The 57671-nt window shown below is 53.9% G+C and carries 55 protein-coding genes and 1 pseudogene (2 of these 56 only partly in view); 5 read left to right on the plus strand and 51 right to left on the minus strand.

Annotated features, from left to right (window positions below):
* The 32 genes from NST23_RS23950 to coxB all read right to left on the minus strand — a co-directional run.
* On the minus strand, positions 1–38 hold the start of the coding sequence (locus NST23_RS23950) for a COX15/CtaA family protein (protein WP_122964334.1). Its footprint begins 877 nt before the window's first position; only the first 38 of its 915 coding nucleotides appear in the window; it begins with the start codon at positions 36–38; its stop codon lies off the left edge, out of view.
* Between the two features lie 136 nt (positions 39–174).
* A complete protein-coding gene (gene cyoE, locus NST23_RS23955; protein ID WP_122964333.1) occupies positions 175–1110 on the minus strand; it encodes a heme o synthase in 936 nt (311 codons plus the stop codon).
* Between the two features lie 110 nt (positions 1111–1220).
* The gene (locus NST23_RS23960) at positions 1221–1679 is read right to left on the minus strand and encodes a DUF420 domain-containing protein (protein WP_122964332.1); all 459 of its coding nucleotides are present in this window, start codon (positions 1677–1679) and stop codon (positions 1221–1223) included.
* Between the two features lie 34 nt (positions 1680–1713).
* Positions 1714–2607, minus strand: a complete 894-nt coding sequence (locus NST23_RS23965) for a cytochrome c oxidase assembly protein (RefSeq protein ID WP_122964331.1) — start codon at positions 2605–2607, stop codon at positions 1714–1716.
* Positions 2608–2815: 208 nt separating this feature from the next.
* The gene (locus NST23_RS23970; RefSeq protein WP_173596659.1) at positions 2816–4258 is read right to left on the minus strand and encodes an NAD-dependent succinate-semialdehyde dehydrogenase; all 1443 of its coding nucleotides are present in this window, start codon (positions 4256–4258) and stop codon (positions 2816–2818) included.
* A gap of 23 nt (positions 4259–4281) precedes the next feature.
* Positions 4282–4785, minus strand: a complete 504-nt coding sequence (paaD, locus tag NST23_RS23975) for a 1,2-phenylacetyl-CoA epoxidase subunit PaaD (protein WP_063230860.1) — start codon at positions 4783–4785, stop codon at positions 4282–4284.
* A gap of 14 nt (positions 4786–4799) precedes the next feature.
* Positions 4800–5633, minus strand: coding sequence for a 1,2-phenylacetyl-CoA epoxidase subunit PaaC (paaC, locus tag NST23_RS23980; RefSeq protein ID WP_173596658.1), 834 nt, complete (start codon positions 5631–5633; stop codon positions 4800–4802).
* Between the two features lie 18 nt (positions 5634–5651).
* Positions 5652–5999 carry a 1,2-phenylacetyl-CoA epoxidase subunit PaaB gene (paaB, locus tag NST23_RS23985; RefSeq protein WP_063230858.1) on the minus strand — a complete coding sequence of 116 codons (348 nt, stop codon included), beginning with the start codon at positions 5997–5999 and terminating at the stop codon, positions 5652–5654.
* Positions 6000–6009: 10 nt separating this feature from the next.
* The gene (gene paaA, locus NST23_RS23990; RefSeq protein WP_122964328.1) at positions 6010–6978 is read right to left on the minus strand and encodes a 1,2-phenylacetyl-CoA epoxidase subunit PaaA; all 969 of its coding nucleotides are present in this window, start codon (positions 6976–6978) and stop codon (positions 6010–6012) included.
* A gap of 118 nt (positions 6979–7096) precedes the next feature.
* Complete coding sequence (locus tag NST23_RS23995; protein ID WP_122964327.1) at positions 7097–7924, minus strand: methyl-accepting chemotaxis protein; 828 nt, start codon at positions 7922–7924, stop codon at positions 7097–7099.
* A 101-nt stretch (positions 7925–8025) separates the two neighbouring features.
* Positions 8026–9231: an ABC transporter substrate-binding protein gene (locus tag NST23_RS24000; protein WP_122964326.1), complete on the minus strand. Its 1206-nt coding sequence runs from the start codon at positions 9229–9231 to the stop codon at positions 8026–8028.
* A gap of 37 nt (positions 9232–9268) precedes the next feature.
* Positions 9269–10012: an ABC transporter ATP-binding protein gene (locus NST23_RS24005; protein WP_122964325.1), complete on the minus strand. Its 744-nt coding sequence runs from the start codon at positions 10010–10012 to the stop codon at positions 9269–9271.
* A gap of 11 nt (positions 10013–10023) precedes the next feature.
* On the minus strand, positions 10024–10791 hold the full coding sequence (locus tag NST23_RS24010; protein WP_122964324.1) for an ABC transporter ATP-binding protein: 768 nt from the start codon (positions 10789–10791) through the stop codon (positions 10024–10026).
* Entirely contained in the window at positions 10788–11816 is a 1029-nt protein-coding gene (locus NST23_RS24015; RefSeq protein WP_122964323.1) for a branched-chain amino acid ABC transporter permease, read from the minus strand. The genes NST23_RS24010 and NST23_RS24015 overlap by 4 nt, the downstream gene beginning before the upstream one ends.
* Positions 11817–12695 carry a branched-chain amino acid ABC transporter permease gene (locus tag NST23_RS24020; protein WP_063230851.1) on the minus strand — a complete coding sequence of 293 codons (879 nt, stop codon included), beginning with the start codon at positions 12693–12695 and terminating at the stop codon, positions 11817–11819.
* 134 nt (positions 12696–12829) lie between these two features.
* On the minus strand, positions 12830–13657 hold the full coding sequence (gene paaX, locus NST23_RS24025; RefSeq protein WP_122964322.1) for a phenylacetic acid degradation operon negative regulatory protein PaaX: 828 nt from the start codon (positions 13655–13657) through the stop codon (positions 12830–12832).
* 150 nt (positions 13658–13807) lie between these two features.
* On the minus strand, positions 13808–14233 hold the full coding sequence (locus tag NST23_RS24030; protein ID WP_122964321.1) for a thioesterase family protein: 426 nt from the start codon (positions 14231–14233) through the stop codon (positions 13808–13810).
* Positions 14234–14266: 33 nt separating this feature from the next.
* Complete coding sequence (locus NST23_RS24035) at positions 14267–15466, minus strand: thiolase family protein (protein ID WP_122964320.1); 1200 nt, start codon at positions 15464–15466, stop codon at positions 14267–14269.
* A 38-nt stretch (positions 15467–15504) separates the two neighbouring features.
* A complete protein-coding gene (locus NST23_RS24040) occupies positions 15505–16704 on the minus strand; it encodes a thiolase family protein (protein WP_122964319.1) in 1200 nt (399 codons plus the stop codon).
* Positions 16701–17456, minus strand: a complete 756-nt coding sequence (locus tag NST23_RS24045) for a 3-hydroxyacyl-CoA dehydrogenase family protein (RefSeq protein WP_122964318.1) — start codon at positions 17454–17456, stop codon at positions 16701–16703. Before NST23_RS24045 ends, NST23_RS24040 begins: the two co-directional genes overlap by 4 nt.
* Positions 17440–18297, minus strand: a complete 858-nt coding sequence (locus NST23_RS24050; protein WP_340964711.1) for a 3-hydroxyacyl-CoA dehydrogenase family protein — start codon at positions 18295–18297, stop codon at positions 17440–17442. Before NST23_RS24050 ends, NST23_RS24045 begins: the two co-directional genes overlap by 17 nt.
* Before the next feature lie 21 nt (positions 18298–18318).
* Positions 18319–19095: an enoyl-CoA hydratase-related protein gene (locus tag NST23_RS24055; protein WP_122964316.1), complete on the minus strand. Its 777-nt coding sequence runs from the start codon at positions 19093–19095 to the stop codon at positions 18319–18321.
* Positions 19096–19104: 9 nt separating this feature from the next.
* A complete protein-coding gene (locus NST23_RS24060) occupies positions 19105–19878 on the minus strand; it encodes an enoyl-CoA hydratase-related protein (RefSeq protein ID WP_122964315.1) in 774 nt (257 codons plus the stop codon).
* Between the two features lie 53 nt (positions 19879–19931).
* On the minus strand, positions 19932–21260 hold the full coding sequence (gene paaK / locus NST23_RS24065; RefSeq protein WP_063230842.1) for a phenylacetate--CoA ligase PaaK: 1329 nt from the start codon (positions 21258–21260) through the stop codon (positions 19932–19934).
* 44 nt (positions 21261–21304) lie between these two features.
* A complete protein-coding gene (locus NST23_RS24070) occupies positions 21305–22087 on the minus strand; it encodes an enoyl-CoA hydratase-related protein (RefSeq protein WP_063230841.1) in 783 nt (260 codons plus the stop codon).
* A 30-nt stretch (positions 22088–22117) separates the two neighbouring features.
* Positions 22118–22510: a PaaI family thioesterase gene (locus tag NST23_RS24075; RefSeq protein ID WP_063230840.1), complete on the minus strand. Its 393-nt coding sequence runs from the start codon at positions 22508–22510 to the stop codon at positions 22118–22120.
* 96 nt (positions 22511–22606) lie between these two features.
* Entirely contained in the window at positions 22607–23068 is a 462-nt protein-coding gene (locus NST23_RS24080; protein WP_063230839.1) for a hotdog fold thioesterase, read from the minus strand.
* Positions 23069–23071: 3 nt separating this feature from the next.
* Positions 23072–23371 (minus strand): EthD family reductase, encoded by a 300-nt coding sequence (locus NST23_RS24085; RefSeq protein ID WP_122964313.1) that lies wholly within the window; start codon positions 23369–23371, stop codon positions 23072–23074.
* 298 nt (positions 23372–23669) lie between these two features.
* Entirely contained in the window at positions 23670–23987 is a 318-nt protein-coding gene (locus NST23_RS24090; RefSeq protein ID WP_122964312.1) for a cytochrome C oxidase subunit IV family protein, read from the minus strand.
* A 3-nt stretch (positions 23988–23990) separates the two neighbouring features.
* Entirely contained in the window at positions 23991–24617 is a 627-nt protein-coding gene (locus NST23_RS24095) for a cytochrome (ubi)quinol oxidase subunit III (protein ID WP_122964311.1), read from the minus strand.
* Positions 24617–26464, minus strand: coding sequence for a cytochrome c oxidase subunit I (ctaD, locus tag NST23_RS24100; protein ID WP_122964310.1), 1848 nt, complete (start codon positions 26462–26464; stop codon positions 24617–24619). The genes NST23_RS24095 and ctaD overlap by 1 nt, the downstream gene beginning before the upstream one ends.
* Positions 26465–26523: 59 nt before the next feature.
* The gene (gene coxB / locus NST23_RS24105; protein WP_122964309.1) at positions 26524–27543 is read right to left on the minus strand and encodes a cytochrome c oxidase subunit II; all 1020 of its coding nucleotides are present in this window, start codon (positions 27541–27543) and stop codon (positions 26524–26526) included.
* 390 nt (positions 27544–27933) lie between these two features.
* Between coxB and NST23_RS24110 the strand changes: the two are divergent.
* Positions 27934–28122: pseudogene (locus NST23_RS24110) on the plus strand (short-chain dehydrogenase/reductase); the annotation flags it as partial.
* 199 nt (positions 28123–28321) lie between these two features.
* Here the strand turns inward: NST23_RS24110 and NST23_RS24115 are convergent.
* From NST23_RS24115 to NST23_RS24140, 6 genes are all read right to left on the minus strand, one after another.
* Complete coding sequence (locus NST23_RS24115) at positions 28322–28672, minus strand: DUF2512 family protein (RefSeq protein ID WP_063230832.1); 351 nt, start codon at positions 28670–28672, stop codon at positions 28322–28324.
* Between the two features lie 82 nt (positions 28673–28754).
* Positions 28755–28982 carry a hypothetical protein gene (locus NST23_RS24120; RefSeq protein WP_122964308.1) on the minus strand — a complete coding sequence of 76 codons (228 nt, stop codon included), beginning with the start codon at positions 28980–28982 and terminating at the stop codon, positions 28755–28757.
* Positions 28983–29001: 19 nt separating this feature from the next.
* Entirely contained in the window at positions 29002–30183 is a 1182-nt protein-coding gene (locus NST23_RS24125) for a Ger(x)C family spore germination protein (RefSeq protein WP_173596655.1), read from the minus strand.
* 26 nt (positions 30184–30209) lie between these two features.
* Positions 30210–31718: a spore germination protein gene (locus NST23_RS24130; protein WP_173596654.1), complete on the minus strand. Its 1509-nt coding sequence runs from the start codon at positions 31716–31718 to the stop codon at positions 30210–30212.
* 127 nt (positions 31719–31845) lie between these two features.
* Entirely contained in the window at positions 31846–32475 is a 630-nt protein-coding gene (locus NST23_RS24135) for a SurA N-terminal domain-containing protein (protein ID WP_122964305.1), read from the minus strand.
* A 144-nt stretch (positions 32476–32619) separates the two neighbouring features.
* Positions 32620–33039: a hypothetical protein gene (locus NST23_RS24140; protein WP_173596653.1), complete on the minus strand. Its 420-nt coding sequence runs from the start codon at positions 33037–33039 to the stop codon at positions 32620–32622.
* 191 nt (positions 33040–33230) lie between these two features.
* Here NST23_RS24140 and NST23_RS24145 point away from each other — a divergent pair, with 191 nt between their 5' ends.
* Together NST23_RS24145 and NST23_RS24150 are read left to right on the plus strand one after the other, a co-directional pair.
* Positions 33231–33974, plus strand: coding sequence for an ABC transporter ATP-binding protein (locus tag NST23_RS24145; RefSeq protein WP_063230827.1), 744 nt, complete (start codon positions 33231–33233; stop codon positions 33972–33974).
* Positions 33975–33976: 2 nt separating this feature from the next.
* The gene (locus NST23_RS24150; RefSeq protein ID WP_217365106.1) at positions 33977–35110 is read left to right on the plus strand and encodes an ABC transporter permease; all 1134 of its coding nucleotides are present in this window, start codon (positions 33977–33979) and stop codon (positions 35108–35110) included.
* A gap of 84 nt (positions 35111–35194) precedes the next feature.
* On the opposite strand, the gene NST23_RS24155 is transcribed toward NST23_RS24150, so the two are convergent.
* Both NST23_RS24155 and NST23_RS24160 read right to left on the minus strand, forming a co-directional pair.
* The gene (locus NST23_RS24155; protein ID WP_122966375.1) at positions 35195–36910 is read right to left on the minus strand and encodes a methyl-accepting chemotaxis protein; all 1716 of its coding nucleotides are present in this window, start codon (positions 36908–36910) and stop codon (positions 35195–35197) included.
* A gap of 138 nt (positions 36911–37048) precedes the next feature.
* Complete coding sequence (locus tag NST23_RS24160; RefSeq protein ID WP_122966376.1) at positions 37049–37828, minus strand: class I SAM-dependent methyltransferase; 780 nt, start codon at positions 37826–37828, stop codon at positions 37049–37051.
* Between the two features lie 246 nt (positions 37829–38074).
* Here NST23_RS24160 and NST23_RS24165 point away from each other — a divergent pair, with 246 nt between their 5' ends.
* Positions 38075–40330, plus strand: a complete 2256-nt coding sequence (locus NST23_RS24165; protein ID WP_340964714.1) for a multicopper oxidase family protein — start codon at positions 38075–38077, stop codon at positions 40328–40330.
* Between the two features lie 47 nt (positions 40331–40377).
* Here the strand turns inward: NST23_RS24165 and NST23_RS24170 are convergent, their stop codons facing one another.
* The 9 genes from NST23_RS24170 to NST23_RS24210 form a co-directional block, all read right to left on the minus strand.
* On the minus strand, positions 40378–43242 hold the full coding sequence (locus NST23_RS24170) for a VWA domain-containing protein (RefSeq protein WP_340964717.1): 2865 nt from the start codon (positions 43240–43242) through the stop codon (positions 40378–40380).
* Positions 43232–45088: a vWA domain-containing protein gene (locus NST23_RS24175; RefSeq protein ID WP_274874382.1), complete on the minus strand. Its 1857-nt coding sequence runs from the start codon at positions 45086–45088 to the stop codon at positions 43232–43234. The genes NST23_RS24170 and NST23_RS24175 overlap by 11 nt, the downstream gene beginning before the upstream one ends.
* A 16-nt stretch (positions 45089–45104) precedes the next feature.
* Entirely contained in the window at positions 45105–45986 is an 882-nt protein-coding gene (locus NST23_RS24180; RefSeq protein WP_122966380.1) for a DUF58 domain-containing protein, read from the minus strand.
* Positions 45983–46966, minus strand: coding sequence for an AAA family ATPase (locus tag NST23_RS24185; protein ID WP_122966381.1), 984 nt, complete (start codon positions 46964–46966; stop codon positions 45983–45985). The genes NST23_RS24180 and NST23_RS24185 overlap by 4 nt, the downstream gene beginning before the upstream one ends.
* Positions 46967–46983: 17 nt before the next feature.
* Positions 46984–48714 (minus strand): hypothetical protein, encoded by a 1731-nt coding sequence (locus NST23_RS24190; RefSeq protein WP_328140060.1) that lies wholly within the window; start codon positions 48712–48714, stop codon positions 46984–46986.
* 3 nt (positions 48715–48717) lie between these two features.
* Positions 48718–49611 carry an ABC transporter permease gene (locus NST23_RS24195; protein ID WP_122966383.1) on the minus strand — a complete coding sequence of 298 codons (894 nt, stop codon included), beginning with the start codon at positions 49609–49611 and terminating at the stop codon, positions 48718–48720.
* A complete protein-coding gene (locus NST23_RS24200; protein ID WP_340964719.1) occupies positions 49608–50534 on the minus strand; it encodes an ABC transporter ATP-binding protein in 927 nt (308 codons plus the stop codon). The genes NST23_RS24195 and NST23_RS24200 overlap by 4 nt, the downstream gene beginning before the upstream one ends.
* Positions 50531–52903: a DUF7408 domain-containing protein gene (locus tag NST23_RS24205; protein WP_217022181.1), complete on the minus strand. Its 2373-nt coding sequence runs from the start codon at positions 52901–52903 to the stop codon at positions 50531–50533. Before NST23_RS24205 ends, NST23_RS24200 begins: the two co-directional genes overlap by 4 nt.
* A 179-nt stretch (positions 52904–53082) precedes the next feature.
* The gene (locus NST23_RS24210) at positions 53083–54060 is read right to left on the minus strand and encodes a proline dehydrogenase family protein (RefSeq protein ID WP_340964720.1); all 978 of its coding nucleotides are present in this window, start codon (positions 54058–54060) and stop codon (positions 53083–53085) included.
* A 123-nt stretch (positions 54061–54183) separates the two neighbouring features.
* On the opposite strand from NST23_RS24210, the gene pdxR reads away from it, so the two are divergent.
* Positions 54184–55620, plus strand: a complete 1437-nt coding sequence (gene pdxR / locus NST23_RS24215) for a MocR-like pyridoxine biosynthesis transcription factor PdxR (protein WP_340964722.1) — start codon at positions 54184–54186, stop codon at positions 55618–55620.
* Positions 55621–56109: 489 nt separating this feature from the next.
* Here pdxR and NST23_RS24220 read toward each other — a convergent pair whose 3' ends face one another.
* Together NST23_RS24220 and NST23_RS24225 are read right to left on the minus strand one after the other, a co-directional pair.
* A complete protein-coding gene (locus NST23_RS24220) occupies positions 56110–56664 on the minus strand; it encodes a glycerol-3-phosphate responsive antiterminator (RefSeq protein WP_274874387.1) in 555 nt (184 codons plus the stop codon).
* A 13-nt stretch (positions 56665–56677) separates the two neighbouring features.
* Positions 56678–57671, minus strand: partial view of a glycerol-3-phosphate dehydrogenase/oxidase gene (locus tag NST23_RS24225; protein WP_340964724.1) — the 3' portion only. It continues 674 nt past the right edge of the window; only the last 994 of its 1668 coding nucleotides appear in the window; the start codon falls outside the window, past its right edge — the gene reads right to left on this strand; the stop codon is at positions 56678–56680.

A 57671-nucleotide genomic window follows, 5' to 3' on the forward strand; every position in this document is an offset into this window, starting at 1 on the left:
GTAGCAAGAACGGCTAGAGGTTTCAGCCATTTTTCCATAGTGAATACACCCTATTTCTTGTGATGTTTGAGACTCTCGGTGAAGCAGCCTCTTAACTGTTGCCCTCTCTAACATTAATGAAACATCCCCTGCTAAGCAAGGGATGTTCCGTGAACATTTGGTGAGTGTTTCGTGTCAATAATGGTACACCATTGTGCTGATGACAATGACGGCGCAAAAGACTGTCAAATACAGAATCGAGTAGCCGAAAAGCTTGCGCGCCCACGCCAGATCATCCTTGGCTTTGAAGCCTTGGAACAGCAGCACCATGTACACGATTCCCATCAAGCCCATGACAGCCAGGTAAACATAACCAACGCTTCCATGGATAAAGAGCAGCAACGAAGCCGGGAACAGGACAGATCCCCACAAAACCATTTGCCGCTTCGTTTCTGCGAAGCCTTTGACAACTGGCAGCATAGGCAGATTGCCTGCGCGGTATTCCTCGGTTTTCAGCATCGCCAGCGCAAGGAAGTGCGGCGGCTGCCACAGGAACAAAATCAGGAAAAGCAGCCACGCTGCCGGGTCCATGCTGTTCGTTACAGCAACCCAGCCGATTACAGGCGGAGCCGCACCGGAAATCCCGCCAATGACCGTGTTCAATGTGGTCACGCGTTTGAGCGGAGTGTAAATCAACACGTAGAAAATATGACCGATCAATCCCCAAACAGCAGCCAGCGGATTGGCGAATACGGCGAGCACCGCAAGACCTGCGAGCAGCAAGCCGATCCCCAAGAGGATGGCCGTGCGTGGCGCGATGCGCCCTGCTGCAAGCGCACGCCCTTTGGTACGCTTCATTTTTTTGTCCAAATCACGGTCGTAGTAGTTGTTTAACGTCGCACCCGACATGATCACCAAAGCTGTACCAATCATGGTGAAAATCGCTAGTTTCCAGTCTGGAAAACCGTAAGATGCCATCCATAGGGCAGCAAAGGTAGTCATCAGGTTGGACATGGTAATCCCAGGCTTTGTCAGTTCTACGTAGTCCCGAAAAGTCGCCGGCTCTCCCGGTTGTGCGTGCAGGGGTGTCTCGCTGTTAAGCGATTCCTGCATTGTCACTTGCTGGTCCACGTTTTGTACCTCCTGTCTGAATCTATCTGAACATGCGAATATCCGAATGAAGAACTAACTTCCATTGTATCGAAAGCAAAAGAAGCTAGTCAACTTGAAAAGCGCCCAAGCTACTTTCCAAAAATAACATCCAGAACGCCAGCCGTTTCCCCGCCCGGATAGATGATATACAGCAGAGTGTACACCGTAGCTCCGGTAATGGCGGTCACAAACCAGACGATCGACGTCCACGGCCCGATTTTGCGGTGGGCGGCAATGTTGTTCTTGTAGGCGTGTCTGAGCGTGATCAGCCCCATGACTCCCCCTACGGTTGCCAGCACGATGTGAAAGACGAGAAACGTCTGATAGATTGGCTTCAAGCTGTCCGGCCCGCCGAAATGAGTATTCCCGACAAAAGCCGTTCTGGATACATACGTGATGAAGAAGATCGTCGCACAGATGGCGGCCCACTTCATGATCTTCATGTGCTTATCAATTTGTTTCTTCGCGACCGCATACCAGCCACAAGCGACAAGAATACCGCTGATGACGATAAACGACGTGCTTATCGTAGGCAGCAAGATGGACATTTCTACACCTCATTCAAATAATCTATCTATATTTTTATACCCGGCCTTCATCCATCGTCGGCGTTTTTCTCAGCAGGGCAACCGCGGGCTGCTCATCCATCGGCAGGTCTTCCTGCTTCTCCTGCTTATACCAGTGGTAGAAAACGTAGGCGAGCACGGAACCATACACAAGCTCTTGCACCAGTTTCATGATGATTCCACCAAGTCGCTGGTCACTGAACGTGTCGAGGCTCGGGAACAGTTGCGGAGCCGAGATGTACGTCGCATACAAAGGATCGGACGCGAAAATAATCAACGCACAGGCAGGGGTAATCAGCACCCCGTTGGCAAAAATGTACGTCAATTTTTTTAATCCCGCCAACTGTCTCTTGCTGTCGGACAATGGACTGACAATCGGCCACCACATAGCGAAAGCAGCGAAAATCAAGACGACATGGTAGACTGTCATCCACTCGTGATTAAGAGCCGCTGCATCAAATATAAACGGTATATGGTAGAACGAAAACAGCGTGTTGAACAATAATGCCGCTACCAGCGGGTGAGTAACCGCGCGAAGAATCGCTTTGAGCGGCCGTGGCTGAAAGATTTTTTCCAAAAGCCACTCCGGCATCGCCAAGAGCACAATCGGAGGCAGGGCAAAATACAAAATGGACTGCTGCAGCATGTGCAGGCTGAACAAGTAATGATGGCCATAATAGCTGATCGGGCTTCCTTGTGCCGCGTAAAACAGCAGCAAGCCAAAGACAAACAGCAGCTTTTGCTTTGCTGTCGCCGTGGTGGCATGTTCAAAACGCTTGTGCATGGGACCCGTTACCAGGAAATATACCGTGGCAATTAAAAGAGTGAAGAGCATCACGTCGGGACTCCACAAATCTGAAAAGGATGCCCCCGTGTTCATCGCTGACAGCTCGTGTTGATGCTGACCCATTCATATCCTCCCTTCGAGCTGAGCTTTATCTCGATTTGAATTTTTTTACATTCTAATCTACCTAATAAGGGTGCCCTCTATACAATCTCCATTATACCGTTGATTGCCTGCTTCTTTGATAAGAAAAATGAACAAAGTGTTGACAAATGCTTTGGCAAAAAAAAGAAGACCAGATCTCCTCTGGTCCCCTTGTAAAACGCGGTCTGGACTACACTCCGAAAGAAACGAATTTCGTCTCCAAATACTCATCCATACCGTAGCGTCCACCTTCGCGTCCGATGCCGCTTTCCTTGAATCCGCCAAACGGAGCTTGCGTCTGGGTCGGCGATCCGTCGTTGATGCCGACGATGCCGTACTCCAGCTGCTCTGCCATCCGGAAGCAGCGCTGGTTGTCACGCGTGTACACGTAAGCAGCCAGACCGTAGCGCGTATCGTTTGCCTGGCGCACGACGTCTGCTTCGTCTGAGAAACGAACGAGCGGAACAACTGGTCCAAACGTTTCTTCATTTGCGATTTTCATCTCGTCGGTCACACCGGAGATAACGGTAGGCTCGCAATAGAAGCCATTTGCGTAGTCGCCTTCTGTCAGACGGTTGCCGCCGTATACGATTTGACCGCCTTTTCCTTTCGCGTCCTCAATGTGCTCCAGCACTTTGGAAAGCGCGCGCTCGTTCACCAACGGTCCGATTTCGGTTTCCTTCAGTCGTCCGTCTCCCACTTTGGCCCGCTTCAGACGCTCGACCAATTTCTCGGTAAAGGCGTCGGCTACATCTTCGTGAACATACAGCCGATTCGTGCAAATGCACATTTGGCCGGAGTTGCGGAACTTGCTCTCAAACAGTCCTTTTACTGCCGCATCCAGATCGGCGTCAGGGAAGACGATGAATGGCGCGTGGCCGCCCAGCTCCATGCTGACGCGCTTCACTTGCTTCGCCGCTCCTTCCATCAGCAGCTTGCCGACGCGAGTGGAGCCTGTGAAGCCGATTTTGCTCAGCTTTGGATTCTCGATAAACTCTTGGCCGATCGACTCCGGCTTGCCGATGACGAGGTTGACGACCCCTTTTGGAAAACCAGCCTTCTCGATCAGTTCAAACAAGCGAATGGCAGACAGCGGCGTCGCTTCCGCCGGCTTCAAGACTACTGTGCAACCGGCTGCCAGTGCAGGGGCGATTTTGCGTGCGACCATGTTCACCGGGAAGTTCCACGGTGTAATCGCGCCGACCACACCTACAGGCTGACGGAGCACCATGATGCGCTTGTTCGGCACGGACGAAGGGATCGTCTCTCCGTAAACGCGCTTCGCTTCTTCCGCATACCAGACGAAGTTGTCCGCTGCACCCAGCACTTCGCCTTTTGCTTCGCCAAGCGGTTTGCCCATTTCCGCAGAAATGATGCCTGCCAGCTCGTCACGGCTCTGTTTGACCAGTTCGGACAAGTTGTACAAATACTTGGAGCGCTCGCGAGCAGTCAAACGGGACCAGCTTCCAAAAGCCTCATGTGCAGCGTCAATCGCTTTTTGGGCATCGCGGGAATCTCCAAAAGCAGCGCTTCCCACGACTTCGCCCGTCGCCGGATTCACGATTTGAATCGATTCGCCGCTCTCGGCAGAAACCCACTCTCCATTGATATACATTTGCTTGTACTCTCCCATGACTATCGCTCCTCTCACTCTCTTCAATAAATTGGCTTTAGCGCCTCAAACGGATTTTTGCAATGCCGGCAATACAAAATGCTGCGGCATGCGGCAGGGCCAAACAAGTTGTCAATTTGCGTATAAGGGGAGTCACAGTAAGGACAGGACACTTCCCATGTATCTCCCGGTTTGAAATCGATTGGCGGAGGAGCAATGCCGAAGCTCTTTAGCTTCCCTCTCGCCTCTGGCACGATACGATCGGACGTCCAGGCGGGATCGTAGACAAACTGAACCTCCACCTTGCTGATTCCGTCCGCCTCTACCAGCTTCGCTGCGATATTTTTTTTCATGATTTCCAGCGCAGGACATCCGACAAAAGTAGGGAGCACGTCGACATGCGCGACATCGTCCTCTACCCGCACCTTGTGGATCATCCCCATCTCTACCATGCTTATGACCGGAATCTCCGGATCAGTCACTTGCTGTAGCAGTTCCCAGCATGTCGCTTCCAGCCCGTCATGTACATGCATTCCTTCTTGCGCCATGCAGATCACCCTTTCTACCAGCCCGCGGCCGGATCGATGCGATATACTTCCGACAAGGTAGCCAAAGCTTGTGCAAGCTCAGGCGTATGCTGACCGTGACGACCGCGCTGCTCAGGCACTCCCGGCTCACCCGCCCACACGAGGCCCGCTTTTTCAAAAATGCCCTGAGTCAATGTGAGCCACTTCTGTTTCAACTCGCCTTCGCCGGCAATCAGCCCACAGCGGACGATCGCGTCGGCGTTCGCACCGAGCTGATAAAGCTCGCCTGCATCCTTCCATACTTTCTCAATCGCAGCTTCCAGTCTTTTCCGCGCTTCGTCTGTACTGTTGGCCAACTGCGTGAGCCAAACTTGCCAGTGCATCAGATGGTAGCGATGCTCCGTCATCATTTTGCGGCTGACCAGTGCCAGCGGTGTGTACGATGATTGGAGCAAAGACTCCAAGCGAACCTGTTTGTACAGTCCGTACACATAGCTGCGGACAATCGCATACGCCCAGTCATAGTGAGGGTCGGTGTTGTAGTCGCCTTCCCCGTTTTTTCGCTCGACCAAAATCGCATTGCGGAACGCATCTGCTTCCCGAAGCTGTGCGAGATCGTCCGCCTTGCCTACTCCGAGCTGTTCCAGCATCTCGTAAAACATCACGGCATGACCCATCATGTCCTGCGACATCGAAGAAAACGCGACGTCCTCCTCGATGTGCGGAGCCAGCCCGAGCCATTCCGAACCGCGATAGGCGAGAATGAAATCGTCGTCAGCAAGCTGGAACAGCAAATCAGTCAAGGCTTGCGCGTATTCCGGGTTTTGTTTTGCCGCTTCTGTTGTTTCTACTTGTGAAAAGTCGCCCATGATTGTATCCCCTCCTGCTTAGCTGCCGCTTTCCGCATGCTTTTGTTTTTCTTCGTACTGCTCTCTGTGATGGCGCCATCTTGCCTGCAAGTCGCCATAGCCTCGCGTCTCCCGGTAGCTCTTGTTGTCGAGCCGCTCCAAAAACGGACGCTCTTCCGGCGACAAGCCGTAAATATCGTCGCGCTTCACCACCCAGATGTTAAAACAAGTCTCGCGGCGCAGGAAGTTTTCTCTCGCCATCGCGAGCGCAACTTCCTTGTTTGGAGCCAAGAGGCTGAACTGATGGACAAATGATGAGCTGACACTTCTTTGACTGAATACTTCGTAAATGAAAAAGTCGTCTCTGACTTCTGTTTCCTTGTTCATATCCATTCACCTACCCTACGTGGCGGCCGTACGACATGATTGCGTCGCGCACCCATTTTGTTTCTTCATACGATGTTTCCCTAAGATTCAGACGATGAGCAGAGCGCGGGCCGTTCCCCTTGACGATCTGCTTGAACTGTTCCCAATCCGGTTGCTGATACACCCATTGGTCTTTTTCTTCATCGAAGTGAATCGTCTCATCCGGCACAGTGAAGCCGAGGTGGAAAATGCGTGGCAAATACTTTTTCAAAAACACTTGCCGCAGTTCCTCATTCGTCTGCGTGCGAATCTTGTAACGCATGTTGGCGGATTGGTTGCTCGTAATCGTACCGTTCTCAGGCGGTCCGAAGAACATCAAAAGCGATGGCCACCAGCGCGTAATCGCTTCTTGCAGCATCTGGCGCTGTTCCTCCGTGCCCTCTGCCAGCTCCAGGACGATGCTCTCGCCGTGCTGCGCATGGAATTTCTCCTCGGCGCAAATCCGGTGCAGCGCCCGCGCATACGGCGCATAAGATGTATCGAGCGACATGGACTGGGTAATGATAGCCGCTCCGTCCACCAGCCAGCCGATTACCCCTGCATCTGCCCAGGTTGGCGCTTCCATGTGGAACACATTGTGAAATTTCAGTCTTTTTGCAAACAAGTCATTCATCAAGTCTTCGCGCGTCTTGCCAAGCGGCGCCAGCAAATCTTCCGCTACCCGCAGCAAAAGCTGCCCGTGTCCCATCTCATCCTGCACCTTCGCCATGATCGCCAGCTTGCGGCGCAACGTCGGTGCCTTGGGTACCCATTCCTTTTCCGGCAAAGCCCCCATGATTTCGCTGATGCCGTGCATCGAAATCAGCTTGATCAGCTGGTTGCGATAGTCGTCTGGCATCCAGTCGTCCGCTTCGATTTTTCCTCCGCGGTCGATTTTCGCTAAAAACGCTTCCATTTTTTCGTTTTCGGTCAGATCAGAACGTTCCATCTGTGTTTGCATGGAGAATACCTCCTTATTAGCCGTTGTCCATTATGTTAAAATCATACTACGTTTTTATAACGTTATAATAACATAACGTCATACGTTTTAGCAATATCCTTCCGCCTGGAACCTTTGCTTATTCCATCCGCCCGGACAGGACGGCCGCCTTTTTCAGCTGTTCTGCCATATGCCGCAGCTCTTGCATGACAGCGTCCAGCTCCTGAATGCGCGTAGATTGTTGCAGGCTGTGATTCAGCGTCTTTTCCATCTCGCCTGACACGGTGCCGACAAGGGCGTTCATCTCGTCGAGAATGCGAAAAATGTCCTTTGCCGACGTCGAGGTCGTCTGCGACAACTGGCGAATCTCTTCAGCGACGACAGAAAAGCCCCGGCCTGCCGCTCCGGCTCGCGCTGCCTCCAGGACGGCATTCAACCCAAGCACATTGGAACGGGTGGAAATGTTGCGAATCAGCTCATTGATCTGCGTCGTCTCCGCGATTTTCACTTCCATTTGTCCTGCCGCATCGCTCAGCGTATGGCTGGCCTGCGCGAGATGATCGGCGTCTTTTGCCAGGCTTTCCGTATGTACCGCAATGTTTTCCAAGGCGTTCGTCAAATTTTCCGCCAAGCCGCGCAGCCTGTCCTCCTGATCGGTCGTGACCCCTGTAGCCAGACAGCCCACTACTTGCCCCTTTTCCACGATTGGATAACCGACGGCAATATACGGAATGCCGTAAAGCTCCTTGGAGATCTTCTTCACCACCCGCTTGTTTTCCGCAATCGCCGTGGCATTGATGCTCCCCTGGCGCAGCGGGTCCCCGACTTTGATGCCCAGATTGAGTCCATGCGCCGGATAGTAAGCGAGAAACTTCTCCCGGTCGGTCACTCCGACCATGCAATCGAACAAAAAAGCCTTTTGCAAAATGGGGGCAACCATCAGCACGCTGTTTAACAGTTGAGACATGTATTTACCTCCTGACCAAGGGACGAAAACGGCTATTCTCTTCGCATCCGTCACGTTTGCGAAAAGAACAGCCATCGTCTCCACCTGCATCATCGATTGAATTACTTCACAATCTGGAATTTGCCGCCCTTCACTTCGACCATGATCATGCTGTCTTCCGTCAGTCCGTTGTGATCGTCATTCGAGAAGGTAAATTCCCCGGTAACTCCCACGTACTTCACTTTTTCCAAAACTTCGCCTAGCTTGGAAGCGTCGCCGCCTGCTTGCTTCAACCCTTCCACGAGCAGGTTCAGACCGTCGTAGCCGTATCCGGCAAAACCGTCCGGCTGCGAGCTGTACGCTGCTTGATAGCCTTCTGCGAACTTTTTGATGACCGCTGCTTGCGGGTCGTTTGCATCTACCTGATCCGGCACCAGCAGTTTGCCTGCTACCATCAGGACACCTTCACCCGCATCGCCCACCAGCTCCAAAAACTTGCTGTTGGCTGAACCGTGGCTGCTGATGATCGGAATCGTCATATTGAGCTGTTTCGCTTCCTTCACAATCGTAGCCGGGCCAGGGTTCGTTCCTGCGACGATCAGCGCCTGTGCATCCGTTCCTTTGATCTTGGTCAACTGGGAGCTCATGGACGGGTCCTTCGTGCCGTACTTCTCTTCCGCTACGATCGTAATGCCGTATTCAGGCGCGTACTTTTGCAATTGCGTTGTCCAGCCGCTTCCGTACGGATTGCTGTCGTTGAGCGTCGCGATTTTGGTAATGCCTTTTTCTTTCAAGTATTTGAAAATGCGCTTCGTGCCGTGTACATCGGTATGCGGTGTTTTGAAAATGCCTGCGCGCACCGGATTGGTAATCTGATCCGCTGCTGCCATCGAAATCAGCGGCAGCTTCTCAGTTGCGGCAAATTCGGCCATGCCGAGAGATGGTCCGCTGCCGGAGGAGCCGAGGACAGCGACTACTTTTTCTTTGGAAACCAGCTTCTTGATCGCTTTCACAGCTTCCGTGTTATCCGACTTGTCGTCCTCAAACACGACTTCGACCGGGCGGCCATTCACTCCGCCTGCTCCGTTGATTTCTTTGACGAGCAGCTCAACGGCTTGCTTCTCCGGTACCCCAAGCGGGCTGTTCGGGCCAGTCAGAGAGAAAATCGCCCCGACTTTGATTGGTTCCCCGCTGGCGCCACCTGTTGCCGCCGTCTGTCCGCCCCCTGCTTCTGCCGCTGGCTTCGCGCCGCCGCCACAGGCGCTGAGCAAGACGAGTGAAGCAATCGCTACCGGATACAGCCACTTGCGAAACGTTCCTTTTTTCATGGATAAGCCCCCTTGAGTATCTATCTTTTTATCAATGTCAAACCGCTTCGTGGGAGTGTCCCAGATAAGCAGATTGCACACGCGGATCGTTGCTGATTTCCTCAGCACTGCCTTCCAGCATCACTTCGCCTGTACTCAACACATAAGCCCTGTCGGAAATCGCCAGCGCAGCGCGAGCGTTTTGCTCAACCAACAACACGGTTGTACCCCACTCGGAGCGAATCTCCTGAACGATCGTCAATATTTCCTTGGCAATCAGCGGTGCCAAGCCAAGCGAAGGCTCGTCCAGGAGCAACAATTGCGGCCTGGATAAAAGCGCCCGTCCGATCGCCAGCATTTGCTGCTGTCCGCCAGATAGCGTTCCCCCCAGTTGCCATTTCCGCTCTGCCAAAATCGGAAAGCGCTCGTAAACGGTCTGCATTTCTTTGGCGATCTCTTTTTTGCTCGTTTTGGGCATGCGGTGGGAAGCGCCCAGCCACAAATTGTCCTCGACGGTGAGCGTGGAGAAAATTTGTCGGCGCTCCGGCACATGCGCCATCCCGCGCGGCACGACAAGCTCGGCCGGGATTCCGGTGATGTCGGCATCGCGAAACCAGATCTTCCCTTCTTTCGCTCCGTGCAGACCGCAGATGCAATTCAACAGCGTCGTTTTGCCAGCGCCGTTTGCCCCGAGCAGCGAGACGATCTCTCCTTCGTTCACTTGCATCGTAATTCCGTGCAGCACTTCTACAGGACCGTAGCGAGCCGTGACGCCGTCCACTTTCAAGATCGTTTTTCCCATCGTTTTCCCCCCTACTCCTCTTCCGTTCCCAGATAAGCCGCGATGACGCGAGGATTTTCCTGGATTTCACGCGGGGTTCCTTCCGCAATTTTCGTTCCCTGATCGAGAACCACGATGCGGTCGGCGATGGTCATAATCATGTCCATGTCGTGCTCCACCAGCAAAATCGCCGTTCCGCTGTCGCGAATCTCGCAAAACATCCGGCTCATTTCCGCTGTCTCCGTATGGTTCAAGCCAGCCGCAGGCTCATCGAGGAGCAACAGCCTTGGCCCTGCGACCATCGCCCGGGCAATTTCCATCAGCCTCAGCTTGCCGTAGGGCAAACTTCCCGCCAGCCGCTGGGATTCCGTCGCCAGCCCCACTTGCCCGAGCCAGGCATGTGCCTTTTGCTCCATCAGCTTCTCTTCTTTTTTGGCCTTGCCCAAATTCATGCCGCAGGAGAACAGGCTGGAGCTTGTCTTCGTATGCATCCCGACCATGACGTTCTCCAATACTGTCATGTCGTCAAACGTCTGGAGATTTTGAAAAGTTCGGGTAATGCCCAGCCCGGCGTATTCATAGCCCGGCACCTTCGTCATCGGCTTGCTCGCAAAGCGAATTTCGCCAGCGGACGGAGGAATGACGCCGGACACCATGTTGAGCACCGTGCTTTTGCCTGCTCCGTTCGGGCCGATCAGCGCCAAAATTTCGCCTTCGCGCACTTGAAAATCAACCTGATTGACTGCACGCACCCCGCCGAAATCGCGGGACAGCTCTTGTACTTCCAAAAGGGTCGTCATGTTGCCGCCTTCCTTTCCACTCGCTCACCAGACTGTGCTTTGACAGCAGCTTCCTTTGCCTTTTTGGCTTGCGCTTTTTCATAGACGGAACGAATACGCGGCACCAGACCTTCCGGCATAAACATGACAATCAAGACGAGTATGCCGCCGAAAACAATCGTATCGACATCGCCCTGCAAGCCCGGGATGACTTCGCTGAGCAAAATCAGTCCCTCGCTGATAAAGCCGATCAGTACCGTGCCAATCAACGCTCCCCATATGCTCGTCATCCCGCCGATGACAACCATCGTGAGAAATTTGATCGACTCGTGCAGTCCAAAAGGCTGCGGATCGAGTATCCCCATGTAGTGAGCGTACAGACCGCCGGAAATTCCGGCGAACATGCCGCTGACGACGAAAGCGTTCAGCTTGAACTTGCTCACGTCAATTCCCATTGAGGTTGCGGCAATCTCACTCTTGTGAATCGCCCGAAACGCTCTGCCTACCCGCGAATGCAGCAGGTTGAGCGAGAACAGGAGCACACAAGTAACGACCGCCCAGATCAGATAGTACATGGACAGCTCGCTGCCTCCGAAGAACGGAACCTGCGGGATGCTGATCATCCCGCTCGCGCCCCCGGTGACTGGCTCCCATTCGGTAATCCCGATCTGGACGATATAGCCGAATGCCAGCGTCGCCATCGCGAGATAGTAGCCTTGCAACCCCGCTATCGCTCGTCCGAGAATGAAGGCAAACAACCCAGGAACAATTGCCGAGGCGATGAGGCCGACGAATGGCGACAGCCCGTATTTGGTCGTCAACACCGCGGAAGTGTAAGCGCCGATTCCCCAAAAGGCTGCTTGTCCGAGCGAAATTTGTCCAGCCAGCCCCATCACCAGGCACAGCCCGATCGTCACGATGGCATGCAGCCCGATAATAATGCCGACGGAACGGTAATACTCATCTGGCATCACAAACGGGAAAACGATCATCAAAGCGACGTAAATTCCGAAGCCTTTTCCCCATTTTTGCAACAACTGCTTCATCTATAGCCCTCCTTTCCCCACGCTGCGCTCTCCGAAGAGTCCGGATGGCTTCACCAGGAGCATGCCGATCAAGACCAGAAACGCGATGGCGTCCTTCATCCCGGAGCTGACGTATCCGGCTCCAAGCGACTCGACAATCCCGAGCAAAAAGGCAGCCACAGCCGCGCCAAGCGGATTGCCCAACCCGCCGAGAATCGCGGCGGAAAAGCCTTTGATTCCAAGCAGCACACCGATGTCGTAGGAGGTCACGCTCAGCGGTGCGATGACGATTCCGGCAACAGCTCCGGTGGCTCCGCTGATGGCGAAGGCGAGCATGCTCATCTTCGTTGGAGAAATCCCCATCAGGCGGGCTGCCATCGGATTGACCGAACAGGCGTTGATTTTTTTCCCGAGAATCGTCTTTTCCATCAAATACCAGAGGAGAAACAAAATGATAAGGACAGCAGCCAAAATCCAAACGCTTTGCGTCGCGATCGTCACGCCCCCGAACGAGAGGGGTTCGTTGCTTGTAATCGGCTCCAGCGCAAAAGCATCCTTGCCCCAAATAAAGCTGGCGATCCCGCGGATTAAGGTGGAAATTCCTATTGTCAAAATTATCAAACTAATAGGACTAGCTTTTTTCACATAATCAATGACATATTTCTGCATGATGATTCCGATTGCCGTTACTGCCAGAATGGCAAGCAATGCTGCGAGTCCGTAAGGCAAATTCATCCCGATCAAAGCTACCGTAACCATTCCGCCGAGCATCAAAAACTCACCCTGTGCGAGATTGATGACCTTGCTCACGTTGTAAATCGTGATGAAGCCTACGGCAACAATCGCATAAATGCCGCCACTGACGAGGCCGTTTGCGACATACTGCAACAGTTCCGTCATATTCGTGCTGTACCCCCTCTTGTTTCGCGCCTTAACCGCTACCATCTAAAACGCTTACATTTTAATTAATGGAAATATTATTGAAGAAGAAATGCCCTAGCTTGTCACTAGGGCGCTTTCTTCGTAGCAACCGCTTAATGCACAGGTGCAACTTCATACACCGTCTCGAAGAATCGAACTGCCCCTGGATTTAATCGTTGATAATAGTTTTGGAACAATTGATCCGCCTCTTTGCCTAGCCACAGTTCCGGAAGCAGCTCCTGCGGCAAGTCCGGGTCGATAAACAAAAACTTGCGATATTCATGGACGAGCTTCGTCTTTTCCACAAAGCAGTGGCTGTCTGGCACTTCCTCGCCACTGTCTATTTTCGCGGATAGCTGCTCGAATTGTTCGCGGTAGTTGTCAATGAACTCTTTGTACTTCTCGTTGATTTCAGCGATGTTCCAGCACTTTTGCACCAATTGCTTCGGATCGCTCCAGCCCAGATGCTGCGCGCTGAAAATTTCTACATGGTCGGTGATTTCATGCGCCTCGGTCAACTCTTTCACCCGGTCTGCGAGATTGTTCGGGCTGATCCACGTGCTCGTCGTCAGCATCCCGAAGCCCATCCACCCCAGTTCCTTGCGCAGCTGATCCCGCAACGCGCGGCGTTCCTCCGGTATGTTGTAGCTGGCGATGCACCATTTTCCGTCCCAGACATCTGTCTCGACTTTATAAATGCGGGCTGCCGCTTCCTCCAGCCGTTTTTTCCCACGTTCGGATACCGAGTAGTAGCTCTTGTTTCCTACTTTCCTGGATTCCAGCCAGCCTTGGCGGAGCATCCTGGAAATGGCGGCGCGAACAGCCGGTTCGGACAGACCAAATTCTCCCATGAGCCGTGTCAGGCTGCCGATCCAGATCTCGCTCCCGTAATGGCGAACATATTCTCCATAAATCGTAAAAAGCATGGATTGTGGCTTCACGTTCTTCAACCCCCAAATCGATTCATACCTTTATGCTGTGAAATTGTACCATATTCTCTAGAAGGTGCGTGAATCGTTTGAGAGTATGACGATAAAATCGTATAACGTAATTTTAACGTTATTATATTAAAACATTTTAAAAGAGTCAATTTATTCTGTACAATTATTTTCCGCAGCGATTTCTGCCTGGAGCGCTTCAAAGCGCCGCCTGATTTCGTGCTTGTTGAAAATCGCCTGGGTAAACGAACCGACCCCGACGCGATTCCGGGCGGTGTCGGCTGTCACCTCGCACACCACCCGATTTTTCGTGACTTCCTGGCACACGGCTTTGAAGGTCACCACTTGACCCGCTACCGCCGGACCGACATGGCGGATATCCACAGCGAAGCCGGAGCCTTCCTCATCCGCTTCCAAATAAGGCAAAATCACCTGACGCCCTGCCCATTCCATGTAGTAGATCATGCTGACCGTCGACATGACCGGATGCACAACCTCCCCTGCAAACTTGGGCAGCATGTCCTCTGTGACGACCACCGTAAATTCGGCAGTCGTCCCTGGCTTCAGTCCTTCCTTCACGCACATGCACCTCTCGTCACGCGTGATTGCTTTCTACACGCGCTCAATAATCGTCGCGATTCCCTGGCCCACGCCGATACACATGGCAGCCAGACCATAGCGAGCTTCCCTGCGCTCCATCTCGTACAAAAGCGTGGTCAGGATACGTGCGCCACTAGCTCCGAGCGGATGCCCCAAAGCAATCGCGCCGCCATTGACATTGACCAGATCAGGATTGACTCCCAGCTCTTGCACGCAAGCTACCGCTTGTGCGGCAAAAGCTTCGTTAAATTCAAACAGGTCGATATCGGCAAGCGACAGTCCCGCCTGCTTCAACGCCTTGTGCGTAGCCGGAATCGGCCCAATCCCCATGACAGAAGGATCAACGCCTGCCACTGCGGAAGCGACGATGCGGGCGCGCGGTTTAAGCCCAGCAGCCAAAGCCGCCTTTTGCTCCATGATAAGCAGGGCGCTTGCCCCATCGTTCAAACCGCTGGAATTGCCCGCCGTAACGGTGCCGTTTGCCTGAAAAGCTGGCTTGAGCTTTTGCAGTTGCTCTATCGTCGTCTCCGGGCGAGCGTGTTCGTCGCGGTCAAACAGCGTGACATCCCCTTTGCGCCCTCTCAGCTCGACAGGCACAATCTCTGCTGCCCATTTTCCTTCCGCCAGTGCTCTCGCGTAGTTTTGCTGGCTTCGCAGCGCAAACTCGTCCTGCGCTTCGCGGCTGATCCCGTATTGCTCGGCAACCTTTTCGGCTGTTTCGCCCAAGCTGATCGGCGGATACAGCTCGTTCATTTTATCGTTCACCAGCCGCCAGCCGAGCGTCGTGTCCACCAGTTGCTGATTTCCGCGCTGAAAAGCCGCTCCAGGCTTCATCATGACCAAAGGTGCGCGCGTCATGCTCTCCAGTCCGCCGGCAATGTACACTTCGCCAGCGCCTGCCTTGATCGCGTTCGCGCTTTGGTTCACGGCTTCCAGCCCAGAGCCGCACAAACGGTTGACAGTCACGCCAGACACTTCGACAGGCAAGCCAGCCAAAAGCAGCGACATCCGCGCCACGTTGCGGTTATCCTCGCCCGCCTGATTGGCGCACCCCATCATGACATCGTCAATCGTTCCTACATCAAGCGGATTTCGTTCCAGCAATTTTTGGATAACCAAAGCGCCCAGATCATCCGGGCGCACCTCTTTCAATGCTCCGCCAATCCGTCCGATCGGTGTGCGTATCGCATCGATAATGACAGGTGTATTCATCTTCCACTCCTCCAGTACAGTAGGACATCCCGATTCATCTACAACGCTTCGACCAGCGTAGCCAGTCCCTGTCCGCCCCCGATGCACAGCGAAACGATTCCGTATTTCTTTTTGCGGCGGCGCAGCTCGTACAGGAGCGTGCCTGCCAGACGAGCGCCGCTCATGCCGAGCGGGTGGCCCAAGGCGATGGCACCGCCGTTCACATTGGTCTTCTCTGGGTCAAGCCCCAGCTCGCGCATGCAGGCGAGCGACTGGGAGGCAAAAGCTTCATTCAGTTCAAACAGATCAATGTCTTCGACAGACAGCTTGACCTCGGCGAGCAGCTTGCGGATGGCTGCGACTGGTCCTATGCCCATAATGCGCGGGTCGACGCCAGCGCAAGCAAAATGCACGATGCGTCCCAAAGGCGCGGTACCCGAACGCTTCAACATTTCCTCATTCATGAGCAAAAGAGCCGCCGCGCCATCGTTGATCCCGGAGGAGTTGCCTGCGGTCACGCTGCCGTTTTTGCGAAAAGCAGGGCGCAGCTTGGCAAGCGACTCCACACTGGAATCGCGGCGCGGGAACTCATCTGTATCAAACAGCGTTTCTTCGCCTTTTTTTCCTCGCAAAACTACCGGGATGATTTCTTCCTTGAACAAGCCGGCATCGATCGCCGCGATAGCACGTCTCTGGCTTTCGGCAGCAAACAAATCTTGATCCTCGCGGCTGATGCCGAACTTTTCGGCAACGTTTTCCGCCGTATCGCCCATGGTCAAATCTCCGTAGAGCGACACAGGCGCAGAGCGCGGGCCGCCGAACGATTCCATCAGCGTCTGTGCCCCGCGCTGGTACGGCTGCTCGAATTTCTCCATGATGTACGGCGAGCGCGTCAAATTTTCTACTCCGCCCGCAAGCATCGCCTGGCTGTGTCCGGTCTGGATGGACTGTGCAGCCAGATTGAGCGCTTCCAATCCGGAGGCGCAGACCCGGTTCACTGTCAGTCCCGGCACGCTCTCCGGCAACCCTGCTTTCAACAGACCTACGCGCGCGATATTGATGAACGGCCCCGCGGAAATGACGTTCCCCATAATGACTCCGTCGATAGCATCGCCTGTTTGCCCTGCCTGCGCCAAGGCGCCATTCAGCACGAGCGCAGTCAAATCATCCATAGGCGTATGCTTCAGACTGCCCCCGAGCTTGCCGATCGGCGTGCGAACGGCGGCAGCTACGTATACGTCGTTTCTGTTCATCGTCATGCCTTCGCCTCCGCCTTGCTTTCGTATGCGTAAAAACCTTGCCCGCTGCGTACGCCGACTCGCCCCGCCAGCACGAGCTTGCGCAGCAGCGGAGCTGTACGGTAGCGCTCTTCCGCGAGGTCGCGCTGCAAGCCTCTGGAAATCGCATAAATCTCGTCCAATCCGATGCGATCCGCCCATTCCAGCGGACCATACGGATAGTTGGTGCCTTTTTTCATGGCAATATCAATATCGCGGGCAGTCGCCGCCTTTTCCATCAGCGTAAAAGCCGCTTCATTAATAATCAGGGAAAGAATGCGCGGGAAAACCAGCCCGACCTCGTCGTTGACGGCTTCCGTTTCTTTGCCAAGCGACTGGAAAAAAGCTTCCGCTGCTTGCAGCGTCTTCGCTTCTGTTTGCAGCGCCGGAGCAAGCTCAATCAGCTCCCGCTCCACCAGCGGAACCAGCGTGCCGAACCCGCACACCCGCTCGGGATGCTTCGTCCAGGAAGCGACCTCTGTCGCCGTGATCGCAAGCGAAGTCGTGAGAATCGGCACATCAGGGGCAAGCAAGCTGTCCAACTGGCGAATCTCCTCAGCCTTTTGCTCTAAATCGAGATTGCTGACCTCCACTGCGAACGCCACCGCCGCAGAATTTGTGGCGGCTTGCGCCAGGGACAGCACTTGATATCCTTTTTCTGCAAAAAGTTGGTGCAGCTCTGCAAAAAGCGGGCTTGTGCCCGTCAGCACGACCGCCTTATTTGTCATAGTCATAGAAGCCTTCCCCCGTCTTTCTGCCCAAGCTGCCGGCCTGAACCATCCGCTGCTGAATCCGGCTGGGCTTAAATCGTCCTTCATGGAAGAAGTCGGTGTACACCGATTCCGTTGTGGCAAAATTGATGTCGATGCCGATCATGTCCTGCAACTCAAACGGACCCATTTTGAAGCTGCCTGCGCGTTTCATGATTCGGTCGATCTGCTCTACCTCTGCCACATGGTCGCCCAAAATGCGCAACGCCTCGTTATAGTACGGACGCGCGATGCGATTGACGATAAATCCGGGCGTGTCTGTCACCAGCACGGGCACCTTGCCCAGTTCTGTTGCGAAGCGATACGCCGCCTGCACGTTGTCTTCGCTCGATTTTTTGCCGCGGATTACTTCGACGAGCGGCATGACTGGCGCAGGATTGAAAAAATGAAACCCGAGAATGCGCTCGGGATGAGGAAGCCCTCCAGCAATTTGCGTAATGGAAATGGAGGAAGTATTGGTCAGCAAAAGCGCGTCCGGTCTGCAAATGCGGCTTAGCTCGCTGAAAATGCCCTTTTTCAAATCGAGCCGCTCCGGCACGGCTTCGATGACAATATCGCACGCCGCCAGTTGTTCCATCTCTGATACGAGCTTTGCCCTGTCCAGCATGTCCGCTTTTTCCTGCTCGCTGATTTTGCCTTTTTCCACATCTTTTCCCGTGATCGATTGCAAGTAGGTCAGCGCTTTGTCCAAAACCGCCTGATTGGCATCCAAAAGCACGACCTGATGTCCTTTGCGAATGCAAACGAGAGCAATCCCCGCTCCCATCGTGCCCGCACCGATAACGCCTACTGTTTTTGTATTCACTAGACTTGTGCCTCCCTTCGCCTAACGACCCGTAAAACGGGGAGCGCGTTTTTCCATGAAGGCCGCTACCCCTTCCTTGTGATCGGCTGTGCTGCCCGCAGCCTCTTGTGCGTAGGCTTCGTAGGCCAACGTCTCTTCCAGTCCCATTTCCAGCCCTTTGTACATCGCGCGCTTGATCAGCCCGATGGCTCTCGTCGGCAAGGCAGCCAGCTTGCGCGCATAGGCGAGGGCATCTTCCATAAAGCTCTCTGCCGGATACACCTGATTGACGAGTCCGATGCCGAGAGCCTCTTGTGCCGATACTTTTTCTCCGGTCATCGCCAGTTCCAGCGCCTTGCCGATTCCGACGATGCGCGGCAGGAAGTAGCAACCGCCCGAGTCTGGAACAAGTCCGATGCCCACGAACGCATTGACAAAAGACGCTTTTTCCGAAGCCAAGCGAATATCGCAAGCGAGCGCCACACTCATGCCCGCTCCTGCTGCCACGCCGTTAACTGCCGCAACAATCGGCTTCTCCGTTTTGTGCATCTGCAAAATCATCGGATTGTAACGCTCGCGTAAAAATCCGCCGAAATCCACGTCTCCGCCAGAAACTTCGCTCAGGTCCTGTCCGGCATTGAAAGCCCGGCCTGCGCCTGTGAGCAAAATGCAGCGAACAGCGTCATCCTTTTGCGCCTGTTTGAGCGCCGCAATGATTTCCTTGTGCATGACTTCTGTAAAAGCGTTGAATTTATCCGGTCGATTCAAGGTGACAATCGCTACGCCTTCTGACACTTCATACAGAATCGTTTCGTACATGGCCGCCTCCTAATTACCCGTAAACCGGGGTTTGCGCTTGTTCAGGAAAGCTTGCATTCCTTCCTTGCGATCCTCGCTGGCGAGCAGCAAATAAAAGCCGTTGCGTTCATAGTCCATGCCCTCGGCAAGCGGCAAATCCTCGGCTTTGTGCACCGCCTTTTTGATCACCTGTACAGCGAGCGGAGGCTGGACGGCAATTTGCTTCGCCAGCTTGAGCGCTTCCTGAAAATACGCCTCCACTGGCACGACGCGATTGACCAGCCCGTAGCGCAACGCTTCTTTGGCCGATATCGGTTCTCCCGTCAGCAGCATTTCCATTGCCTTGCGCATTCCCACCGCACGGGTCAGCCGCTGCGTTCCGCCCGCTCCCGGCATGACGCCAAGCTTGATTTCCGGCTGGCCGATGACGGCTGTCTCCGAAGCGATGACGATATCGCAGTTCATCATCAGTTCACAGCCGCCGCCCAGCACGAAGCCGCTGACAGCGCCGATGATCGGCTTGGAAATAAGCGACATGCGATCCCAGACGGCAAACTGGTCGCGCTTCATGATCTCGATAGCGGACGCCTCTGCCATTTCGTTGATGTCCGCTCCCGCTGCGAACGCTTTGTCATTGCCCGTCAGCACAATCACGCGAATGTCCGGGTCCCGATCCAGCCGTTCCAGCTCGGCGACCAGTTCATCAATCAACTGCAAATTCAATGCGTTAAGAATCTTCGGTCGATTCAAGGTAATAATACCGATACCGTCTTCGCTGGCCGTTTTGATATATTCGTAAGCCATGCGCTGTTCACACCCTTTTTCGCAGGTAGTCGAGTCGATAGGAAACTCGCCAGCTAGATCGCTGCCTGGGCTTTGCCCCGATTGTCCACAATGCGAATCGCCTTTCCTTCGCTGCGCGTCAAGGAATTTGGTTGTTGAATCCGCAGCACGACAGACACACCCAATGTATTTTTGATCATATGCCCTATCTCTTTTACAAGATGCGACAACGCAGCGCTTTCATTTCCACTGATTTCACTGGCGTACTTCTCGGTCAGCTCGCAGTGCACCTCAAAGCGATCCAATGCCCCGTCGCGCTCGATCACTACCTGATAGTGCGGAGCCAACTGGTTAAAGGTCAGCAAAACAGACTCGATCTCGGTCGGGAACACATTGACACCGCGAATGATGAGCATATCGTCTACACGGCCTTTGATGCGGGACATGCGCATGGTGGTGCGGCCACACTTACAGGGTTCCGGGTTGAGCGATGCGATATCTCCTGTGCGATAACGAATGACAGGGAATGCTTCTTTCGTCAGGGAAGTGAAGACAAGCTCGCCTTCTTGTCCATGCGGCAGCACTTCACCTGTATTCGGATCGATGATTTCTGCGTAGAAATGATCTTCCGCAATGTGCAAGCCATCCTGGGCCTCGTGGCATTCGATCGATACGCCCGGTCCCATGACCTCGCTCAATCCGTAAATGTCCACCGCCTTGATGTCGAGCGCTTCTTCGAGCTGAACGCGCATTTCCTCCGACCATGGCTCGGCCCCGAAAATGCCGTACTTCACGCTTGTCTCCCGCGGGTTGATGCCTTGCTTTTTCATTTCTTCGACGATGTTGAGCACGTAAGACGGAGTGGCTGCGATCCCGCGTGGCTGGAAGTCCTCAATTAGTGTAATTTGCCGGGAAGTATTGCCCCCGGATACAGGAACCGCTACCGCGCCCATGTGCTCGATTCCGTTATGCAGGCCAAGACCGCCCGTAAACAGGCCGTAACCGTAAGCGTTGTGGAAAATATCCCCTGGCTGACCGCCCGCACAGCAAATGGCGCGCGCGACGATTTCCGCCCAGTTTTCCAGGTCTTTCTTCGTGTAGCCTACAACAGTCGGCTTGCCTTTTGTGCCGGACGAACCGTGAATGCGCGCTACTTCCTTCATGTCCACAGCGAACAGCTTGAACGGATAATTTTCCCGCAGATCGGTTTTTTTCATGAACGGCAGCTTCTGAATGTCTTCGATGGACTGGATATCTTCCGGTTTTACGCCTGCTTCGTCAAAAGCTTTTTGATGAAAAGGCACTCGTTCGTAGACGCGCGCCACCGTTTCTTTCAAACGCTCCACTTGAAGCTTGGTCAGCTCTTCTCTTGACAACGTTTCCATTTCTGTATTAAAGATCATGCCGTTTCCCTCATTCCGTCACGTTATGTCTTTGTAGCTATCGCCTATTCTCCCTTGAACACAGGCTTTCTTTTTTCGCGGAAAGCTTCCAGCGCTTCCAGGCGGTCTTTCGTTGGGATAATGACTTCATAGCACATCGTTTCCACGTCCAGCCCTGTTTGCAAATCGACGCTGCTTCCGCGGTCGATGGCCGCCTTTGCCTGATAGACGGCGAGCGGTGCGTTGCCGAGAATCTCTTGGGCCAGCCCCATTGCCAGCTCCAGCAATTGTTCCCCGTCTTGCGCAACTCCATTCAATATCCCCAAGCGGCAAGCTTCATTCGCCTGAATGCGCCGGGCTGTCAAAATCAGTTCCTTCGCCTTCGCCGGACTGATCAAACGCGACAGACGCTGCGTTCCGCCCGCTCCGGGAATGATGCCCAGACTGACCTCGGTCAGCCCCATTTTCGCTTCCTCCACGGCGTAGCGGAAATCACAAGCGAGCGCTAGTTCAAATCCACCACCGAAAGCGAAGCCGTTGATCAACGCGATCGTCGGCTGCGGCAATCGTTCCAGCGCGGTGAACACATCGCGAATTTTGCGGACGTTTCTGCGGACTTGCTGTTCGTTCAGCGTGCGCCGCTCTTTCAAATCAGCTCCTGCGCAAAACGCCCGGCCTTCGCCTTTTATCAGCAGCACCCGAATGTCTTTTGAATCAAGCCGCACTTGTTCAATCAGATCACCCAGCCGCTCCAATGTAGCGTAGTTCAGTGCATTCAGCTCATCCGGACGGTTGAGCGTGATGATCGCCACATGACCGTCTCGTTCAAAGCGAACCGTTTCTTCCACTTCTATCCCCTCCTCGTGCAACCATACTCTTTAGCTTCGATTGGGATTGACCCGCGCATACGTTCCCGTGGCAAAAGCAACGAGCTTGCCGTCACAGGTGACGCGCGCCTCCATAATGATCAGGCTCTTGCCCTGCTTCAAAACGCGAGACTCAGCTTCCAGCCTCTCCCCACGGGCAGGGTACAAATATTGAATTTTGCTCTCTACCGTAACGCATTGCTGCACGCCGTCTACATGTGGCGCAGCTCCATGTCCCATCGCTACGTCAGCCAACGTCGCCGTCACGCCACCATGTACGACCCCATCTATGCTGTTGAACAGTTCAGGGCGAATTTTCAGTGCTACCTTGCAGCCCTGCTCATCTCGGTGTACGACTTCTATGCCCAGGTAGTGATTGAATCGATTGCGGATTTCCACTGTCATCCTCTCGCCCCCGTGTCTGGTATCCTCGTGAAACAGGGAAAGGAGCCTGTGCACGCGGCATTCGGCTTCCTTTCTCCGTTTTGTGTGTGCATTTGGTTATTCCTTGTCGTCCAGCGAAATGAAGTATTCATTTTTCCGATAAGCCAGTGCGTCCAATGTCGCTACCAGGCCGTGCTCGGATTCGACGCGGATGCGGTACCAGGCTGTCCGGTTGTTCTTCTTCTCTTCCGTAGCCGTTGCCACAAGCCGGTTTCCTTTCATTGCTGCGGCCAAAAATCCGATGTTCATCGAGAGCGCAACAGATGTTTTTCCGTAGGAGTTACAGGCTGCGGCAAAAACAAAATCAGCCAGGGAGAAAATGATGGCGCCGTGCGCTGTACCGTGCGCATTCAACATATGATCGGCCACCGTCACCTCTGCTGTCGCAGTCCCCTCGCCAAGCTCGATCAGCTTGACTCCCAAAAACTGGGCGAACTGGTCTTGTTTCAGCTTTTCGCAAATCTCGTCGTAATGTTTATGATGCAGCTCGCGCTCGTCAACAAACGATTTTGTTCCCATACGTTAAACCACTTCGGCAAAATGCATGGACACTACTTGGCCTGCAAATCCGCGCAAGTCTTTGCCTGCTGCACGCCCCTCTGGAGATGACAACGCTTCCAACAAGGCTTCCTTCGTTTCAAAGTACATTTCTGCGAGCAGATGCAGATCGGATTCGCCCATCGGCGTGCCGTATACTTTGCTTACCTCCATCTTGATCAAGCCAGGCATTTTCTCAGCGAGTGCAGCGTGCACTTCAAAATAGTGCTTGTCAAAAGCCTCGATATCTTCCGGCTTGCGATAAATTGCCACCAATTTCACCATTGCGATCCCTGCTTTCATTCATTTATTTTCACAAAATATGTGACGGCTTAATAATATAACGTTATTTTAACGCATGTTGATATTTTTATTATATAAAGCCTTGTAGATAGGTGCAAGTATTTTTCAAAAAGCGGGAAAACTCTGTCTGCTCCCTCCCTTCCCGAAAAGCCGCTCCTATCCCATGCTTATCTCAATTCCCGCTCGATAGTACAAAAAAATGGCTGCCAGAAATGACTTCTGACAGCCCGAAAAAAAGAGGACAGACTTTTGGTCTGCCCTCTTGCCCTTGCCAAGCGTTCTAGATCCACACCCAGTAAACGAAGACGATTACTGCAAGCAGGATCACGAACAGCCCGGCGAAAATGCTGATCCGTGCGAACTCGTGGCCTTTTTGATCCATGTGCATCCAAACAAACAGTTGGAAGAACGCCTGGATGAAAGCCAAGACGACGATGAACGGTACGGTAAAACCTACCGGAATCACTTCATACGCAACAGCAATAAATGCAAGTGCGGTCAATACGAGAGATCCGATGAAAGCTACAACGTGTCTTTTTGGACCGTCGTGTTTTACTTTCGGCTTGCGTACCTCTTCATTATGAGCGTGTGCTCCCATAGATTATCCCACCTTTCCACCGATCATACCCATGAGATATACCACGGTAAAGATGAATACCCATACTACGTCGATAAAGTGCCAGTACAAGCAGGCCAGGTAGAACTTAGGAGCCGTTACTACCGTCAAGCCTTTCTTCACTGCCGACAACTGCAACAAAGTGATCCAGAGAATCCCGAACGCTACGTGACCCCCGTGGAAGCCAACCAATGTGTAGAACGCAGAGCCGAACGCACTTGTCGAGATTTTATGTCCTTCATGCACATAATGCACAAACTCATAAATCTCCAGGGCAAGGAATCCGAGACCGAGCAATACAGTGATGGTCAGCCAAACTTGAATCATTTTCAAGTTTTTCTTGTGCAGAGCGAGTGTAGCCATAACACTTGTCATCGAACTGGTAAGCAAAAGAAGTGTTGCAGCTGCAACCAGCGGCATGTCAAACAGTTGCTGGGACGTCGGTCCGCCGTTTGCTTGATCACGCAGCGCGATAAAAGTTGCGAACAACGAACCGAAAAGAACAGTCTCTCCACCAAGGAAGAGCCAGAAGCCAAGAATCTTGTTCTTGCCTTCAAGGGTGGCTTTTTCCGGTTCATCAGGTAAAACTGCATTTGCGTGATGTGTAGCCATTAAGCCTTAACCCCTTTCTCTTCGATTTCATCCTCATGAATATGATAACCAGGATCGTCTTTTACAGAACGTGCGAACATACATCCGAAAGTCAAAATCAAGCCGATCGCTACTACAACGTAGTTGTGGTACATGAAGCCATAGCCTGCAATGAACAGACCGACGGACATCAGGAACGGCAGGAACGATGGCGATGGCATGTGGATGTCACCGAGCGGTTCAGCAGGTGTCATGCCTTTGTTGCCAGCCATTTTCTCGATCCAGAATGCATCCAGACCACGCACCAGAGGTGTTTGGGCAAAGTTGTACTCAGGCGGCGGCGACGGAATTGTCCACTCCAGCGAGCGTCCATCCCACGGGTCCGCAGGTGCGCGTTTGCCTTTTGCTGCAACGACAACGTTGATGAGGAACAGGATTGTACCGATCGTCATACCGAATACACCGATGGTACTGATAAAGTTCCCTACATCCAGGTCCTGACCTTTCAGGTATGTGAAGACGCGGCGCGGCATCCCCATCAGACCAAGGAAGTGTTGCGGGAAGAAGGTAAGATGGAAACCGATGAAGAACGTCCAGAAGTTCCATTTACCGATTGTTTCATTCAGCATTTTACCGAACATTTTCGGCCACCAGTAGTAAAGACCGGCGAACAGACCGAAGACGAGACCCCCTACGATAACGTAGTGGAAGTGAGCTACTACGAAGTAGCTGTCATGGTATTGGTAGTCAGCTGGCGGAACCGCGAGCATAACCCCTGTCATACCACCGATCGTAAATGTCGGAATGAAGCCTACTGCAAACAAGTTTGCGGTAGGGAAGCGAATTTGTCCGCCCCACATGGTCAAAAGCCAGTTAAAGATTTTAATACCCGTAGGTACCGCAATCAGCATCGTAGCCAGACCGAACAGCGTGTTGGCAATGGCGCCCAAACCAGTTGTGAACATGTGGTGAGCCCACACCATGAAGCCGAGGAAGCCGATCAGCGCAGTTGCGAATACCATGGAGCTGTAACCGAACAGGCGCTTTCTTGCAAAGGTGGAGATAATTTCAGAAATAACACCGAATGCCGGGAGAATCAGGATGTATACTTCGGGGTGACCGAAGATCCAGAACAAGTGCTCCCAAATGACAACGTTACCACCCGCATCCGGGTTGAAGAAGTTACCGCCAAACAAACGGTCGAACATCAAGAGAACCAGACCTACTGTAATCGCCGGGAAAGCGAACAGAATCAGACCGGATGTAATAAAAGACGCCCAGGTGAACATTGGCATGCGCATGAATGTCATCCCTGGAGCACGCATGTTGATGATGGTAACAAGGAAGTTGATACCACCGATCAGCGTACCGAGACCGGCAATTTGCAAACCGAGAACGTAGAAGTCTACTCCGCGGCCGCTATATTGGTTCAAAGCCAAAGTGGTATAAGATGTCCATCCGGCATCTGGTGCTCCGCCAAGGAACCAGCTGGTGTTCAGGAGCACTCCTCCGAAGAAGAACAACCAGAAGCCGAGAGCGTTAACAAAAGGGAACGCTACGTCGCGCGCTCCGATTTGAAGCGGAACGACTGCGTTCATCAGCGCGAAAATGACTGGCATGACCGCCAAGAAAATCATCGTCGTGCCGTGCATGGTAATCAATTCGTTAAACGTCTTGGCACCAACTACAGAAGCTTCTGGATACATCAACTGCAAACGGATCAACAGGGCCTCATAACCACCGGCGAGAAAGAAAATACCACCGGCAATCAAGTACAGGATCGCGATCTTCTTGTGATCCACTGTCGTGAGCCAGTCCCACAGCCCTGAACGTTTTGGTGCGGGTGCGTGAGAAGCATGTGCAGACACAGGTTTACCTCCTTTTTAAGCGTCACTGCCTATGACGAAATGTCATTTCATTACGGTAGTTACTTCACGCTGAGTGTAGACATGTACTCTACAAGCGCTTTCACTTGTGCATCGTCGAGGTTGAGGTTAGGCATGTTGTTGCCCGGTTTTACCTTTTGCGGATCTTTGAGCCACTCTGCCAGATTTTCAGGCGTGTGGGCAAGAATACCTGCTACGCGTTCGCGATCTGCGAAGTTGGTCAGGTTTGGACCCAGTTTTCCGCCTTTTCCAGCGATGGCGTGACAGCCGAGACAGCTTTTGTTGAAGATTTCTTGACCTTGTGCAGCACTTGGAGCTGTAGCGGCTACCGGCTCTTTGGACTGAACGCCCTTCATGCCGTTTGCCCAGCTGTCAAATGCAGTCTGGTCCATTACTTCTACCTTGAAGTCCATCAAGGCATGGGACGCTCCACAGAGCTCCGCGCATTTTCCGTAGAAAATACCTGTTTTGTCTGCTTGCAGCCAAATCTTGTTTTCTTGTCCCGGGTTGGTATCGATTTTACCGCCCAGAGCAGGAATCCAGAATGCGTGCATAACGTCAGCAGAGGTCACTTGGAACTGAACCTTTTTGCCAACTGGCAGAACCAGGTCTTGTGCGGTTGCTACTCCCAGATCCGGATACTCGAACTCCCACCAGAACTGGTGAGCGGTTACCTTCACTTGAAGCGCTTCCTCTTTTGGAAATTCCTTGTGCAGGGCGAAACCGGTTGTAACGGTTGGAATCGCCATCACAATCAGAAGCAGGAAAGGAATTACTGTCCAAAGAATCTCAAGTGCATGATTGCCTTCGACCTGCTTTGGAACGCCTTGCTGCCCTGGACGCTTACGGTATCGGATAAGGACGTACGTAAAGATCAGCATAACGACAATGAAGACGCCGATCATGATAGCGGAGGACAGCTTCATCAGGTCATACTGCATCGAAGCAACCGGGCCGGAAGGCTTGAGCGCTGAGAGCTCATCTTTGCCACACCCGGTTAACACCAGCGCCAGCAGACCAAACAGAGAAAGCTGACGCCAAAACTGTTGCCAACCCTTCATACCAATGAACCCCTCTTTCTTCGTGTTGGTAACGTTCTAGCCACGCATACAAACTAGAAGCTTTTTGCTCTTTCAATTTTGCACAAGGATGGCTATCTATTCCTTCCCCAACTATCATACCCAATCAGGAAAAGTATTAGCAGTCATCCCAAAAACAAACAGAAGGAGCAAAAGGGCCGAGATTGCAGACTCCTGCCAATGCGTGGTAACCATTTAAGTATACATAAATTTTCCTTAATCTAAAGGCTATTTGTTATCATTTTGTTAACAAATTTATGAACAAATTTGTGAACTTTTAAGATAAATGTAACCAGTTTAGGAAACTTAAAGGAGAAATATATGAAAAAAAGACCAATTGCACTAATCACTGGCTCCTCCAGCGGCTTCGGCATGCACGCTTCTGTGGCATTAGTCAAGGCTGGATTTTACGTAATTGCTTCCATGCGCGACCCGCAAAAAAGAGGCCCACTTGACAAACTCGCAAACTTGCATATAGCAACCGAACATATGGAAGTGATTTCCTTGGATGTCACCAGCCCTCCCCAGATCGAACAGGCGATCGCCGACATCGCGGATCGCCACGGGCGAATCGACCTGTTGCTCAACAATGCCGGATGCGCATACGGAGGCTTCAGCGAATCGTTGCGCCTGGAGCTGGATCGAACGGATCGCAACCAAAAAGCTGGCTCCTTCGAAAAACGATTGACGCGCGCGCAGCAAAAAGGACAGCCCCGTCTTTTCGCAGATGGACGGGGCTGTCCCGGCAACAATGGCACCTCTATGTGTTTTCCGAGCGGATCGCACGAAGCAGCCATGTATGCTGCAAGTATTCGGCCACACCGTAAAAGATGGCGACAAATCCCGCTCCCATTGCCGAGATTTGGGCATCAGGCAAAAAGACGATGCTGCCGTATACAATCAGAAAACCGATGATAAAATCAATGGCGGTTGTAAGCCACAGACTGCCCGGAGCCAGAATGGCCCTGTCCAGAAAAAATCCGGCAAGAGCAAGGACAAAGCCGACACCGACAGACTGGTACAGGTTCGCAAAATTCACCTCGGGAAAGAGGGCATCAGCCAAAACAACCAAGATCGGGCTTACCAGAAGCTTCATCAAAAGACCGTCCACGTGTGTTTCCACTCCTTTGCTGAGGTCTTCTCAGTATGCCCCGCTTTCCAGCGGCAATCCTCGCGGCAACAAGCCTCCGTCCTCAATGCAGCCACTGCTTGATCCAGTCATCCATCGGCTTGTAGATGATTTCCATCGCATAGACAGGGTTGGGCACAAGACCAAATTGCGTAGCGGCATACATCCCGACACTGATCACGAGCATGACGATAAACACAATCGTTTCTTTTCGCTGTTTCTTGCGGATCAGCCTGGGCAGCTCGTACAGACTGACGACGATGGAGATGAAAACTACCGTCAATACCGACATGACTCCCCCTCCTGATCACTCATTTTTCCTTGAAAGCGTTGTTGATCGTTCCCAGTCGCCTGATTTTCACTTCTGCCTTGATGTGAACCGGGAGCTTGGCAAATTCCTTGTTCCAGTTTTTTTCGAGTTGTTTCCACACCTTCGGATACTGGCGGTGGATGACATCTCCGAATCCGAAAATGTCCACTTCATGCTGCTTCGCATAAGTGACCGCCCGCATTCCTGTAGCAACCATGCCTTTTTCGGCTTCTTTTTGGATTTCTTCGATCGTCTCCATTTTGGTCAGATCGATTTTGCACTGCACTTCGCCGATGTCATTTTCCAGGTGAATATCGACCATGATTTCCGGCTTGCCATTTTTCAGGATGGCTTTCACCTTGGAGTTCGACTTCATAATTTCCATCGTCAGGCGCCCTCCCCCTTTGCACGGAAGGCTGCCAGCCGTACTTTTGACATTTCCGGTTATGTAGTTGTACGCCTTGCTGTCCTTCTCGTTGAGCCAGCCAATCAGCTTGTCTCCCCGAAAGGCAGCGAGTGTCGTGTACTGCAAAAGCACGTTGGAATCAATCTGCTCCACATTTTCGCGCTGATCCCCTTCCTCCGGCGAGCCTGTCAGCTTTATGCCCGTCAGTACCGCCTGTTTGCCCTTATTCGTCAAGTCCGCAATCAGTTGATCAAGGGTAATCGCGGCGGTTGGCGCCCACGCTTTGGACGACGTCTCCAAGGAAGCGAACAGCTCATTGGCGGGAATCTGCTCCAACGGCGTAATGACCTTCAAGATGTTGTGAGCTGTCGTACCGCGAGCCACAGCAATGTAAAAATCCGTCCGAAACTCGTGATCGCGCGAAACAAAATCAAGCACAGGCGCAATCCCCTCCCGCGCCAGTTCCTCCCCCAAAATCAGCATCCTCGTGTGCGACATATAAATTTTCCGCGGCGATATCGTCGTCATTTTGCGGAGAGCTTCAAATACAGTGGCACCGCTCATCGTAAACAGCGTAACAGGAGCCCTCCCCGGTTTGCCTTTGTTGGCTGCCACCTCAGCCGGGTCCACGACCTGGACAGACACGCTATACCCGGTCTTTACCTTGTCAATTCCGATGCCGACGCAAATCGCCAGATCGTTCAGCTCCTTGCGATTCCAGCAACCGCCCAGCAGGAAGACAAGTGTCAAGCAGAGAAGCACTTTGATGACTTTCATAGAAGTTCACTCCTTGCCTTTTTACCTTAATGCTCTGGCGGCTTCGGCTTCAAATTCGGAGATTGACGGCGCATGTTTCGTTTGGTGATCGACTCTGGGCGTTTGTCCATCATCCAGCGCGGCGCGCGCAAGATCGCATCACGCTGTTCTTTGAAGGAAAACGGGGCGAATGTACTCATGTAGGGTACGCCAAACGAACGCAGGCTGCACAAATGCAGAACCAGCCCAAGCACTCCGACGATAATCCCGTAAATCCCAAAGGAAGCTGCCAAAATCATCAACGGAAACCGGAGAATCCGCACGGGAATCGACATGTTGATCGCGGGAAAAATAAAGCTGGAGATCGCCGTAATCGACACGACGATAACCATCGCTGCCGAGACGATTCCCGCCTCTACCGCCGCCTGTCCGATGACCAGCGTTCCGACAACGGAGATCGCTTGACCGACCGCACGCGGCATGCGGATGCCCGCCTCTCGCAAAATTTCGAACGCGATCTCCATCAACAGCGCCTCTACCAGCGCGGGAAAAGGCACGCCCTCACGCTGCGCGGCCAAGCTGATCAAAAGCTGTGTCGGCAACATCTCCTGATGGAAGGTCGTGATCGCAATATAGAGCGACGGCGCGAGCAAGGCGATAAAAAAGCTGACAAAGCGCAGCATCCGAATCAACGTACTGAAATCAGCCCGCTGGTAGTAGTCTTCAGCCGAATGAAAAAACTCGACAAACAAAGAAGGGACAGTCAAAACGAACGGAGTCCCATCGACTATGATGGCAACTCTCCCCTCCAGCAAATTCGCCGCAACCACATCGGGACGCTCGGAATTGGAAATCGTGGGAAAAGGAGTGTACGCCGCATCCTGTATCAGTTCCTCGATCATCCCGCTCTCCATCAGGCCGTCCACATCAATCCGATCCAGCCTGTTGCGAACCTCCTCGATTACGCCTTCCTCGACCAGACCTTTGATGTACACGACGGCGATCTCGGTCTTCGTCACTTCCCCGATTCGCCTAGTTTCCACCCACATCTTTTCGCTGGCGATCCTTCTGCGCAAAAGAGTGATATTCGTCCGCAGACTTTCCGTAAAGCCTTCCCTCGGCCCGCGAATGACCGTTTGCGCTGTAGGCTCGGTCACTCCCCTGTCTTTCCACTCCTGCAAGCCGATGGCCATTGCTTTTTCATAGCCGTCTATGAGGATGATGACACAGCCGGAAAGCATGGCTGTAAACAGCTCGGGAAAATTGTTGACGTCTCCGATATCTCCAACGGTCAGAACCGCATCCTTTAAAAAAGGGACGAGATCTTCCTCTCGTTCCAGCTCTATTTCTTTGAACCGGGTCTTGTAGAGCATACTGTTAATCAAAACGCCCTGTACCATGTGCGAGTCGACCATCCCATCCGTGTAGAGGATCGCAGCACGTACAGGCTCCCGGCTATCCAGCACCAGTTCGCGAATTACAATATCATTGCTGTACCCAAGCGACTCTTTCACAAAATGAACATTCTCATCCAGGCGAGGGCCAATCTGAGCCATCTCATTGCTCCTTACATTGGCAATTATTTATCCAGTTTTTCCACCCGAGTCTGTTACTAAACGAAAACATCAAAAAGAAAAGGCGCCCTCCCCCGTTCAATCGGGAAGAGACGCCTTTTCAGCTGGTTTATCCGGCAGCGGGCTTGTTCGGCTCGTCAAAAGACGGATCGTACCATTCTACCTTGTGGTTTTTCTGGATGTCATTCAGCCAGTTGTTGTAGTTCTCGCTGCGGTTTTTATCGGCCAAAACAGATTTGATCTGATCCCGCACCTTTTCAAATTCCGGCGCTGGCGATCCCATCTGCTGTTTGTTTTCATCGTAATATTGTTTCACTTGCTCATCTGTGACCGGGAATGCCTTGTCGAGCAGCTTGTCGCGGGTCATCAGGACAGACATCTTTTCACGAAGCTTCTTTTCGTCTAGCCCCATTCCCTGAAGATAGCTTTGAAAAGCTTCCTCGGAGCCGACTTGCTGTTTCATCGAGGCGATTTCCTTGTCCATTTCCTCTTTGGTGACCTGGATCTTCTGTGCCTTGGCTTCCTGCGAAATCAAAGATTGAGCGACCATCTCATGTATCATTTGCTTGCCGTACGTGCTTTTCATTTCATCGTACAGCTGGTATTGCGTAATCGAGGTATCACCGGCCTTTACCAGAACCGGATCTTTCTTCGCTTCTCCTGCCTGATAGACACCGAGTACAGCCAGTCCGGTCAGTAAAATGGCAACTGAGAGTATGGAAACATCAAACTTCTTCACGTGGATATCCTCTCTTTCAATGTTCTGCCCATCAAGTATAGCCAGGAGATGCGGTAGAAAAATGGAAAAGCCTTTACACAACTTTTCCACATTTTATATCATCATGTGCCGATTTGGCGATCGTCATTCACAGAAAGTGTCACCTTACATGAAAAACCGTGCAAAAAGAGAGGTGAGAACGGAGGCAAGGACGGGACCTAAAACCGCCCATATTTGTAAAAAGCGCTCTTGCTTTCTGCTTCTGTCTCCTTCGATCATCTGTGCCAAATTTTCTTTGTCCCGATTGTCGTTGTTCAGTAGCTGCATGATGATATCTTTCTCTTTGTTTGCTTTTTCTTCTCTCAATTTCAGCTCCGTCTGTAGCTTCGCGATCGCTTGCAACAAATCTATGCGTACGTCTTCCATGCGTTCTAATCTGTGTTCTATACGTTCCAACCACTTTGTTGCGACTGTCATTTGTCCCTCAAGCTGGTCGATCCTCTCTTCGAATTTATCCAGTTTCTGGTAGATGCGCTGCATTTGCAAGTCCATGTCTCTTTGGTTGTCCTGTTGCCCCGGCGTCATAGGTTCCACCTCCTCCGTCCTTTGTAATAATGGTTTATGTTGAGCAGTCAGCCATTGCTTGTACGGTTATCCCTTTCCTCTTCACCCGCAAGCAAAAAAGGCTGTGCACAGCGTTTTTCCAAAAAGCTGGGTTTTCGGCTACAATAGGGGGATGACCGATTGCCATTTGCTTTGGCGAGAAGGAGGAACTTATGAAAGCCTTGCTGGAAGTCAACAACGTAACGGGCGGCTACTCCCCGAGCCGTGCCGTCATCCAAAATATTTCCTTTGATATTCATGCTCACGAAATCGTCGCCTTGATCGGACTGAACGGAGCAGGGAAAAGCACGACGATTAAGCATATTCTGGGTCTTTTGCAGCCGCTGGAAGGCTCTATCCACATTGCAGGCCAAACCTTTCAATCCGATCCTGACCACTATCGGCTCTCTTACGGCTACATCCCGGAATCTCCCATCTATTACGAGGAACTGACACTTTGGGAGCATATCGAGCTGATGGCGATGAGCCACGGTTTGACAAAAGAGCAGCTTGACCAGCGAGCTTCCGTCCTGCTCAAAGAATTTCGCATGGAGGAAATGAAAAACCGTTTTCCGCAGCAGTTCTCCAAAGGGATGCGGCAAAAATTGATGATCATGATGGCGCTTCTCGTCCAGCCGCCTCTGTATATCGTCGACGAACCGATCCTTGGTCTTGATCCGCTCGGGATACGCTCTTTGCTCACCTGGCTGGAACGCTGCAAGGAGCAAGGGGCAGGCATCCTCATGTCTACACACATCTTGGCGACCGCAGAGAAGTATTGCGATCGTTTTATCCTGCTCCACAAAGGACAAATCAAGGCCCAGGGCACGCTTGCAGAGCTTCGCCAGTTCACAGGTCTGACCAACCATTCGTTGGATGACATCTACTTACATATCGTAGAGGATGAAAAACAGTGAAGATGGATATGGAGCAGCTGTTTCAAAAAAGATTGCACGCCTTTTCCACAGAGTTCATCAAATATGCGCAATACATGGCCAATGGCGGTGTCTTGTTTGTCGCCGTTTTCCTTGCCGGATTGATCTCCATGTACTACCGCAGCATAATCGAACTGATTCCGGCCTGGTTTCCACTCGTCCACGCGCTGGCACTGGTTATGGCCATCGTGGTGACGCGCAGTCCGCACCGCACCTTTTTGCTGGAAGCAGACCTGATTTTCCTCACTCCGCACGAGACGCGGCTCGCTGGCTATTTTCGCCGGGCGCAGGTCTATAACTTTTTCGTCCAAAGCGTGGGACTGTTTGTGCTGGTTCTCTTGCTCTTCCCTATGTACACAAATGCTGCGGGAGCGGACAAAATACAGCTCTGGCTGTACTGGCTGATTCCGTTTTTGCTGAAGGGCTGGAATGTTCACAGCAGCTGGATTTTTTTGCGCCTGCCTGCCGTCCAAGCACAGCGCCTGTTCTTTGCCGCCCGCTTTTTGCTGTCCTATCTGATTCTTGCCTGGATTTTCAGCGCGGGGCAATTTCTCACTTTTGGATATGTGCCTTGCGGAGCCGTCCTTAGCGCCCTTTTGCTTGTCTGGCTCCATCGGCAAATGCGCAAAGTGCAGGCCCAGCATCCGCTCAAATGGTATCGGCTGCTGGCGATGGAAAACGGGTTGCGTCAGCGGTTTTATCAGATCATGAACAACTTCCGGGACGTTCCTGCCTTGCAGCATCAGGTGAAGCCGCGCTTTTGGCTGACCCGCCTGGCGCAGCTTCTGCCTTACAGTCCGGCTCATACGGCGCGTCATTTGTACGCCCGGACGTTCATTCGCTCCGGGGATTACGCCGGGATTTACGCCCGCCTCGTCTGCCTGGGCATCATCGTCATTCTCGTCCTGCCGAACCTGTACGCCAAAGCGATTGCTGCCGCTCTCTTGCTGCTGATGACAGCAAGTCAGCTGGGCGGCATCTGGCGACAACAAGGCAAGCGAGCCAGCCACCAGCTTTTCCCTGTTCCGCCTTCCGAGCAAAAGCGCGCATTTGTCTGGCTGCGCTCGACCTTGCTGCTGTTTCAGGGCGTCGTGCACATCGCCGTACTTTTGTGGTAACCAGCACCTTTTCGCTGCCAACAAAAACAGCCCTTCGCTTGGCAAGAAAGCCAGTGCGAAGGGCTGTTTTGTTTCGGGCAAAGCTTACAAGCGGAACGTATCCACTTTTCTGCGCAACTCCTGGATGCTTTCGGTAACGTCCTGAATTTCGACGACAAACTGGTCCACGTTGCCGCTGACGTCATGAATTGTAGCCGACACCTCTTCGGTCGCAGCGGCTGTCTGTTCGGAAATCGCCGTTACGGTCAATACGGATTCGTTCACCTTGTTTTGACCGTGCTTCATGGTTTCAACGCTTGCAATCACATTGGCCAGCGAAGTTTTGAGCGTGTTCGTCATCGTGGACAGCTCGGTGATTCCTTTTGCCACCGAATCGAGGCGCTGTGTTCCGGCATTGTAACGGTTCAAAGTTCCGTTCGTTTTTTCGGCTGCCTGCTTCACCTGATCCTGGATGTCCTTGATGCTCTCCTGAATGACCAGCGTTGCCGCTCCTGTCTGCTCAGCCAGTTTGCGCACCTCGTCTGCAACCACGGCAAAGCCGCGACCTGCTTCCCCGGCCCGGGCGCTCTCGATGGCAGCGTTCAGCGCGAGCAAGTTCGTCTGTCCTGCAATTTGCTGGATCGTTTCAATCACGTCATTGATCCGGCGCGATTTTTCCTCCAAAATCATCATCGTGTTTTGGACATCGTGGAACTGATTGTTCGTTTCCGTTCCGTCAGCCAAAAACTCCTGCAATACTGTGTAGCTGCTCTGGCCGATGTCAGCTACCTGGTTAGAAACGGCGTCCATCGCTTCGATCGCGCTGTTCAGCTCGGACAGCTCGCTCAAAAATTCTTGAACCGTTTGCACGGTAGTTTCCATCGCCGTTGCCGTTTGTTCATTGCCAGATGCGATCTCCTGGCTCGTAACCACGATATTTTTATTTTGCTCGCGAACAGAGGAAGCGCCTTCCCGAATAGAAACAGCCATATTGTCGATGCGCTCTGTCGTCTCCTTGACGCCGCCGATAATTTGGCGAAGCTGTGTTGTCATCTCGCTGAAAGCGACAACGATCCGGCCGATTTCATCATTTCGCTTCGTGACGGCGATCTTCGCGTCTGTCAAATCGCCTCCAGCGATCCTCGCCGAGGCTTCCTGTACGATTCCCAGCGGACGCAGCATTCTTTTCACCACGAAGTAGACCGCAATCAAGGCGACTATCGTCACCGCAGCCATGGAAATAATGATGCGCGGCATCGTTTCACTCAGTACAAGCTCGTTGATCAGCTCGACCTTTTCCGCAGCGGTATCGACACCGAGAATAGCCATAACTTGCCCGGACTTGTCCTGGATCGGTGCAAACGCACTCAGATACGAACCGTAAACCGGATCATTGACGATTGGCGTATTGCTCGTTCCGCCTTGAAGCACGGGCGCGATGTCTGCAAAGGTGGTCGAAGTCGTAGGCTGTCCGATCGTGAAGCTATCCTCGACCATGCCGTCCGCCATGATTTTGACCTTCTCTCCATCTGCCTGGAGAATGTATACGTATAGCGCTCCCGTCTTGTCCATGTACTCTTTCAGCGTCTTTTGGATGGACATGTACTCGTCATTTTTCTCGGGCTTTGCCAAGAAACTGGCGAGCTTCTCTGTATCGATGCCTGCCGCTACATGCATCGCGGTTCCAATACTTGAGCGTGAAAGCGTCCGTTCGATCGTGGTTGCGCTGTTTTGATTGATCATGAAGACGTTGACTGCCATCGTCAAAACGACAATCACAGCCACGAGCGCGACCACCCGACTAGCCAAGCTCTTGTTCATCCTTTCTCACTTCCCCTTTTCTCTGTACGATAGATTAATAGATCGATAATTCCCCCACAGAAGTTTCTTCAAACAAAAAACGCCCCAAAGGGCGCTTTTGTACTGAACTCCCTATTTGTCTTATCGACAAAAAGGAGCCTATTTATTAACTGAATATGACCCTAATTTTGCCAAAATCATGAAACGATGGTTAGGAATATCCACATAGCCGATCGGCTCCATTTTCTTTTGCAAAGCAAGCAGCGCTTCCGCGTATTGCTCTACCGCGAAGTCGCGAATCTGCCATTCGATCGCCTTCAAATAGTAGACGATTGCCCCGACGTCATAGAAACGGGTGAAGCTCATTTCCTCTTTTTGCTGCAAAATGACAAAGCCTGCGTCCTGTAGCTCGGCAGCTGCAAAAGCCAGATTCCAGTGCAAATAATCGGATGGGATCGGCGCTCCGAGCAAACGGTTCAACTCCAGGTTGTCCTGCCCGCCGACCTGCTGGGTTACGAACGTCCCGGTCGGTTTCAGCAAGCGCGACAGCTCACTCGGCAAATACGATTCATGACGATTGATGATCAGATCAAAAGTGCGATCCGCGAATGGCAGCACATCTTCTCCGTCCGCCTCGACCACCTCGATGCCCAGTGGCGCAAGATTGGCCCGGGCTACTCCTACGTTGGGCTGGTATCCTTCTGTCGCAAACGTTCTCGCCGGATGCGGCTGCAAGGAAGCGAGCAGTTCTCCCCCGCCTGTTCCCATATCGAGCATCGAGTCAATCCCGTTCATCAGAGCTTTGACGATACTCGCATAATTCCAGGTCAGCGGAGCTTCCTGCATTCTCCCTGTCTGGGTGAGCCGCTGAAAATTCCATCCGGCAAATGGCGCTTCTACCTCTCGCTTGAAAATCTCCCATGCTGTTCTTTGTTCCATGATTGATGTCTCCTCCTGTTTCTGTCGTTTGCCTCGAATTGGCTGGATGACGATGATCCAGGTGGAGAACGACAGCATTCCGAGCGTTGTTATGTCTCGAAAAAGTCAAAAGACATGCCTTCTGCACTCCTTTCACTCACATGTATCCGTCCCGAGACGGAGGGAAAATACTGCCCCAGTACGTTTGGCTGATCAGCGATGCTCTCTATCATGTAAGAATGGAACTGTTCACGGGAGGAATTATTTATGGCAGATTTTGCGGTGCTCGCCGGAACCCACCAAGGCTTGTTTCTCGTTCTGGTCCTCACGACACTCATCCCGGCCCTTATCGCCCATACGCTCGTCTATCAGCCAACCAAACGAGCGCTTGCAAGAAAGACCCGCTTGACTCTGCTGTTTGTCTGGATATCGCTGTCTGTATTCGCCGGACAACTGCTTTTGACCTGGGCGTATTTTCAATCATTCGGTTGGCTTTACATAAAGGACAAAACAATCGGCTTTCTCCCGCTGATCACTGTCCCTGTTATTTGCGTGCTTTTTTTCTCGCTTCCCCGCTTGCTGGACCTGGCAGCAAAGCTGGGCAGATGCAGCAACAAGCCATCTTATATTGTCGATAATCCCGACATGTCTCTGATTGCGCAAGAGGTTGCTTCAGCAGACATGAGTCTTTTGCGGCAAGCAGACCCTTTTTACACTACAGATCATGAGCGGGTGGATGAACATCTCCGAAAAATGATTTCGGCGCCTGAGCTGATCGTTCCCTTGCAGCTTGCCGTTCTGGGCAGTGTCACAGCCTGCTGCCTGCAGCTTACCTTCCCTGCTGTCACGCTGGAGCCATCCACGCTGCTCGTCGCCTGGGTGGTAATGGTGGCTGCCACCTCAGCGCTCTGGATCGTTCAATCATGGCAGCAGCAGCGTTGCTCCCACCCCGGAGAATGGAAGCGCCCTGCGCCGCTTTTTCGTTTTTTGCGGGCAACGGGTGTATTCATGGTCCTGTCCACCGGACTTGTCGCGTTTGGCAGTCAGGCCCTTCAAGCCAGCCTGCTTCCGGAACAGTTCAACATGACCAGTCATACGAACGTCGATACTGGACTAAGCACAAAGCAACTTGCCCACCATTCGCACGCTAGTCATGCGCCGGACAGCGGCACTGCGCCCTCGTCGAATGCCAAAACGGTCAGCGTAGCGGACTTGACCGGGCCGCGTGCGGGCACGGCAGATCGAAAATTCGCATTGACGGCGCAAAAAGCGACGATTCGGCTGCCTTCCGGAAATACGCTGGAAGCTTGGACCTTTAACGGGCAATACCCCGGGCCAGAGCTGCGGCTCAAGCAAGGCGAGCTGGTTGAGATCGTCCTGGAAAACAAAGATATCGCTGATGGCGTCACCATTCACTGGCACGGTCTGAACGTTCCCAACGCCGAAGATGGCGTAGCCGGAGCGACACAGGACGCTGTACTTCCTGGCGAAAAGCACGTCTACCGCTTTCGCGCCGAGCAAGCCGGAACCTTTTGGTACCACTCGCATCAGCAAGCCTCTGTCCAGGTGCGAAAAGGGCTTTTTGGCGCTATGGTGATTGAGCCTGCTGCCAATGCAAATGCATCTCGGTCAGAGCCTGCCATCCGCGATCTTGCCCTCATTCATCACAAACCAAAAGGAGAGGGACCGACGCTGAATGGCGCAGACACGCTTGCCAAGCAAACGGTTGCCCCTGGTACTCCTGTAAGACTTCGTTTCATCAACGCAGAAAACCTGCCCGTCACTTATCAGCTCCTCGGCACTTCTTTTCAAGTGAGCGCCATTGACGGAAACGAAGTCAACGAGCCGAATTTGCTTGCCAACCAAGCGCTAAAGCTTGCTGCCGGAGGGAGATATGACGTCTCCTTTACCATGCCGAATCGCCCCGTCTTGTTCACACAAGCGACCCAAGGCAAAAACCGCGGCAAAGGATTGCTGCTCAGCCCGAACGGAGGCGATGCCTTGCCGAACCTGCAAGCAGACTTGCCGCTGTTCGATCCTGCTCGCTACGGCGCTCCGCTGCCTTTGCCGTTTGATCTCGCCACATCGTACGATCGCGAATACGTTCTGCTGTTTGATGTCGCCTTCGGGATGTACGATGGCCGCATCGACGGTCTGTGGACGATAAACGGCGAGGTGTTTCCCGACACGCCGATGATGCTCGTCCAGGAGGGCGACCTGGTGAAAATGACTTTCGTCAACCGCAGCTTCATGGATCACCCGATGCATCTTCACGGTCATCACATGCTCGTCCTCACACGCAACGGCAGACAGACTACAGGAAGTCCCTGGTGGACGGACACGCTGAATGTAGCGCCGGGCGAGACGTACGAAGTCGCCTTTCGCGCTGACAATCCCGGCCTTTGGATGGACCATTGCCACAATCAGGATCACGCCGCACTTGGCATGAGCATGCATCTTTTGTACGAAGGAGTAACCACTCCCTACGAAGCAGGTCGCGCTACCCGCAATCATCCCGAATAATAGAAGAAAAAGCAGCCTGGTCATGTACCGGGCTGCTTTTTCGCTGCTCACGGTTTGCTTCGCCGCTTTTTCGCCGCGAGCAGCCTGTTGAGCGTATCATCCGAATCTTGCTGTTCCTCGCGGGACGACGGCTGTTGTCCCGATACCGCTGCTGGTCTGTTTTTCAACGGTTCCTGCACGGTCTTGGCTGTGCCTTTTGCTTGGAAAGCAGTCAAATCACTGTCTTTGCGAATGTGCGCCGGGGCGTCTGAACGCGAACGCTGGGTCGCGGAACGTCTGTCTGACAGCTGCGTCCATACCGTTTGCTGCGGCTGCGACCCGGCTGTTGCAGCCGATGCTGATCGGCGCCACAGGCCCGCGAGCCTTGTCCACCATTGATCGGGCAGTTGCAAGCGGCGCGCCGCAATATCTACTGGCAAAAGCAATGCCGCAAGCATCAACAGCCACTCCCCGATGGATTGCGTGTCCCACTTGGCGGGAAACGGACCGCCGTAGACTTCCTGCGGTTCGCTGATCTGTTTGCCGCCACCTGCGAGCAGCCAGGTGCGCAGCTCTGTTTCTCCATCCCGCGACATTCCGTATTCGGGAGAGTAAGATACGGTCAGTCCTGTCGTTTGACTCGCGAGTACGCGTCCCTGACTCTTTTCGGATATCTGGATCATGTACGTGCCGGGGTCTGCCGTCTCGAACTTGCCTTCCATAACCCCTGGGGCAATCGGTTTGAGCTTGATGATCTCCCGCTGCATTTTCTCGTTGAGGACAACCGCCTCCAGCTCTTGCGGCAAGCTTGCCCCGGCAGGCATCGTCACTTTTACACTGCCCGCAGCTCCGTCCAGGCTTGTCCGCGCTTTCCACTTTCCTTCCGCGATTTGCGGGAATGTCCAGGCGACTACCTCATTCCACAGACGGCCAGTGCCACCCCAACTCACCCAGTCAGGCGCCCATTTGCCTTCGAGATCGCTCGTCCAGACAACAGCGCGTCCCAGCCCGTACTGCCAGCGGGTCAAAATCGGGTCGTCATCCATACTCATCAGTGACGTCTCCGCTGTCTGTTTGGCTGTTGTCGCCACATACGCCCTTAGCGGCGGCAATGCCTGCTGCAAGCTCGGCCACATGCCGGCTCCTGTCACTTCGGGAATTTGCGGCTTTTCGACGATGAATGTCCGGCTGGCCAGTGCCGTCTCCTTGCTGAAAATTTTCGGAATCGATTCGGCGTCATTGGCAAAGTAATAGCGGCCATTGCCTGTTTTCGCGATCATTTCCAAAAGCGTATGATCCGCATCATCTCCCACCGCGACTGTCGACACCGTAATATTTTCGGAGGTCATTTGCTGCAATAGCCCCTGGTAGTCATCCTGCATGCCTGACTGTCCATCCGTCAGCAAAATCACGTGCTTGCGCTGCGTATTCATCTGTTTCACCCGATCGTACGCCAGCTGCAGCGCGGGGTAAATATCTGTTCCGCCATCGGCGCGAATGCGGCCGATTTGCTGGTGAATCTCTTCTTTGTTGGCGACGGTCTGCGGGGCAACCACTTCCCACGGATCACCGTCAAACGCGATGACTCCGATGGAATCTTGCTGATTCATCATGGTCGTAGCCCGAATCGCGGCTTCCTTCGCCAGCTCCATTTTATCGACACCTCTGGCATCTGAGCTCATGCTGCCGGATTTGTCGATCACCAGTTCCAGCCCGAGAGAAGGAAGCTGTTGTTTTCCGCGCAAATCCATATGCACCGGAAGCGCTTCTTCGATCGGCGTCTGGAACCAGCCGCCCATTCCGAAGCTCTCGCTTCCTCCGGTCATAATCAGCCCCAGCCCCAGGTCGCGCACCGCTGTCCTCATGCGCTCCATGTCAGCGTCACTCATTTGGGTAGCGGACACATCGGACAACACGATCGTCGCGTATTGCTTGTAGCCCGCAAGCTCCTTGGGCAAAAGCGCAAGCTCGCGCTGTTCGACCTGCATCCCGCCTGCCCGGAGCGCCTGCACGAGATTTTTCGCCGCGCCCGGATGTCCTTCCAGCACGAGGACGACAGGCGCTCTGGCTACTTGGGTATAAGCCGTTGCCTGATTGTTCGCCTGAACGGTATCCTGGCGAGGCTCGATTTCCACCCGATAACGGTGAAAGCCTTGCTCCATCGCTTTTTGCGAAAAGACAAAGCGGTTTTTTCCTTTATCGATTTGCACCGTTTGCTGACCAGCTGCTCGGTTGCCTTCGTACAACCGCAGCGTCGCTTCTGTGGCAAGCGAACTCTCCACATCGACTGTGATCGCATACTCTTCTCCGGCGTACAACCTTTGCGGAACTTGCACAGACGAGAGAACGACTTCATCTCCTTGCGGCTGCTGCAAGGACACAGCCTCTACGCTGATGCCGCGTTCTTGCGCCAGCTTCGTTTGCCGGGAAGCATCGCCGTTCGTCGCGATCCCATCGGTGAGCAGCACGACTTTGCCTCTCGTGTTGCTCCCAATCATCGCCGCCGCAAGCCGTATTCCTTCTTCCAGATTCGTCGCGTTGCGGTTCACTTCGACTCCCAGCGGCGCAAGCTCTTCGCGCGATGTCAACGGCTGGTCGACAGCGGCGTCAGCTCCGACGGCAACGACTGCATACTTGTCTTCCGCACGCTTTTGCCCGATAGCGTCTCGCAAAAACGAGAGCACCCGCTGATCGTCCTTCATCGAGGCTGAACGGTCCACGACAAAAACAACCGTCTTGGCTTGAACAGGCGTGAGCAGCTGCGTCCCTGCCAACGCGAAAATGAGCAGCGCGAACAAGACGAAACGAAGGGTGGCAATAACGGTTTTTCTGCTTGCGGGCATCTGCTTTTGCTTTTGCCACCATTGGATCACGAGGTAGGCAGCAGGCAACAAAAGCAGCAAAAGCCACGGCTGTGTAAAGTTAATACCCACGTTGGTACACCCTCCATTCCACAAGCAAAACCAAGAGCACAAGCGCTGCCAGCCAGTACGTCAACTCCCGCGTGCCTGTGCCCGCCCTTTGCTGCTCTGCTTCGCCTTGTCCAGCCTGCGAACTGGCAACACTGAGCGTTTTCGGCGTAATATCCGACTCACTCTCACTCAGGCGCACGGAAAAATACTTGCTCACAGCTCCCGCGTCCAATGTCTCGTCCAGTTTGTACAAGCCGATCTGCTCCGGCACCTGTATCGTCAAGACCGTTCCGTTTGCCTTGATCGCTTGCTGCTGACCATCGGGATACGTCAAGCTTCTCTCCGCTGCCCCCGGCGTGAGCGGAATGCTCAGGCTCTCTCCCGGATGACTGGTGGCGATGGGTGCCGTTTGCGCTGGCGACAGCCAGTTCACAACATTTTGCATGAAAATGGGAAAAGCCGGGCGCAACGGAAAATCAGAATCGTGCAAGTCAAAAGCGAACACGACGATGCGCCTGCCGTCGATCACGCCAGCCTTGACCAAATCCGCGTCACCGGCTCGCACGAGTGTCTTCATCCCGGGCATTTCGCCTAAAACCGCCGCTTTGGCAATATGCACCTCGCGCCAATCCACGTATTTGAGCATCGGATCATCTGCGGAGACGGCTTGCGGTCCCTGCTCCAGCTCCTGCTCGCCTGCAAGCGGCAGCCAATCCGTTTTCCTGTCTGGCGCGATCAGCAAAATATTGCCCTGCGGCAGCTTGTCCGGCACTTCGCCGTCGAACACCCACAAATCGCGCGCCTCGGCATTCGGCCCGGGAGCGTTCTGGACGGTTTCCACCTCCAGGCTGCCAACGGTCTGCATGACCTGATGCAAAAAGCGATTGCCCGCCGGAGTGTACAGCACGGCTTTTCCTTTGCTCGCCGCAAATGGCACGCTCCAGATTTCATTGTCTTGCGGCAAGCCGTCCTGCTCCGGCGCAATGACAGCGCGATAGGCAGTCGAGACAGGCAGCTCTGTGAACGAAAACGTCCCGGAACGTGCTGTCTCGATGGCAAACTGGTTCGTGTCCAGCAGCTTGCCTTTGTCATCAAAAATCGTGACGGTTCCTCGCGACTGGGCGCTGCCATGGTTATCGATGCGCAAAAGGGCTTCGACACCGTTTGGCCCGGCCTGTGTCACAAAGGCGGCAATCGCCGCATTTTCACGCGTTCTCCCCATCTGCATGAAGCGAAAGCTTGCGGACGAGGCGGACAATGACTGGGTCGCCAGCTTTCGCTCCACATTGCCATCCCCGATCCAGATGACGCCGCTTCCCGGTTCATTCGCCGCGATCGCTCCCGCCAGCGACAGCGCAGACAGCGGGTCAGACGTTCCCATGTTGGCTGTCAGCTTTTGCAGCGCCGCTGTCAGCTCGGTTTTGTCGGCGCTTTTGGACACCAGCACATTCGGCTCGCTCCCGGCGGCAATCACGGTCATCGTCTGAGCGCTGCCGAGCTTCTCGACCAGCGCCTTCGCTTCGGAGACGGCCCGTGACAGCCTCGTCTCTTCTCCCTCTTTTGCCAGCATGCTGCCTGATGTATCGACGACAAGCACGGTGTGGTCAGCCGTGATCCCTTCCGTTGGCATGGCTGGTCTGGTCAGTGCCAGAACGAGCAAGCATGCCGCCAGCAGTTGCAGGAACAATAGCAAGTTGCGCCGCAGCTTTTCCCATGGCCGCACCGCTTCCCAGTTTTGCAACGTTCGCTGCCAAAGCAGCGTGCTCGGCACGACGCGATCCTCTACTTTTCTTTTGAGCAGGTAGAGGACGATGATGGCCGGGATGATCAGTGCAAACCAGATGCTGGAAAGTCCCATCCACTGCATGAAGTCTCTCTCCTCTCTAGCGAATCATGCCCGCCTGCCGAAATACGTGAAAGACGACCGATTCCAGCGATTGCTCCGCTTCGATCTCTGTGTAAGCGATGCCTCTTCCGTAGGCAAAAGCAGCCAGCTCCTGGCGAAAATCGCGCAAGCTTTTCGCGTACTCGGCCAGCAACAAGGCAGTCATCGATGCTTCTTTTGCCTGTCCGGTCTCGGCGTCGATCAACCGCAGCTCGCCTGCGTAATCCGGCTGCCGTTCCTCCTGGGAAAGTACCTGCACAAGCGTCACCTCTTGCCGCGCCGCCTGCAAGTAGGCCAGCCCTTCCGCGTAGCCGTCCGGGAACAAAAAATCGGAAAGCACGATCGAAATACCTGCTTTGCCGCGAACTGCTCCAGGCTGGCGGAGTGCGCCATGCAAATCCCCCGGGCCGCCTTCCCCGATCGCCGATAAAAAGGAAAGCAGCCGATGCGCCTGACCTTTGCCCTGCAACCCTTGCAAGGACGCTACGATGCGGTGATCGAATGCGTAGACGGATACGTGATCGAGGTGGCACAGCGACAAGTACCCCAAAGCCGCGGCAATCTGCACCGAGCGCGACAGCTTGCTCGGCTGCCCGTAGCCCATGGAGCGGCTGCAATCGATATACAAGCTCACGTGAAGCTCGGTTTCATCCAAATACTTTTTCAAAAACAGCTTGCCGGAGCGCGCATACGCATTCCAATCCAGCTGGCGCAAGTCGTCTCCCGGCACGTACGCCCGGAAGTCGGCAAACTCCATCGAGCTGCCCAGCTGTCTGGCCCGTCTCTTTCCCGCATGGCTGCCGCTGACGGCTTTCCTGATGGCAAGCTGCATCCGTTCCAGTCTGGCAAGCCATGCCGGGTCAAGCAGGTGCTGACTCATGCTTTCTGCCCCGACAGCGCGTCCAAAATATCGCGGATGATCTGATCGGCCCGCACTCCGCTCGCCTCGCCTTCAAAATTGAGGAAAATGCGATGGCGAAGGGCTGGCAAAGCTACCGCTTCCACGTCCTCGTAGGCGAGATTGTAACGCCCGGAAAGCAGCGCCCGCACTTTTGCCAGGGAGACGATTGCCTGCACCCCGCGCGGCCCTGCCCCGTTTCGCACGTACTGATTGACAGAAGCAACAGCCCGCTCGCCAGGGTGAGTGGCAAGCAGCAAGTTGACAGCATAGTCCAGCACCGCATCTGCCACCAAAATGTCGCGGGCGGCCTGCTGAATTTGCCCGATTTGCTCGCCGGATGCCACCTTTTCTACCGGAATCGCTTGCCCGGTCGTCGTGCGCTGTACGATTGCCTTCAGTTCGTCAGCTGTCGGGTACGGCACGTCGATTTTCAGCAAAAAGCGGTCCATCTGGGCCTCGGGCAGCGGATAAGTCCCTTCTTGCTCCAGCGGGTTTTGTGTCGCCAAAACGAAGAACGGCGCAGGCAGCGGTCGAGTGACGCCCCCTGCGGAAACCGTGCGCTCCTGCATGGCCTCAAGCAGCGCGCTCTGCGTCTTCGGTGTTGCCCGGTTGATTTCATCGGCGAGTACGACATGGGCAAAAATCGGTCCGTGCTGGAACTGGAACGACTGCTGCCCCGTCTCGTCCACGAGAAGAATGTTTGTCCCTGTAATATCAGTCGGCATCAAATCAGGAGTGAACTGGATGCGTTGAAAAGACAGTTCAAAAGCTTGCGACAAAGTTTTCACGAGCAGCGTCTTCCCCAGACCGGGTACGCCCTCCAAAAGAGCATGGCCTCCCGCGAACACCGCCCACAAAAGTTGCTCGACGACGTCTTTTTGTCCCACCAATACTTTTCCGATCTCTTGTCTGACTAGCTCTACTCGCTGCAAGCAATCTTCTAGCGTTTGCTGTGCCATAGCCGCGCCCTCCTTTTCTAAGGCTCAATTTTGCTGAAATAGTCTTTGACGATATCTTGATAGTCGCCGGGAATCGTGCCTTTTTCCATGCTCTCGCGGGCGAACTGCTCGTACTGGCCGTACACTTCCTCATACGGCAGCGTTCCGCCGGAGGTCACCTGTGTCTGGCTGTTTTGCTGCGACTGGGAAGGACCTGCTCCCAAAGGGCCGCCTACCGTTTCGGAAGGGCCATTTTCCCCGCCGATGCGGCTGGTCGGAATCGTGACCAGCTCGTGCTTTCCTGCGCCCAGTCCGCCTCCCGGCCCTTGACCGTTTCCGCTTCCGCCGCCTGCGCCTGCTCCGGCGCCATTTCCCGAACCATTGCCCGCGCCGTTCCCGGCACCTTTTCCTGAGCCGTTGCCTTGACCTGCTCCTGTGTTGCCGTTTGCAGGCGGATTCGCCTGATTCGTCTGATTGGCCGCAGCGTTCGCATTGGCTGACGCTCCGCTGCCCGTTGCTGCCTGGTTGTTTCCCGGGGTAGTCGACGCAGGGACTGCCTGGCCTGCTCCGGTTCCACTCGCCCCGTTATTGCTTCCGGCAGCTGCGGCGCTTGCCAGCGTCATCTGCGACTGAGTGAGCGAAGCTGCCGCCTGGGAGGCCGCGAGCATCGCCTGCTGGGACTGCTCGGTTGCTCCCATCGCTTGCAGCAGGCTGTTTTCCAGCGCCTTCATCGCTTCCGGGTCTTGCCCGGCTGCGATTTCCTTGGCGGCCTGTGCCAACTGGTTGGCCGTATCCGCCAGCTCTTGCGCATTGGCGGATTCCGCGTCCTTTTTCAACTGTTCTGCGGCTTTTTCCAGTTCCCGGGCCAGATCAGCCCGCTCCTGTTCTTTCATCTTTTCCAGCTCTTTTGCCATCTCGGCAAGCGCCGTTTTCAATGCTTCGCGATCGCTTTTGGCCAATGCGTCGGCCACTGATTTTGTCGACTTCTGGCTGCCGAGACTGCGTTGCAAGCTTTGCAGCGATGCTGTCTTGTTCTGCTCCGCTGCCCGCAGCTTTTCCAGCTGCTTTTCTGCCGCCCGCAGCGCGTTGAGCCGTCCGGCGGGATCGTCTGCTTTGGCGATGCTCTTCTTCGCTTGCTCCAGCATCTCTTCCAGCTGTTTCTTCTGAGCCTCGCTCAACCCTTCATTTGCTTTCGTTTTCGCCTTGATTTCCTCGATTTCTTTTTCCACCTTGGCGATTGCCTGTTTTGCCTGCTCCATCTGAAGAAGCCGCACATCTTGCGGATTGGGCCAAACCAGGAGCAGCAAGCACAGCAAAAGCAAACCGCCTGTGACGAACAACCTGTTTTTCAGCCCGGCCCAAACGCGAATGCTCTCGATGATGTCCGGCAAGTTTTTGCGCAAATGCCGCAGCGCATCTTCCCGCTGCATGACCGCGACGGAGGAGGTGCTTTCGCGATGCTCCCACGCCGTTTCCACGCGCTGGGCAAGCCCGTTGCCGTCTGCCGCCTGCGCACTCTTTTGCCAAGTCGTTTGTCGCCACCTCGTGCTCATCCAGCCAATCGCCAGCCCTAGAGGAAACATGGCTACCGCCAGCCAGGCGTAATACGGGATCGGCCAAAAACGGGCAGCGAGGAGAAGCAGTCCGCTTCCCCCCGCCCCCCACAAGCCGTACAACGTGATTTGTTGGATCAGTACCTGGTTTTGCAGCTTTCTGCGCACTGGCTTCAGCAGCGACTTCAGCTCATTGTCCGGTTTCGCGGTAAACATGGCTTACTGCTCCCCGGCTGACGCCTTGCGCTTCCGTCCGCGCACAGGCTGGATGAAGTAAATCGCAAGCAACAGGCAAACAACAGTCAATCCCCCATAAAACAGGCAGTAATTCCAAAATGGATCGACATTCGCCCAAAAGCTCTGGGCGTTGGTGAAGCTGCTCAAATCCTGGACAGGCCCTTCTTCAAAAATGTTCAGCATGGCAAACACCGGGTTGATGCTGTGCAACAGATCGGGCCAGATGGAGTTCGGCGGAGAAGTCACCTGATTCATCCGATTTTGATAACGGATGAACTGGCGAATAATTTCCGCCAGCACGCTTGTGCCGATCGCCACACCGAATACGACTGCATAACTGACGACCGTGGCAATTCCCGTCCGTTTGATCAAGGTCGATATAAGTACGCCGATGCTGCCGACTACCAGCATGGTAACGACGTAGAAGCCGAACACTTTGATCAGTTGCAGCGGAGACACCCCGCCATACAAAAAGACAATCGCATACAGCGGGATGGTGGCGAACACGAGAAACATCATGAAGCTGAGCGAAGCCAGCCATTTTCCCAAAATCAGCCTCGTGGCGCTTATGTTTGTCGTCAGCAGGATGCTCAGCGTCTGCCGTTCGCGCTCTCCCGAGATTACCCCGGCGGTCAGACCCGGAACGAGAAAGCCGATCATGCCGAGTTGAAAGATCGACAGCATCATGAACAGCTCCCGCGTCTCGCCAGGCTTGTAGTAGCTGCCGCCATTCGTCATGAAAAAGATGGCGAGCAACGTCATAGTTCCCAACACCAGCAAGTAAAACAAAATGATCCACGGGGCGCGGTTCGTCCGCATCCGCAATTTCCATTCGTTGAATAACACAGGGTTGCGCAATCTTCTCAGGACGTTCATGAGCCCACCCCTGTCGTAATTTCCAAAAAGATGTCTTCCAGATCGCCCACCGCTTCGTTGAAGGCTGCCACCGGATAACCAGCTGTCGTCAGTTCCCGCAACAGCTCCACCTGCTGCTCGTCGTTTCCGGCAAACCCGGCGACAACCCAGCTTCCTTCGCGCGTTACGCTCGTGATCACAGGCATTTCACGCAACTGCGTCATCGCTTCCTCAAGCTGGCCAGTCAAGCGAATGCGCAGCACGCGCTGCTCCTGCATTTTCGCGTAAATCTCATCGACTCGTCCAAATGCGACGAGATTCCCTTCTTCAATCACCCCAATGACATCGCACATCTCTGCCAGCTCAGGCAAAATGTGCGAGCTGATGATGATCGTCTTCCCCATATCGCGCAGTTCCTTCAAAATCTCGCGCAGCTCGATCCGCGCCCGCGGGTCCAAACCGGAGGCGGGCTCGTCGAGAATCAGCACTTCCGGGTTGTGCACCAGGGAGCGGGCCAGCCCAAGCCGCTGCTTCATCCCCCGCGACAACGAATCAACGTACGCGTCGCGCTTGTGGCTGAGATTGACCAGATCGAGCAGTTGTGGAATGATCTGTTTTCTTTCCGCAGCCGGAATATCGTAGTTCGCACCGTAAAAGTCCAGGTACTCCTCTGCCGTCAAGTTGTCGTAGACGCCGAAAAAGTCCGGCATGTAGCCGATCAGTTTGCGGACTTCCTTCGGGTGACTCGTCACCTCGTAGCCGCCCACGTACGCTTTGCCGCTCGTAGGGGCAAGCAAGGTAGCCAGAATGGACATGGTCGTAGATTTTCCTGCCCCATTCGGGCCGACGAAACCGAAAACCGTGCCCTTTTCAATGTCCATTGTCAGGCCCTTCAACGCCTGCATTTTCCCGTAGCTCTTTTGCAAATTGCGAATTTGGATCACTGCTGGCTCACCTTCCCTTCCACGCTCACATTCGGAATGCCGATATGGCGTTCATCAGGCAGCTGATGGGCAAACTTGATGCGCATCATGCCGTCTGCCGACACGTACAGGGCAGCCTTGTCGCCTGACATGACGGTGTTGTTGAACGCTTTTTCAAACGGCTCGTAAGCTTTTGCCTTCCAGTTGTACACTTCCTTGGAAAATGGCGTGTTGTCATCCGACCAGGTGTACAAATACACGTTTGTGATCTTCAGCTTCTTGTTTTCCTGACTCAGATTGAAGTCAAAGGTAATGTCTCCTGCCGGCAAGCGGTAGCCGTCCCCTTCATCGCCAACCGGAACGGAGCTGCCCGACATCGTGACATCGAATGTACCTGTCGGATAGTAGACATGTCCGTCTTTGGAAGGCTGCACCTTCAGTTCGGAAGTAATTAGTGTAAGGCTCTCCAGCTTGGTGTTTTCGTTTTGCACGACAGCATCGACAACCGACTGATTGGTCCAGCCTGCGATTCTCACGATTTCGTTCTGATTGTTTCTGCGATCAGTCATTTCCAGCATTTCGATCATGACTTGCTCACGCGTCTGCTCTGTTTGAATGGAGCGCAGATGCGCAGGCAGCGCCGTCGTAGCGTACGATTGACGATTGCTCCATCTCGCCTGGGCTGCTGGCTGGAACGGCAGATTGACTTCAATGCTTGCTCCAGGTGCCAGCTCGCTAATTTCCTGCACTTGGTTACCGGAAAAAATCGTCAAATCGCGCAGGGCAAACTTGGTCTTGTTCGTAACCGTTCCTGTTAAGGCTCCTTCTTTGTAAGACAAGTTCGACTCAAAGCTGCCTGCATCGGAAATCGTATGCTCTGTCGCCACTTTGCGCGTCGACCAAAATTCTACGTCGCGGAACTGAATATCCGTTTGATCCGCCTGGGTGGAAGTCCAGATTTTAGGAATCACATCTGTCCGCTCCCGATCTGCAAGCGGTTGGGCTTGTCCTTGCCCTTTTACAGTCAGGCGATACTCACCGTTTCTTGGCACAAAAAAGGAGGTAAGCCCGTTTACTTTTGCCTGTCCATCGTTTTGCAGCTGGACGAAGCTCACTTGATGGACGAGGACGCCCGTACCACGCTGCAAAGCGCCAAACGAGAAAATCCCGATCCCCGTGAGAATCGCCAAAGCTGGCACGATGCCCCACATGTAGCTTTGTTTGCGCCATGCCCGCAAAATGAAAAACAAAATAGGTCCGGCAATCAGGGCATATATCCCGAACAACAGGGCAAACCAGCTTACTTCCGGAATTTTCAGGTCCGGATTCATATCTGATGCTTCGCGCAGCGGCCAAATGCCGTCAAGCGAAGACGACTTGAAGTCGCCGAGCGAGGAACCAAACGCTTTGATTAAAAGGTCAGACCAGAAGCGGCTGTTCCCGGCCCAACTGGCGACAGGCTCCTCCGCCAGATCGTAGGCTGCGTACAGCACTTTGCCCTCCCCTACGTTATGTACGACAAACAGCGGGATTGTTCCCTCGCTGTACAGCACTTTCCCGGCTTTTACTGTACCGTTGCTGACCGTAAACGGAGCCGTCAGCTCAACGGGCTTCGTTTTATCCGTCTTCAAGTTGGACAGCGACTTCACGCTCGTAGTCCCGGTCACTTCCACAGGAGAGAGGTCAGCGAGCGCTCCTGCGGTTTTCTTGTACTGGGCACCACCTGCCAGAACGAGCTTGCCCCCGGCTTTTGTCCAGTCGCGTATCGCCTGAATTTGCTGCTCATTCAACGAATCCAGGGCAAAATTGTTCAGGATCAGCATGTTGAGCATTTGCAGCTGCACGCCAGAAGTCGGAACATTCTCCGGCTTCATCGGCACTGCTTTCGCCGGATTCGGAAACGTGTCCCGCGGCAGCGCCGAGAGGAAATTCGCGGTATCTGCGTTTTGCCCCAGTACCCCGATCATTACCATATCGTTACTGTAGCTTTGACCATTCAAGGGCGCTTGCGCTACGATCTTGTCGTTTACCATCATGGCTACATACGTACTGTTGTACAGCTCTGAACCAGGCACCATGATCGTTACTTGCTTGGTCACGCCTTTGGCAATCGACACTGGCTGGTAATAGGCGGCGGAATACTGATTGTTCCCTCTGTTCCCCGTCGCTACCATCAGGTTGCCTTCCGTATCAGCGCCTCCATTTGTTACAGTCACCACAATCGGCACTTGCCCTGCTTCCTTGTACGCGCCATCGATCCCTGCGCTCACCCTCAGCTGGATCGTGCCCTCTGCCAGAGCGACCGCCCCTTGGTGCACAGGTCCCAACACCAGCAGCAACAGGAGCGCGAACATGGAAAGCAGCCATCGCTTGCCCTTCACCATTTTCATTCCCTCAATACCTCCATGGTCAATTCGTTTGCAGTCTATTCGTCTTTTTCATACAAATTAAGACGCGATTGACGGGAAAAAAGCTACAGTTAATTTTGCAAAGGGGAACGATTGGCCTTCATCGCAGGTGGAGTGTATGCAATAAGCTGCCCCGCACGGAAAGGAGGCAGCTTTTCGTCTCATGCTTCGACTCTGGTTGTGTCGTACTCGGAATCGCGAATCCGGGTCGGATCGAACATGTCCGCGATTGCCTGATGCACATGCGCCGGATGCTCGGCAAGCCTGTGGCACAAGTACAAGTACCACTCGGTTCCATACGTCAAATACACCCGCACGGGCAGCCCCTTTTTGCGCAGCTCGCGGGCCAATTCGGGCCGCACGCCGTAGAGCAGTTCCAGCTCCACATTCGGCCGCTGCAAGTAACCTCGTTCACAGAGGGCAGCCACAATCGCCTGGTCATGCGTTGCCAATGCGCAGTCGTGACCAGCCTCCACGCACCGCTCAGCCAGTTGCAAATACCGCTCGTTCAGCTCCGGCGACCTCGGCAGCGCCAGTTGTTGCGGCTCCTGGAACGCTCCTTTGACCAGGCGAATTTTTCCCGGCAGATGCAGCAGTCGCTTGAGATCGTCCACGGAGCGGTGCAGATGGGCCTGAAGCGTGATGCCTACGTTAGCGTGGCGCTCTGTCAGGCGCTCGTACATTTGCAAAATCGCCTCGGTTTTCTCCGACTCCTCCATGCTGATCATCAAATACTGCCCGTGCGCTTTGGCGCATTCCGCCATTTCCTTTACGTGTTCCAGCGCGGTCTTCGGCTGAATCAACAGCCCCAGATGCGAGAGATCAAACGAAATGTTGGCAGCGGTGTCCAGCCGGGAACAGTCTTTCGCTACCTGCAAAAATTCCCGCTTGGCAAGCTGTGCCGTTGCTTCGTCCAGCGTATTTTCCCCGATGTACTCGATGGATGTCTGATAGCCCCACTGCTTTAATCTGGCGGCAACATGCATCGCTTCTTCACGAGTCTCGCCTGTAACATAGCGCTTCGCGGCGGATAAAAGCAGCTTGTACAACTGGGGGGTGCTTTGGACAAATTGCTTGATGCTCTCATCCCGGGCGATTGTTTTCAATACGTGGGCAGTCTGCTTTTCCTGGTTGTTCACATGCACTCTCTCCTTTGACTGGGCAATCTTCTCTTCCCTCACCCTAACATGATAAGCTGGAGACGATCAGATCCAGTTTGGGCCTGTTTGGACAGGACCAGTTGGAAAGGAGGCGCATTCGCCATGCTATGGGTGCCCATCGATCGGGACAAGCCGATTCCTTTGACCCGGCAAATTTATACAGAATTTCGCGACAAAATATTGCGCGGCGACTGGGCAGCCGGCTTCAAGCTGCCTTCCACCCGAAAAATGGCGCAAGAGCTGCGCATTTCCCGAAATGTCGCGATCGAAGCCTACGACCAGCTTTTCGCTGAAGGATATATCGAAAGCAGACAAGGCTCGGGCTATTTTGTCGCCGCAGGCATTTATTTGGAGCAGTTCGCTCGCGGACAGGAACGACCGCTCCCCTCGGCAGGCGATCAGCCGGAGCACCTCATTGATTTTCGTTCAGGCGTGCCTGCGCTCGAACAATTTCCCCGCAGCTTGTGGGGCAAAACCGTACAACAGGTGTGCCACGATGCCCCCTTGTCGGCTTTCGGCTACAATCGGCCCGAGGGACGCGCTGAGCTGCGCGATGTACTGAGCCGCTATCTGTACCGGACGCGCGGCGTGCAATGCGCTCCTGAGCAAATCGTCATGACCTCCGGCGCGACTCAGGCGCTTACTTTGATTGCCAAAGTTTTGCTGAACCGCGAAAGCTGCGTGCTCATCGAAGACCCGATCACCCAGGATATCCAGTCGATCTTCACCTCGACAGGAGCCAGACTTTGTCCGGTTCCCGTTGACGAGTACGGCATGAACATGCACAGTCTGCCTTCGCCACTCGCTGGCAGCAGACCCAGCTTCGCCTTTGTGACGCCATCCCACCAGTTTCCGCTCGGCACTATGCTGACGATCCAGCGGCGAATCCAGCTGATCCAATACGCGCGCTCAGTCGATTGCTACATCGTCGAGGACGATTACGACAGCGAATTTCGCTATGAGAGCCCGCCCATCAGCTCGATCCAGGGGTTGGCCCCCGAGCGGGTAATCTACATCGGCTCCTTCAGCAAAATATTGTCGCCTGGCCTGCGCCTCGGCTACCTTGTCCTGCCGGAAACATTGGTCGAGCGGTATCACAAAGCCAAATGGCTGTCCGACCTGCACACGCCTTCGCTCGAACAGCTCGCTCTCGGCCGCTTCATCGAGGAAGGCCATCTGGAAAAGTACATCAGCAAAATGAAAAAGCTGTACAAAAAACGGCGCCAATGCCTGATAGAGGCGCTGCGCCGCACGTTTGCCGATCGCGCCACCATCTGGGGAGAAGCTGCCGGGCTGCACATCGTCGCTGCTTTTGACGGCATCTCTTTTACATCGGATGTCTTGACTGCACTGGAAGCTGCTGGCGTGCGCGTCTACCCTGTGGAGGAACATGCGATTGGGAAAGGCAGACATGAAGACAAGATTGTGATTGGGTACGGCAATGTTTCCGAGGACGGCATAGAAGAAGGTGTCCGCAGAATGGGAATCATTCTCCAGCCGTTGACCTGCAACGGACCAAGCCATGCAGCCCCGCATTGAAAAGAAGCCAATCTCCCGCTAATGTGGAAGATTGGCTCTTTTTAAGAGAGAAATTACCAATGACGACGGCCGCAGCATTGGGGCGGACAGTTGCGGCAACGGTCAGGACATCTGCGTCTGCGGTTCCAGCCTTGCGAGCTTCCTCCGCCGCGATGATCCCAGCCAGGAGGGCGTTGACCATCCCGCTGCCATGGATAATAGGAAGATTGCCCAGTCGAAGAAGAATACGAGGACTGCCATTGCGAACTTTGATAATTCATGCTGTCGCCTTCTTTCCTCTTGTTTTTGGATGACTATATGTATATATGCCAGAGGAGATAAAGCCGCATAGACAACTATCTTTCCCAGAGGAAAAATCAGGTATCTACCTATGTTTTCTACTACCTTTCCCAGCTGCATGCCTAAGACGTCTGTCGCGCCAAAAGGCAAAAAACCGGAACATTCCCCGCTTGGAATGTCCGGCTTTTTGCTGGATTCGCCCTTGTTATCCTATGATTTTGCCCACAGCTCTCTGCGGGAGGTAGTGACAGAGGTCGCACCTGCCTGCAAAGCCCGATCCACGTCTTCCTTCGTACGGATGAAGCCACCTGCGATGATCGGGATACGGGTCCGCTCCATGATCTCCTCGATCAAATGCGGGATGATCCCCGGCAGCACTTCCACGTAATCCGGTTTCGTCCGCTCCAGCTGCGTAAGGCTGCTGTCCAATGCCATCGTATCGATCAGGAAAAGACGCTGGATGGAAATCAGCCCTTTTTTCTTCGCGGCCAAAACCACACTGTTTCTCGTCGTGATGATTCCGTCAGGCTGCACTTCCTGCGCAAGAAATTCCATCGCATACTCATCCGACTTCAATCCGTCGATGAGGTCGGCGTGAATGAGCAGTTTTTTTCCAAACGCTCTCGCCCGCTTGCCCAAAGGCTTTACTTGCGCCACATGGGCGTTCAGCAAAATAATGCGTTCGTAGCACGTCTCCATCAGCTCGTCAAATTCTTTCAGTGTTCGGGCAGCCGGAAGAATAGGCTGATTAATCTGGTTGGCCAATCAGGAGTCACCCCTATTGAAATGTTTTGGCTAGATGGTATTCCTCGGCAAAAGCTTTCAAGTCCCGGTCTTTTTGCTCTGCGTCCGCATGCAGCTTGTTGGCCAGCTCGTCGGCCACCATCGGGTATATGCTTTCCAATGAATCGCGTTCAAAAAACAGTCGGCCTGTGCGACGGATCAAAAAGTCGCTGACAGTCATGACCATTTCTTCTTCCAGTGCGTAGTGCAGCTCAGCCAAAAGCAGCGCTTCCGCCGCCGACTGTGTTTCGTTGTTGGCAATGTATTCAAGACACGCCGTTACTATTTTTTCGCTATTGCTGCCGAACTTTCCTACAAGAACGCGAATTTGCTCTTCCGAGATGCCAAAATCGCGCACCCGCTCTGCTTGCTTTTTCACATAGGCAGGGATCATTTTCCCGGAGGCGAACTCGCCGCCCGACAGCACGATTGTGTCCGTTTGGCACGGCTTGAACGATCTTCCTTCTTCTGCCGTCAACTGTTTGGCGACTACGTCCACGATGCGCTCTGCCATCTTGCGGAATCCGGTCAGCTTGCCGCCCGCAATCGTAATCAGCCCGCTATTCGAATAAAAAATCTCGTCCTTGCGCGACAGCTCGGAAGGCGATTTGCCATCCTCGTGAATCAGCGGTCGCAGCCCTGCCCAGCTGGAGCTGACATCCTGCTCGGTCAGTTTGGCAGTCGGGAACATTTCGTTGGCGGCGCGAAGCACGTACTCCATATCTTCACGCGTCACCGTCGGGCGCTCCAGCACTCCCTGGTAGTTCGTGTCTGTCGTGCCGATATACGTGCTGTTATTCCTTGGAATCGCAAACAGCATGCGTCCGTCCGAGACATCGAAGTAAACGGATTGTTTGAGCGGCAGTCGGTTGTACGGAACAACGAGGTGGACGCCTTTGGTCAGGTGCAGTCTTTTGCCGTACAAGGAACGGTCTTTTTCCCTGAGTTGATCGACCCATGGGCCTGCGGCGTTGACGATTTTTTTCGCG

The organism is Brevibacillus sp. FSL K6-0770 (assembly GCF_038000275.1).
Taxonomy (GTDB): Bacteria; Bacillota; Bacilli; order Brevibacillales; family Brevibacillaceae; genus Brevibacillus; species Brevibacillus parabrevis.

What these genes read in the sequence shown, in the direction of transcription:
- NST23_RS24035 (WP_122964320.1), bottom strand. Translation starts at nt 15,466, where the DNA reads ATGAATACACCTGTCATTATCGATGCGATACGCACACCGATCGGACGG.
- NST23_RS24125 (WP_173596655.1), bottom strand. Translation starts at nt 30,183, where the DNA reads ATGAAAGTCATCAAAGTGCTTCTCTGCTTGACACTTGTCTTCCTGCTG.
- coxB (WP_122964309.1), bottom strand. Translation starts at nt 27,543, where the DNA reads ATGAAGGGTTGGCAACAGTTTTGGCGTCAGCTTTCTCTGTTTGGTCTG.
- NST23_RS24145 (WP_063230827.1), top strand. Translation starts at nt 33,231, where the DNA reads ATGAAAGCCTTGCTGGAAGTCAACAACGTAACGGGCGGCTACTCCCCG.
- NST23_RS24060 (WP_122964315.1), bottom strand. Translation starts at nt 19,878, where the DNA reads ATGGCTTACGAATATATCAAAACGGCCAGCGAAGACGGTATCGGTATT.
- NST23_RS24185 (WP_122966381.1), bottom strand. Translation starts at nt 46,966, where the DNA reads ATGGCACAGCAAACGCTAGAAGATTGCTTGCAGCGAGTAGAGCTAGTC.
- NST23_RS24000 (WP_122964326.1), bottom strand. Translation starts at nt 9,231, where the DNA reads ATGAAAAAAGGAACGTTTCGCAAGTGGCTGTATCCGGTAGCGATTGCT.
- paaC (WP_173596658.1), bottom strand. Translation starts at nt 5,633, where the DNA reads ATGGGCGACTTTTCACAAGTAGAAACAACAGAAGCGGCAAAACAAAAC.
- NST23_RS24040 (WP_122964319.1), bottom strand. Translation starts at nt 16,704, where the DNA reads ATGACGATGAACAGAAACGACGTATACGTAGCTGCCGCCGTTCGCACG.
- paaK (WP_063230842.1), bottom strand. Translation starts at nt 21,260, where the DNA reads ATGATCTTTAATACAGAAATGGAAACGTTGTCAAGAGAAGAGCTGACC.
- NST23_RS24020 (WP_063230851.1), bottom strand. Translation starts at nt 12,695, where the DNA reads ATGACGGAACTGTTGCAGTATGTCGCAAACGGCCTCGTCAGTGGCGGC.
- NST23_RS24085 (WP_122964313.1), bottom strand. Translation starts at nt 23,371, where the DNA reads ATGGTGAAATTGGTGGCAATTTATCGCAAGCCGGAAGATATCGAGGCT.
- NST23_RS24205 (WP_217022181.1), bottom strand. Translation starts at nt 52,903, where the DNA reads ATGAAAATGGTGAAGGGCAAGCGATGGCTGCTTTCCATGTTCGCGCTC.
- NST23_RS24080 (WP_063230839.1), bottom strand. Translation starts at nt 23,068, where the DNA reads ATGGGAACAAAATCGTTTGTTGACGAGCGCGAGCTGCATCATAAACAT.
- NST23_RS24010 (WP_122964324.1), bottom strand. Translation starts at nt 10,791, where the DNA reads ATGACGACCCTTTTGGAAGTACAAGAGCTGTCCCGCGATTTCGGCGGG.
- NST23_RS24190 (WP_328140060.1), bottom strand. Translation starts at nt 48,714, where the DNA reads ATGTTTACCGCGAAACCGGACAATGAGCTGAAGTCGCTGCTGAAGCCA.
- NST23_RS23965 (WP_122964331.1), bottom strand. Translation starts at nt 2,607, where the DNA reads ATGGGTCAGCATCAACACGAGCTGTCAGCGATGAACACGGGGGCATCC.
- NST23_RS24130 (WP_173596654.1), bottom strand. Translation starts at nt 31,718, where the DNA reads ATGGCTCAGATTGGCCCTCGCCTGGATGAGAATGTTCATTTTGTGAAA.
- paaD (WP_063230860.1), bottom strand. Translation starts at nt 4,785, where the DNA reads ATGGCGCAAGAAGGAATGCATGTACATGACGGGCTGGAAGCGACATGC.
- NST23_RS24140 (WP_173596653.1), bottom strand. Translation starts at nt 33,039, where the DNA reads ATGACGCCGGGGCAACAGGACAACCAAAGAGACATGGACTTGCAAATG.
- NST23_RS24120 (WP_122964308.1), bottom strand. Translation starts at nt 28,982, where the DNA reads ATGTCGGTATTGACGGTAGTTTTCATCTCCATCGTCGTCAGTCTGTAC.
- NST23_RS24005 (WP_122964325.1), bottom strand. Translation starts at nt 10,012, where the DNA reads ATGGGAAAAACGATCTTGAAAGTGGACGGCGTCACGGCTCGCTACGGT.
- NST23_RS24155 (WP_122966375.1), bottom strand. Translation starts at nt 36,910, where the DNA reads ATGAACAAGAGCTTGGCTAGTCGGGTGGTCGCGCTCGTGGCTGTGATT.
- NST23_RS24175 (WP_274874382.1), bottom strand. Translation starts at nt 45,088, where the DNA reads ATGCAGTGGATGGGACTTTCCAGCATCTGGTTTGCACTGATCATCCCG.
- NST23_RS24150 (WP_217365106.1), top strand. Translation starts at nt 33,977, where the DNA reads ATGGATATGGAGCAGCTGTTTCAAAAAAGATTGCACGCCTTTTCCACA.
- paaA (WP_122964328.1), bottom strand. Translation starts at nt 6,978, where the DNA reads ATGCAAACACAGATGGAACGTTCTGATCTGACCGAAAACGAAAAAATG.
- NST23_RS24045 (WP_122964318.1), bottom strand. Translation starts at nt 17,456, where the DNA reads ATGACTATGACAAATAAGGCGGTCGTGCTGACGGGCACAAGCCCGCTT.
- NST23_RS24195 (WP_122966383.1), bottom strand. Translation starts at nt 49,611, where the DNA reads ATGAACGTCCTGAGAAGATTGCGCAACCCTGTGTTATTCAACGAATGG.
- NST23_RS24165 (WP_340964714.1), top strand. Translation starts at nt 38,075, where the DNA reads ATGGCAGATTTTGCGGTGCTCGCCGGAACCCACCAAGGCTTGTTTCTC.
- NST23_RS23995 (WP_122964327.1), bottom strand. Translation starts at nt 7,924, where the DNA reads ATGTCTCAACTGTTAAACAGCGTGCTGATGGTTGCCCCCATTTTGCAA.
- NST23_RS24055 (WP_122964316.1), bottom strand. Translation starts at nt 19,095, where the DNA reads ATGTACGAAACGATTCTGTATGAAGTGTCAGAAGGCGTAGCGATTGTC.
- NST23_RS24015 (WP_122964323.1), bottom strand. Translation starts at nt 11,816, where the DNA reads ATGAAGCAGTTGTTGCAAAAATGGGGAAAAGGCTTCGGAATTTACGTC.
- paaB (WP_063230858.1), bottom strand. Translation starts at nt 5,999, where the DNA reads ATGAACAAGGAAACAGAAGTCAGAGACGACTTTTTCATTTACGAAGTA.
- pdxR (WP_340964722.1), top strand. Translation starts at nt 54,184, where the DNA reads ATGCTATGGGTGCCCATCGATCGGGACAAGCCGATTCCTTTGACCCGG.
- NST23_RS23970 (WP_173596659.1), bottom strand. Translation starts at nt 4,258, where the DNA reads ATGGGAGAGTACAAGCAAATGTATATCAATGGAGAGTGGGTTTCTGCC.
- NST23_RS23960 (WP_122964332.1), bottom strand. Translation starts at nt 1,679, where the DNA reads ATGTCCATCTTGCTGCCTACGATAAGCACGTCGTTTATCGTCATCAGC.
- NST23_RS24095 (WP_122964311.1), bottom strand. Translation starts at nt 24,617, where the DNA reads ATGGCTACACATCACGCAAATGCAGTTTTACCTGATGAACCGGAAAAA.
- NST23_RS24075 (WP_063230840.1), bottom strand. Translation starts at nt 22,510, where the DNA reads ATGACAGTGGAAATCCGCAATCGATTCAATCACTACCTGGGCATAGAA.
- NST23_RS24180 (WP_122966380.1), bottom strand. Translation starts at nt 45,986, where the DNA reads ATGAGTCAGCACCTGCTTGACCCGGCATGGCTTGCCAGACTGGAACGG.
- NST23_RS24160 (WP_122966376.1), bottom strand. Translation starts at nt 37,828, where the DNA reads ATGGAACAAAGAACAGCATGGGAGATTTTCAAGCGAGAGGTAGAAGCG.
- NST23_RS24090 (WP_122964312.1), bottom strand. Translation starts at nt 23,987, where the DNA reads ATGGGAGCACACGCTCATAATGAAGAGGTACGCAAGCCGAAAGTAAAA.